This is a genomic window from Gordonia sp. SCSIO 19800, from assembly GCF_018132775.1.
GTDB lineage: Bacteria > Actinomycetota > Actinomycetes > Mycobacteriales > Mycobacteriaceae > Gordonia > Gordonia hongkongensis.
In genome coordinates, this window is the sequence record NZ_JAGRQM010000025.1 from 1 (window position 1) to 57671 (window position 57671).

A 57671-nucleotide genomic window follows, 5' to 3' on the forward strand; every position below is an offset into this window, starting at 1 on the left:
AACGCTGGCGATCCACCCTGCCCACACACCAGCACCAACCATCAAAAGGCGACACCGACAACCGATCGGCGAAACCCTACCCACCCGTGAAAGATTCAGGCTGAGGAGGCCGGAGCCTGCGGAGACCGTCACGAAGGGTCCTGGTGAGTCGGGTTGCGAAGACCCTTTGTGACGCGCCCTCCGCAGGCTCCGGGCGCTCCTCAGGGGGCAGGGCGTTCTTTCGGATAAGGGAGCAGAGGAGGGCATCGCATTCACCCCACACAGCAGCGGTTCTGTAGTTCTTGCGGATATGGGAGCAGCTTCGAAGGGGTCAGGTCAGAAGCCGGCCATAGGCGGCGACGAAGAGCTCCACACAAACGTCGAGGATCTCGTCGAGCGCATAGCGTTCCGCGTCGGCGTCCCCCGCACCGGCGACGTACCAGTCGACGAGAAGCTGGGTGACTGCTCCGACCAGGCCCACCGACGCCAGCCGTTCGGGGTCAGACGTCGGTCGCGAGCCACGAGCGAGTGCCAGGATGAGCGCGGCCCAGTCGTGGATGGCGCGCATGCGGACCCGCTCGATCTCCTGGGACACCCCCACCACTTCGACGAGCATCACGCGTGCGCGCCGGGGATCGTCGGCGAGGCAGGACATGAACGCGCCGAGAGCCGCCCGCGTGACCTTCGGAACATGCTCGGCGGCAACGCCTTCCGCCGAATCCGATGATCCAGGGACGGCGCCGGCGATCTCCGCCGCGGCATCGACGGTAGCCGCCCGGACGAAGTCGACACAGTCGTCGTACACGGCGACGAGCAGGGCGGCGCGGTCGGTGAAGGACTCGTAGAAGTATCGCTGCGTCAGTCCGGCGAGGTCGCAGATCCCCTTCACCGACACGTTCGCGTATCCGTCGGTTCCGAAGGCGTCGAGCCCGGCCGCGATCAGGGCGGCGCGACGGCGTTCGCGCCGCTGCGTCGGGTCGGCTCCGCCATAGCGTCGTCCGGGCGGGGTCGGCGTCGACGGGGTCGGGTCCGGCACGGCTGTCACGCGAGCTCCCTCCCGGGTCTTTACAGCAGATCTTCTGACACGTTACCTTGTCAGAAGTAAGTGACATGGCATCGTGTCAGATATCGCTGTGAGGGGACAATCGTGCTGGAGTTCTTGCCGGAGCCGATGCGTGAGCCGACCGTGCTCGCGATCCCGTTCTTCGTCACCCTGCTGGCCATCGAGTGGTTCGCCGCGGCCAAACTCGAGCACGATGACACCGAGACAGCGCCGCCGGGCGCCTACGACTCGCGGGACGCGCGTTCGAGCGTCTCGATGGGACTGGTGTCGATCGCGACCAGCGCCTTCTGGAAATTCCTCGGACTCCTGCTGTACAGCGTGCTGTTCGCCTATGTCGCCCCGTGGCAGCTTCCCGCGGACGAGTGGTACACGTGGATGATCGCCTTCCTGGGCGTGGACCTCCTCTTCTACTGGAGTCATCGCGTCTCGCATCGGGTCCGCCTGGTGTGGGCGACCCATCAGGCCCATCACTCCAGCGAGTACTTCAACTTCGCGACGGCGCTGCGGCAGAAGTGGAACATCAGCGCCGCGGTGCTGATGTGGATCCCCCTACCGCTCCTAGGCATCCCGCCCGCCCTGGTGTTCGCCGCCTACTCGCTGAATCTCATCTACCAGTTCTGGATTCACACCGAACGGATCGGAAAACTGTGGGCACCCGTCGAATTCGTGCTCAACACACCGTCGCATCATCGGGTGCACCACGGCTGCGACCCCGAGTACCTCGACCGCAACTACGGCGGGGTCTTCATCCTGTGGGACCGGATGTTCGGCACGTTCGCACCGGAGATCCGCCGGCCCCGTTACGGCCTGACCAAACCGGTGGACACATACAACATCCTGCGACTGCAGACGCACGAATATGCGGCGATCGCGCGGGATGTGCGCGGTGCGTCGACGTGGCGCGCCCGCCTCGGCTACGTCTTCGGGCCGCCGGGATGGACGCCACGCGACCTGGTCGGAGAGCAGGTGGCGGGGACGACTGGCGCATCCTCGGAACGCATCTGACGGAGCGACCTCAAGGGCGAGGTCGGTCGGGCGCCATATGCGGTCACCGTGCCGATCGTCGTGACGAGTGAGATGAGCGCGGTCTGGATGCCGAGCACCGCCGGGCTGATCACGAAGCTCATGAGCCAGACCTCAACTCACTCAATCTGGTTCGTGCATCTGAGCCTGCCGCGAACAGGCATCCGAGCCCTGCTGCCACCACCGTCGCCCCGAGAACGGCGCAGCGCCCGAGGCCCCGGGGTCGGTCCTACGCTTCTCGCGTGTCAGGCGGTCGCGTGAGTACCGCGGGGCGGCCGAGGGAACCGTCACGGTCAGATACGAGCGCGCGGTATCAGGATGGCGTATGCCAGTTTCCTCAATTGCCCGTCGATGCCGGGCCGAGAGCGGAGCTCGGGGGACGAGATCACGTGGCCGGCGAACCCGGCCAGAGCCTGCTCCAGAGCCTTGGCATCGGCCTGTGACAGGCTGGGCGTACGCACGCGGATGGCAGTGGTCCACTCGGCGGAGTAGTCCGAGGTGATGCGGCCGAAAGAGATCTGGTCGGCTTCCGGTAGATACACCGCGTCCCGAACTGCCACGGCCAGCACCCGCCCATTGGGGCCCAGCGAGTAGTCGACGAACACGCGCAGGAGCACGTCGAGCGTGTCACCGGCGGCGGCTCCGTCGAGTGCCGCGATCGACGTCCCCAACAAGCCTTCGATGCCTCGACGGATGACCGTCCACAAGATCTCCGTCTTCCCTGCGTGCTCGTGATAGACGGTCGCCACCGAGACGCCCGCGTGGGCGGCGATCTCGTCGATACGAACGTTCCGGAAGCCGCGTACGAAGAACAACTCGGTCGCGACGTCGAGGATTCGTTCGCGTCGGGCGATCGGACTTCGACGTGATCGTGCGTCATCTGTCCCCACCACAACCGGAGCCGTGGCCAGGTCACAGTCGAGAATCGAGTCCGTGAGCGCTCGCTGGACCTGCATGAGCCGCTTGGCCGACAGTGAGCCACGCATCCGGGCCGTGCTCGAGTACACACTGAGGACAGCGGTCGCGAGTAGCTCCGCGCCCGCCGGGTCGACCGCGGGTCGGGCGGCGCTGATCTTCGCCGCCAGCGTGTCCACGAGTCCCCCGAAGGAGCGATTCAACTCGGACAGGCCTGATCGCTCCAGGTGCAATCGTTCGCGGTTCCAGAGGATGGAGACATCTCGATGCGCGGTCATGTCACCCAATGCGTCGAAGAACAACACGATTTGCTCCTCGGGAGTGCCGCCGCGCTCCTGCGCATCGGCCATGAACCGGCTGACGGTCCGCACCTGCGCGGTCAACGCCTGCGCGAGGATGTCCTGCTTGGACGGAAAGTGTCGGTACAACGCAGGCCCGGTCAGTCCGACCGTCGCCCCGATCTGTTCCATGCTCACGTTGCGATAGCCGAACTCCTGAAACAGGCGTGTCGCCTCTCGGACCAGGTGTTCGAGCCGGAGTTCGGGCAGTCGAGCGCTCTTCGCACTCGCGATGTCTGCGGATTTCGACACTGGTGTCGAGGGCAGCGGTACAGGAGACCGCGCCGATGGTTCCGCGTCATGCCCCGCTCGTACCCGAGTGCCGTCGTCGTTCATACCCCGTTGGTCGTAACTCGGACCTCGAGTTGCACGCGCCGATAATCGCGGGGCGCGGTCGGGTGCTCGACCGGTGCGTCAGCCGGCCATCGTGACGCGCGAGATCTCGGCCTGATAGCCGCTTCCCGAACTCGGCAGGTTCGTGAGCCAGACCATGACGTAGCGGGTGGTCGGCGGCTGGGCGATCGGAATCGTGGTAGACGCCTGGTCCACCTGACCCGACGCCACCGTCGTCGTCCGGGCGAACGCCGGACGCGCCGACGGCGACGTACGGATCTCGACGCTGATCCCGGGCGTCGGACTCTCGATGGTGACCGACCGCACCGGGCGTTCCGCTCCGAGGTCGAACATGAGGCCCAGCCCCGGCTTGAGCCCGCCGAAGTCCGGACGCCCGCGATAGTTGTCGGTCTGCCACGGCGGGGCGGCGCCGGTGATCACGTTGCGTACGTTCGCCGAGTTGTCCGGCGTCTGCGCGGAGAAGTCGACGACCGAGACCGACTGCAGCGCAATGGGTTGCGGGGCCGCCGGGGCCGCGGGCGTCGGCGGCGGCTGGGCGCCGGGCGGAGGCGAGGGCTCGGTCGTGGTGAGGATCGAGTCGATGTCGCTCGAGCCGCTGCTGCCGCCGAAGATGTTGGTGGCACCCACGATCAGCGCGATGACGATGAACAGCGCGAGGAGTCCGGCGCCGATGAGCAACGCCAGGTTGCGGCGAAGTGGCTTCTCGTCGCCACCGGCACCCAGTCGGGGCGCCACGCTCACCGGCGGCGGGGCGTCGGCGTCGGTGATGGCGGGCAACATGTCGGTGTTCAGGTCGACGACCGTGGCCTGATCGAGGACGTGCTGCACCGTGGCCGCGGTACGGATCCCGCGGGAACCGTCGAGCGCGCGCGCCGCGACCGCCGAGATCTCGAACGGGATGTCGGGCTTGCTGAGCCGCGGCTCGACCGGTTGTCCGTCCTCACCGGGTGTGGCCACGGGAATCCCACCCACGGGCTCGATGGAGTCGGCGGTGGTGATCAGCCGGGATCCGTCCGCGGGATCGAGTGCCCAGCGGTTGAGCAGGAGCGCGTACAGCACGGCCCCGAGGCCGCGGACATCGGACGCCTTGTCGTCCCCGGCGAGGGTGCCGGGGAACGCGAGCACGGCATTGCCGTCGTGGCTGATGCGGATGCGGTCGGGATGGTCGATGGACAGCGCGCCACCGCAGCGGTGGGCGATCTCGGCGGCAGCGGCGAGTGAACGCACCGCCCGCGCGGCGCCGATCGGCGACGGTCCCGACCCGGCGACATCCGCCAGGGACGATCCGGGCACCCATTCGGCGACGACGATGCCGCCCGACGATCCGCGGACGACGTCGAGGACCCGTGCCACCCCGTCGGAGTTGATCTGGCCCAGGCGCAGGGTGCGCGACAGCACGGCCTGCGGTCCCTGATCGGACATCTTGGCGGCCTGACCACGCTCGGGCGGCGGTGCGAGTTGCTCGGCGTCGACGAAGGTCAGCGCGACCTCGCGGTCGAGGTTGATGTCCTGGGCCCGCCAGAACTGCAGACCGCGGGTGCCGCCGTGCTGCTCGAGCAGTCGGTACCGGCCGCCGGCGACCGCGGCGCCGGGGATGAGGCGCGGTCCGCGGCGGCGTGGGCTCGCCGCGCTGTCGGCCGCACCGGTTTCGGCGGCGGGAGTCGGGGTCGGTGGAGTGGGTGCGTCGCCGGCTCGGGGCTCGGCGGGCGGCCCGGTGGCAGCAGTGGTGTCGACCTCACTGTCACTCACGCGACGGACTCCTCTCCTGCGGTATCTGATGTCGCGCGGTACCGGCGCGCGTTCGGGGATGGGGCGCACATCCCGGGTCGCGCCGATCGCGCCACCGGAGTGTACGGAGTACGACTGCCACGTCGCGGTACCTCTGTCGAAGCGGCGCAGCACCTGTACCTGACCAGAGTACGGGAGCGATTCGTCGCCGGTGACGCGCGGAAACTGAACTGTGATCGCCGGTGACTGTTCACGTTCGGGCTGCGGCGGCGGGGCGAGCGCCGGGATGAACCGGCCGAGCAGACGGCGTACGGCCAGCCCGATCGCGACGACATCCGGTACGCGGGCCGCGGCGAGACCGGCGTAGGTCACCGCGAGCACCACCGCGGCGGTCAGCCCGAGGTAGAGGACCGACCCCACCTTGCCCAGCCAGCCGATCATGTCGTCGAGACCGGTGAGTTTCGCGACCGCCCACACGGTGGCGGAGACCCCGATCGAGACGGCCAGGGTCACGACGGACGTGCGTGCCACATCCGAGAGCCGGGCCCCGCGAAGACGGCTGCGGAGCAGGAAGTGACCGACGACGGCACCGACCAGATAGCCCAACCCGTTGGACAGCGCGAGCCAGCGCACGACGAGTTCGGGATCGTCGAAGAGCACCGGCCCCAGGTACGACGACACCACCTTCACCACGGTGATGCCCAGCGCGATGAACGTCGGGGTCCACGCGTCCTCTCGGGCGTAGAACACGCGCAGCTGGACGAGGGTCATCGAGTACGGGATGAGGGTGAACGCACCCCACGACAGCACCGAACCCAGTTGCGACGCGGAGGCGGCGTCGAACTTGCCGAAGTTGAAGACGGCGATGGCGATGGCCGGTCCGAAGAACGTCATGAACGACACGACCGGGACGAGGGCGACCATCGTCAGTCGCGTCGCCAGGGACAGATCGTCGACGACCGCCTTGGTGTCGTCGGCGGTGGCGTTGCGCGACAGTCGCGGCATGATCGCGGTCAGGATGGTCACGCCCAGCACGCCGTACGGAAGCTGCAACAACTGCCAGTGGGTGAAGTAGATGCTGACGCCCGACGCGTCGGCCGACGATGCGATCCGGTAGGTGACGATCAGGCCGACCTGGAGCAGCGCCACATACGCGACGATGGCGACGGCCATGTTGCCGAACTGGCGCAGGCGCGCGTCGATGCCCCACTGCAGGCGCAGCCGCACCCCCGACTTGCGGAGGAACGGCACCAGTATCAGCGCCTGGAGCACGACACCGGTCGTGCAACCGATGCCGAGCACCAGGAGCTGCGGATCGGACATCCGGACGGGGTTGAGGGTGATCTCGCCGGGCACCACCGCGTAGAGCACGAGAGTGGTGATCTGCACGACGTTGTTCAGGACGGGCGCCCACGCACCCGGCTTGAAGTAGCCGCGCAGGTTGAGGATCGCGATGAACAACGCGGACAGGCCGTAGAACAGGATCTCCGGCAACAGCAGGTAGGCGAGCGCGGTGGACAGCTCGCGATTGACCTGCCCGTCCCCCAGGTTCAGATAGGTGAGCAGCGGCGCCGCGATCACCGCCACGACCGTCGCGGTCCCGAGGACGACGACGGTGATGGTGAAGATCCGGTTGATGAAACCCTCGCCGCCGTCGTCGTCCTCGGCCTCGGCCCGGGCGAGCAGCGGGATGACGATCGCGGTCAGCACGGCGCCGAGGACGACCTCGGCGATCATGTTCGGCAGCACGTCGGCCGCCTGGAACGCCGAGGCGATGGCAGGGCCGAGCATCGCGAGGATGAGCACGGTCCGCAGGAAGCCGGTGATGCGACTGAACAGGGTGGCGATCGCGATCGACCCGCTGGTGCGCAGGATGCTCGAGTCCGAGTCCCGCGCCAGACCGGTCGACGACGCTTTCCCGTCGGGCGCCTTCCCCTCGGGCGCCTTCTCGTCGGGTGCCTTCTGGACGGACACCGCGCCGGCGGCCACCGGACCGTTCGACGGTCGGCGGGGGTCGGACGCGGTCATGACCCGCGTGTTGTTCTGGGCCGGTGACACGTCCGGCCGGGCCGGCGTGGGTGCCGGTGGAGTAGGTGCCGATGGCGCGGGCGGACGCGGGGCCGAGGGTGCCCGCCCGCCCGGTCGCGGCGGCGCGGGTCGTGGGGCCGCAGACCGCGCGTCGGGCGATCCTGGTGCGGCAGGCCGTGGCGCAGTGGGTCCCGGATCCGGGGACCCGGGCGGGATCCGCGTCGGAGGGACCCGGCCACCCGGAACCCGGTTCGGCGGAATCCGCCGGGGTGCGGCGCGCTCGGGACGCTGGGGCGGCACCGGGCCGGGTGTCCCCGACCGCGGTGCACGCGGCTCATCGTTCCAGGTCACGTCGCTAGGGCCGCCGTCCTCGGGTCGTCTGATGTCGGTCATGGAGGGTCATCGCCCGGTTCCTCGCCGTACGTCCGACCCTCGCTCTGCAGGGTACGGCGTCGCTCCTGATACCCGCTTCCGGCAAGCATTCGCTCGAGTTCGTCGGGCTCGGGACGGTCGGCGTCGGCGGGATCGGGCTGGCCGCGGAAACGATGCCAGAGGCGACGCGCGGTGAGCAGGACCAGCGCTGCCGCAGCGATGATCGTGATGTAGAACAGCGGCTTGCCGTACGCGTTGGTGTGCACCGACAGGCTGATCGGCTGGCCCAGTGGCACGCCGGTGACCGTCGACAACCGGATCTGCACACTGATCGCCTCGGAGGCGTCGCCCTGGGTGGGCAGCTGGATCTGCCGGGTTCCGCGCGCCGGGATCTCGATCACCCCGAGGTCGCCGACCTCGATGCCCGCCGGCTCCGACGTGGTGATCCGGGCACGCACCGGGAGCGCGAGGTCGTTGCTCACGACCAGCAGCAGCGGACTCCGCTCGGAGGCCAGCGTGTAACGACCGCCGGGATCGAGGATGGTGACCGACCGCGACATCCGGTACAGGGTCGACGAGACCGCGTCGATGCGTTCGGTCTGCGCGCGCCGCAGGTGGGTGTAGACGGCCGACCCCTGGGCATCCGGGGAGCGGATCGCCCGGAGCTGGTCCTCGCGCAGCGGCGACATGTACCGCTCGGGGGTGGCGGCGACATCCGCCGAGCGCACCAGGGCGCCCTCGAACTGCCAGCTGTCCTCGACATTACGTCGTATCGATCCGGTCGCGTCGCTCGTCAGCACCGAGCCCACCTCGCCCACCGGACCGACCCCGGGCGGCTCGATCAGCCGCGCCTGCTCGGGCGCGGAACCGAGGTCGGCGGCCAGCGTCGACAGCGGAGCCGGTGTCGCGGCACCCGATTCGAGGAGCAGCCGTGCGGTGGTGAACAGGGCCTCGGCGTCGGCGGACGTGGGCGACCAGTACGTCGGGGGCATCAGGAACGCCGATCTGCCGACGACCGGGTCGGGCGACGGGCGTGCCCCGGGTGCGGTCGGACCGGGTTCCGGCGCGGCGATCGCGGGATAGGCGAGGGCACCGATCGCGCTCTGGCGCCTGCTTCCCTCGGACTCGTCGGACAGGTCGACGCGCTGACTCGGAGGCGTCAGAGCGGGGGTGGACGGCGCCGTACCGAGCGCGGCGAACGAGGCGGTCACAGGTGCGTCGTAGGTCTGGGCGGCGAGGTCACCGATCCGGTAGCGGCCGGCGGCGTCGCGGCGACCGACCGGCGCGACGGAGTTCGACGACACCGCGGTCGCGGTCATCTCGGCCTCGGTGAGGGCGGCGGCGCCGTCGGCGTCGATCGCCCCCAGGGCGGGGATCGAGAGACCGCGCACGCTCCGGACGCCGAGCACGGTGTCGATGATGTCGGCCGGTGACCGCAGCGCGGCCTCGGTGAGGCCGGTGTTGCCGATCCGGGTCAGGGAGGTCAGATCGGCCTGAGCGTACGGCAGGGCCACCACGCACATCCGCTGCGCGATCCATCGCAGGCCGGTGAGCCAGCGACCGGCGGCGTCCACGCCGTTACCGGGCCGGGTCGTCGACCTCGGATCGGCGGGGTTGTCGGACACCTCGTACCCCAGCGACATCGCGCGCACCGTGACGACGAGGTCGGGGTCGATCGCCAGGCACATGCTGTCGGCGAGCTTCTCCGAACCGGGCAGTGCGCTCGGTTGCGGGTTCTCCGGTGTCTCGGATGGCGGGGTGTCCGATGCCGCCGAATCAGATTGTGCAGGTGGAGGTTCCCCGACGACCCGCTGCAGCGCGGCGAGTAGCTCGGCGAGTCTGCCGCCGTCGGCGAGCGACCGCGCCATGTTCTCGTTGATCAACCGGACCGGTTCGGTGTTGCCGCCCAGCACACCCGGCGCGAGCTGCGGCGGGGCGGCCAACGGCCACACCATGGTCATGCGTGCCGGGCTGGACAGGTTCGCCGACACCGACCCGTCCGGCCCGAGCCCGACGACCGGGTCGGCGTCGGAGTACTCGGTGGACGGGTCGACGTAACCGGCGGCCCGGGTGTCGTCGGGCGGTAGGGACAAGACCGGCAGCAGCATCCGCGATCCCGCGACCTGCGCGGTGTTGCCGTACTCGGGGGTGCCGTTGACGTTGACCTGCATCGGGTACACGCCGGGCTGGGAGATGGCCAGGCCCTGGCCGTCGGGACCGTTGTTGGCCGAGAGTGCCATCGACATGCGGAAGCCGACGCTCTCGCCGGGGGCGAGCGAGTCGGACAGCGCCTCGAAGGGGCCGGCCACGGCGACGGCCGGATCGTCGTCGGCGAGGTCGGTGCGCAGGCCCGCGGCCGACGCCACCGGATCGCCGCGCTCGAGCCGGATGGTCAGGTCGGTGATGGACCGGTCGCCGACGTTGTCGACGCGTCCGCTGACGGTGACCACCGGCCGGCTGGTCGTGGTCACGATGTTCGGGGTCATCGAATCGATGACGATGCGGGCGAAGCGGCTCGGTGACCGGTCCGACGCGCCGGACCCGGCGTCGGAATCGCTGGTGGCCGTCTCCGGCGCCGCCGACGCCGGTCCCACCGCGCCGGACAGGACCGTCAGACCGAGAACGGCCAGGACCACGGCCGAGGCCAGCGTCGCGAGCGCGCCGGACCGCAGCGCATGCGAGAAGGCGAGAGAACGAGACGAACGAGGCTCGGCGGCGGACGGGCGCGGCTCAGCCATCGCCGGCCGCGGGCCGTCGTGGACGGCGCCGGCGCCGGCGCGGACGAACCGGGGGCGGTGGCTCGTTGCGGCGCTGGTTGCGCGCGGCGGCGGCTTTCTCATAGGCGTTGGGTTCGGTCCGGATGCTGTCGGCCTCGGACTGGGCCAGCCGGGTGGGGTCGGCGGCGAGTTCGGCGATCACACCCCGGGCCATCCGGGCGAGTCGCCGCTCGTCAGAGTACGTGAGCCGACGCGGGAGCTCGTGTAACGGCACCCAGGCCACCTCGGACACCTCGTAGTCGGCGTCGGACAGCTCGCCGCCCGTGCACCGCAGCAGGTAATGATGCACGGTCTTGTGGATCCGACGACCTTCGCTGACGAACCAGTAGTCGATCTTGCCGAGCGGGGCCACCACCGTGCCCTGGATCCCGGTCTCCTCCTCGACCTCGCGGATGGCGGTCTGCTCGGCGGTCTCGCCGGTTTCGATGTGTCCCTTGGGCAGCGACCACATGGTGCGTCCGCGACGGTCGACGCGACCGATGAGCGCGGCCGACAACTGGTCGACGGGGAGGTCGAGGTCGGAGATGACGAGCCCCCCTGCCGAGGTCTCGCGCACGGTGCGGAGTTTCTCGTTGCCCGCGCGGTCGGGATGGACGCGCTCGGCAGCCGGGCGTTCGGACGCACGGTCCGCCCGCGCCGTGCGCCGTCGACCCTTCGACGCCTTGCCGCCGGCCTGGGTCAGACCGGTCTTGGTCAGCTTGGCGCTGACGGCGACCATGTCCGACGGCTTCGGCGGGGTGACGCGGGGTCGCGCACGATCGGGATCGACCGGGAGCTTGTCGACGGGCTCGGCCTCGACCGGATCCGGGCACGCGGGATCGGCGGCCCGGGCGCGGGCGAGGTCATTGGGAGTCGGGTGATGAGTGCTGGGTGCCGGTTCGGAGGCCGGGTTGGGCGAGCCGGGTTTGTGGCCCGGCCGCGAGCCCGCCTGGCCGGGAGTCGGCTGCTTGTTCTTGGGTTGGGCATGACCGCTCTGTTTGTGCCCGTGCGGACTGTGCGCCGTCGGGGTGTGAGCGGGCGCCGCACCTCGGTTCTCGGACTTGCGCCGGCCCCGGCGGCGTCGGCCGCGCCGGGCACGACGCCCCTGGCCGGAGGCATTCTGCTCGCCTTGTCCGCCACCCTCACCGTGCGCACCCGACGAGACGCCGCTGACGTCTGAAGGGTTGGTCGAGGAATCGGTGGACACTCCACGATGCTAGCGGCTGGTCACCTGCAGTTTGTCCGGACGCCTCCGAGGGCGCGTAGGTTGTGGATTCGCAGTGTCGCGAGTGCGCCGGGGGTGTATGAGTCGTCGCCGACGAGCTGTGCGGCGTCGTCGTCGCGGGTCACGACGGTAGGGTGGCAAGCCGTGAACGACACTTCCCCGTCCGGTGCGGCGGCGTCTGGGCCATTCCGGAATGGGGCAGCCCAGCCGGACCAGGTGCACTCGGCGGACCCGGAACGGCGCACCCGTCTGCTCGCCGCCGCGGCGATCGCACTGCGCGACCTCGACGACGTCCTCGTGCCCCTCGGCAAGCTGTTCGAGACCGCCGGCCACGAGCTGTACCTGGTGGGCGGCTCGGTGCGCGACGCGGTTCTCGGGCGTCTGGGCAACGACCTCGACTTCACGACCGATGCGCGCCCGGAGACGGTGTCGCAGCTCCTCCGCGGCTGGGCCGACGCGTTCTGGGACGTCGGCATCGAGTTCGGCACGGTCGGGGTCCGCAAGGGCGACCACCTGATCGAGATCACGACGTTTCGCGCGGACTCGTATGACCAGGTCAGCCGCAATCCCGAGGTCACGTTCGGCAAGACCCTCGACGACGACCTGATCCGACGGGACTTCACCGTCAACGCGATGGCGGTCCGGATCGGCTCGGCGGGCGCCCAGGACTTCCGGGACCCGCTCGACGGGATGACCGCCCTGCTGGCCGGGGTCATCGACACCCCCGCCACGCCTGCACAGTCCTTCGGCGACGACCCGCTCCGGATGCTCCGCGCCGTGCGGTTCGTCTCTCAGCTGGGATTCCGGCTCGCGCCGCGCGTGTGGCAGGCGATCACCGACATGAACGGCGAGATCGAACGCATCACCGTCGAACGCATCCGTACCGAGCTGGACAAACTGATCTGCGGCGAGTTCCCGATCGAGGCGATCGACGCCATGGTCGAGACCGGTCTCGCCGAGCGGGTGCTGCCCGAGGTGCCCGGCATGAAGCTCACCATCGACGAGCACCACCAGCACAAGGACGTCTACCAGCACTCACTGACAGTGCTCCGCCAGGCCATCGATCTCGAGGACGGCGATCCGGACCTGGTGCTGCGCTGGGCGGCTCTGTTGCACGACATCGGCAAACCCGCGACGCGGCGGCACGAACCGGGGGGTGGCGTCAGCTTCCATCACCACGAGGTCGTGGGCGCGAAGATGGTGCGCAAACGGATGCGGGCGCTGAAGTATCCGAAGGCGGTGGTGTCCGACGTGGCGCAGCTGGTCTTCCTGCACCTGCGCTTCCACGGTTACGGCGACGGCGCGTGGACCGACTCGGCCGTCCGTCGGTACGTCACCGATGCCGGTCCCCTGCTCGACAAGCTGAACAAGCTGGTGCGCGCCGACTGCACCACCCGTAACAAGCGGCGCGCCCGGCGGCTGCAGCAGAACTACGACAGTCTCGAGCAGCGGATCGCCGACCTCCAGGCGGCGGAGGATCTCGAGAAGGTCCGGCCCGACCTCGACGGCAACGCGATCATGGAACTCCTCGGCGTGCCGCCCGGCCCGATCGTCGGACAGGCGTGGCGTCATCTGAAGGAGCTACGCCTGGACCGTGGACCGCTCAGCCGCGACGAAGCCGAGGATGCCCTTCGCGAATGGTGGGCGGCGCGCAGCGGTCAGTGAGGACTGCGAGACGCCCCGGGCGTTTCAGCTCGCGGGCGCGAACACCTCGATCGCGTGCGGTACCGCCTCGAAAACCGCCGGCAGCTCGCCGACGAGGTCACCGTCGACCGACACGAGGGCGGGCGGATCGCAGTACAGCTCGACCTCTGCGCCGCGCATGGTCCGGACGTTCGGGCTGTCGATGTGCTTGCCCGAGAACACCTTCGGGAAGACACGCGCAATCGTCCAACGTGCCAGCCGCGGTGGGGTGAGCGCGAGGGTAACGTCGAGCCGGCCGTCGGTGATCGACGCCTGCGGCGTGATCTTCATGCCACCGCCGTACGACGTGGTGTTGCCGATCGCGGCGAAGATGAGGTCGGATTCGACGGCCTGGTCGTCGACGCGGACCTGGTAGTGACGCGACCGCAGTGCGAGTAGTTCGAGCAGCGCCGCGATCGTGTACCGGGACTGTCCGCGCGGTCGGCGCATGTCGATGGCCCGCGCGGTGACCGCGGCGTCGAACCCGGTGGCGGCGACCGTGCTGAACAGCGCGGTCTGCCCGTCCGGGAAGCTGACCCGGCCGAGGTCGATGGGTCGTCGGTGGCCGGCCAGGATGACCTCGACGGCGTCGGCCGGATCCAGTGGGATGCCGAGGTTGCGGGCGAAGTCGTTCCCGCTCCCGGCCGGGATGACGGCCAGCGGCTTGCCCGACCCGATCGTGGCCTCCACCGTCAGACGCACCGTGCCGTCGCCCCCCACGACGACGAGGACGTCGGTGTCCCCGCGGGCTGCCTTGCCGGCGAGATCGGCGGCGTCGGCGATGTCCTCGCCGACGATGATCTCCACCTCCACGCCGCGGGCACGCAGCAGTTCTGCGGCGTCGTGGGCGACGCGCAGGCCCGTTCCGTGCCGTGCGTACGGACTGGCCACGAGTGTGGCGTGTTCGATAGTCATATGAGTCGGCCCCCCGCCGTTCAAGTGATCCGTTACAGTGTTACACATCATGGCAATCCGTAACGAGGAGATCGGGGATCTCGTTCTGGATGCAGCACGGAGCTGTCTGCTGCGTAGCGGCGGACGCAAGGTGACTGTTTCCGAGGTGGCCCGACAAGCAGGCGTGAGCCGACCGACGGTGTACCGCCGGTGGCCCGACATCAACGAGATCATCCGCGGGCTGTTGACCCGCGAGGTCCTGGGGGTCGTCGAGGACGCCATCGGCGGACGAGGCGAACCCGCCGATCTAAATGCGCTCGTCGATCGGGTGGTCGCGGTCGTCGGCGCGCTCCGCGACGACGAACTGATCGCCTCGCTGTGGCGCGAGCAGCGAGACTTCATGGCGCCGTACGTCTTCGAGCGTCTCGGTACGAGTCAGCAAGGGGCGCTCGCGATTCTCTCGGACATGCTGTCGCAGGCCCAGGAACGGCGCCACGTCCGGGCGGGTGACGCCAAACGGATGGCGGCGATGGTGCTGCTGATCGCGCAGTCGTTCCTCCAGTCCGGGGCGCTGGTCTCCGACATCATCGCCGAGGGCTGGAGCACCGAGTTGCACGAGATGCTGGCCGGGTATCTGCGTCCGGCCGGTGCGGGCGTCGACGGATGACGTCGTGAGCGTCGGTCCCGCGGTGCGAGTCTGATGGCGACCCTGTCCGCCGACACCCGTCGTCGTGCGCTCGACCGTCTGACGTCCGGCGATCCCCTGGATCTGCTGGTCATCGGCGGCGGTGTGACCGGCGCCGGGGTGGCGCTCGACGCCGCGACCCGTGGCCTGCGCGTCGCGCTCGTCGAGAAGGACGACCTCGCGGCCGGAACCTCGCGCTGGAGCAGCAAACTCGTCCACGGTGGTCTCCGTTACCTGGCCAGGGGTGATCTGCGGATCGCGCGCGAAAGTGCCGTCGAACGTCATCATCTGATGACCGCCATCGCTCCGCATCTGATCGCTCCCCTCCGCCAGATCATCCCCGACCGTGGCGGCAGGCAGACCTCGATCATCCGATTGGGCCTCCGCGCGGGAGATGTGCTCCGACGCAACGCCGGTACCCCCGACTCGCTGTTGCCGCCGCCGACCCGGGTGTCGGCGCTGGAGACCCTCGCCCGCTTCCCGGCGGTGTCGCCCCACGGTCTGCGCGGTGGTATCTCCACCTCCGACGGTCAGCTCGTCGACGACGCTCGGCTCGTCGTCGCCCTCGCACGTACGGCGGCTGGCTACGGCGCATCCGTCTGCACCCGGGTGCGGGCCGAGCGCGTGGACGGCCGCGGGGCCACCCTCACCGATCAGTTGACCGGTGAGAGCTTCGACGTCGGTGCGCGGATGGTCGTCAACGCCACCGGCGTCTGGTCCGGCGGCATCGATGATGCACTCGCCGTACATCCCAGTCGGGGAACGCATCTCGTCGTCGACGCGGCGCGGTTGGGATTCCCCGACGCCGCGCTGATGACCCCGCTCGGCACCTCGGTGTCCCGGTTCGTTTTTGTGATCCCCGCGCAGCTGGGGCGCGTCTACGTCGGCCTCACCGATGTCGCGGCGCCCGGGCCGATCCCCGACGTCCCGATGCCGGACGAGTCCGAGATCGACTTCCTGCTCGACGCCGTGAATCCCGCTCTCGCACGGCCGTTGGATCGCTCGGACATCATCGGCACGTTCGCCGGTCTGCGACCGTTGGTCGACACCCGCGGCGGCGGCCGCGACTCCGAGGCCCTCGCCGACGTCTCGCGGCAGCACCACGTCGGCGTCCGCGGCGATGGTCTCGTCAACGTCCTCGGCGGCAAGCTCACCACCTACCGGCGCATGGCCCAGGACGCCGTCGACGCCGCGCTCGCGACCACCGACCTCACCGCCGGGGACTGTGTCACGACCACGACCCCGCTGGTCGGAGCCCTGCGGAGTCCGCGCGAGCAGGGGCTGCCGGCTTCGCTCGTGCAGCGGTTCGGCGGGGAGGCGCCGGCGGTGGTGGACGCCGCCGTTCTCCCCGGTCCCCTGGATCCGATCGTCCCCGGCATCGATGTCACCCGCGCCGAAGTCGAGTTCGCGGTCACGCACGAGGGTGCCCTCGACGCCGCCGACATCCTGCACCGGCGCACGCGGATCGGCCTCGTGCGAGTCGACGCCGACGCGGCACGGCCGGAGATCGAGCGGATCCTCGGCGAGATCCTCGGGTGAGCGCGCTCGGCGCCGGGTGAGCGTCAGTAACCCATGGTGCGCAGGGCGTCTGCGACGCGGTCGAGTTCGGACCGGCGTACGTCGAGGTGCGGGCTGATTCGGAGCACCGGATGCTCGGTCGCCAGCGGGGCGCGCCAGGTGTCCGCGGCGGTGACCAGGACACCGAGTGACAACAGCTTGTCGCGGGCCGCGGCGACGTCGTCGAACTGCCATCCGGGCGGTGGTGCGAGGGTGATGATCGCCGACGGCTCGTCGATCGGTTCGAGGACCTCCCAGCTCGCGATGCCGTGGAGTCGTTCGCGGGTGACCCGGCCGATCTTCGCGAGTTCGCGGAAGACGCGCTGCTGGCCGATCTCGAGCAACTCGCGGACCGCGACACCGAGTCCGAGGCGCCCGGCGATGAATGCCTCGGAACCGTCGATTCGTACCGGCCGCAACGAGTCTCGACGCACCGCGACGAACCCGACGCCACGCGGGCCGGTGAGCCACTTGCGGCTGGTGCCGTAGACGACGTCGGCACCGGTGACGGTGGGGACGTGACCGACCGACTGCGCCATGTCCACCACTACGGGCACACCGGCCCGATGCGCGAGTTCGACGATCCGCGTGACCGGCTGCACCACACCGGACATCGAGCCGATGTGGCAGACGTGGATGAAGTCGGGCTGCTCGAACTGCAGCATGTTCTCGAGCGCGTCGGTGTCGACGTGACCGTAGACGTCCCCGTCGGGCATGGTCCGTACCGCGTACCCGCGGCGCTCGAACTCCTCGAGGTTGGGGCCGAATTCGTTCTTCGCCACCCACACGGTCGATGTGACGGGCAGGCTCCAGTTGGTGAGGAGGGCGCGCAGAGCGGCGCGGGCGCTCTCACGGAAGACCACCTCGTCGCCGGTGTGTCCGATCAGGGCAGCGAGATTCCTTGTGTCGCGCGCGATCTCCTCGGCGCGGTCGTCGGCGGCGACATACGACCCGCGTTCGGTCTCCCGCCAGAGGTGCGCGGTCATCGCGCCGATCAGTGCGTAGGACGAGCGGCCCGCCGAAGCAGAGTCGAGGTGTGCCAGGGCTGGTTCGAGCCGGGCCGCATGCCACTGCTCGCCGAGATCGCTGACGTACATGGGCCACAACCTACCGGGTGGTCGAGGTGTCCACACCCATCGGGAACCGCACAGCGGGAACCCGGGCGCTGGGAACCGATCGATGGGAACCGATCGATGGGAACCGGATCGGGCCCCGTTGCGTCCAAGACCTCATGGACCCGGCGATCGAGTACTTCTTCGGGACCGGCGACGGTCCGACGACGCGCTGGTCCGGGACCGCCGACCTCGCGCTCGGGGATCCGCGGTCCGATGTCCTGGACGCGATCGGGCTCGACTTCGACGGCGACGGCCGTCGCGATGACGCGATGTGGGACACCGACGCCGACGGTGTCGCCGACGTCGCCGCCCTCGACACCGACGACGACGGCGCGCCCGACGCCTTCTACCGCGACTCCGGTGCCGGTCTGTGGGACCGGCCCGTCGCGCGAGCCGACCTCGTCGGCGAACAACTGCCGCGGCGCGACGTCCCCGAGCGGACTCCGCAACCCCCGCCGGCGCAGGTCACCCGGGTCGACCTCGACGACGACGGCGACCCCGACGTCGAGATCGTCGGCGCCGACCGGGGCGGCCGGATCGTCGGCGAACGACTCTACGTCGACTCCGACGGGGACGGCAGCCACGATGTGATGCTGGTGGACCTGGATGCGAACGGCGTGGCCGACGCCGCCTACGACAACCGGGACCCGCGGTTCACGCGGCGGGGTCGGTGACGGTGTGCCGCACCGTCGTGGGCTCGGCGGACCAGTGCCCACGCGGATGCAGGAGGCGCACCACGAGCATGCCGAGCAGGTACAGCACCACCCCGAGCACGACGAGCCCGACCGCCCGGCCGTCGTCGGGGATCGCGAGGGCCGCGACGGTCACCGCACCCACGTAGGCGATGTTGAACACCGCGTCCTGCACCGAGAACACCTGTCCGCGCACCGCGTCGTCCACGTCGACCTGCATCGCCACGTCGCCACACAGCTTGGCGATCTGGCCGATGAGTCCGAGTACGAACGCCGACCCGCAGATCACCGCGAACTCGAAGCTGAGTACGGACAGCTCGGCGAACGCGCCGACGGCCAGTGCGGCGAGCAGCGTCACGTACCGGCCCACCCGTGCCACCGCGATCGGTGTGATGATCGCGGCGAGAAGCGCCCCCGCGCCGGTGAAACCGATGACCACGCTGACGCGGTCGACCCCGTCGCCGGGACCCATCTGGCGCGTCAGCACCAGGATCATCAGCGTGTTCATCCCGAACACCAGCCGGTGGGCCCCGATCGCCGACAACGCGGCGGCCACGGTCTTGTGGTGGACGACGGCGCGGGCACCGTGCCAGAGGCCGACCGAGACCGCGTGCACGGCCGAACGACCCGGGTCGTCGGGCTCGTCGGGACCGAGTTGCAGCGGACGGAACCGATGCGCCAGCCCGCCGGAGACGACGGCCAGCACGATCCCGGCGATCATCGTGAGGGCACTGCCCACGTTGTCGTCGCCGAAGATCGCGCGGAGTCCCAGGGTGATGCCGAGGCCGACGGTGAGCATCGCGCCGCCCAACGTCGTGAACAACGCATTGGTGGCGACCAGCACCTCACGCCGCGCGACGTGCGGCAGTCCGGCCGACAGTCCGGCCGCCACGAACCGGCTCGCACCCGTCGCGGCGAGGGCGGAGATCAGCACCACGACATCAGGTGCGCCGGAGGCGACGGCCAGTGCGACGAGCCCGATGATCAGCCCGCGCAGCAGGTTCGCGTACAGGAGGACGTTGCGTCGATCCCAGTGGTCGAGCAACGCGCCCGCGAACGGGCCGATGAGCGAATACGGCAGCAGCAGCACCGCGAGGCCACCGGCCACCGCGAGCGGATCGGCATGGCGCTCGGGGTTGAACAGGATGCTGCCGACCAGCGCGGCCTGGAAGATCCCGTCGGTGATCTGACTGGACAACCGGACCGACAACAACCGGCCGAGTCCCGGCGACGAACGGAGGGAGTGGACGAACACCGACCACCCGCGTTGGTCACGGGTCACCTGGGTGCTGCTCACCGATCCAGCCTACCGAGCTGACGATGGACGCCGTCGGCCACGGACGTGCGATGATGGTCGGGTGGCCGGAGGTGAAGACGCAGACGATCCCACACCGGAATCCCGCCCCGGAGAACACTCGGCGGACAGCGGTGGTGGTGCGCGTATGCCCGGCGTCCCTTGGGATGCCGACCCCACGCCGCGGGTGCGTCCGGGCACCGCGCTGATCGCCTCGACCGATCTCATCGAACCCACCTTCGCCCGGACCGTCATCTACGTCATCGAGCACAACGAGTCGGGCAGTCTCGGGGTCATCCTCAACCGGATGAGCCAGACCGCCGTGCACAACCTCCTGCCGCAGTGGGCCGACATCGCAGCCTCGCCGCGCGCCCTCTATGTGGGCGGGCCGGTGAACCAGGAGGCGGCGCTGTGCCTGGGCGTGGTGAAACCCGGCACCGACATCGACGACGTGCCCGCCCTGCGTCCGGTCGACGGCCGGGTCGTCCTGGTCGATCTCGACGCCGACCCCGAGCCCCTCGCCGAGATCCTCGAGGGTGTCCGGATCTTCGCGGGCTACAGCGGATGGGGCATCGGGCAACTCGACGATGAGCTCGACCAGTTCAGCTGGATGGTCGCCTCGGCACTCCCTCGCGACCTGCTCGCGCCGCCGGCGTCGGACGTGTGGTTCGACGTCCTGCGCAGGCAGGCCTGGCCGAAACCCCTCCTCGCGACCCACCCGATCGATCTCAGCGTGAACTGAGTCCGTCCGTCCGGACGGTGATGCTGAGCATTGCCTGAGACACCCGGTGATCCACGTCACCGGCGGGGTGTTAGGTTGTGGACGCTCGATCAATTTTTCGCTGGACAAGCCGTGGATTGTTCCAGCGCATGACATGCGGGGGTGTGCATGAGCGGGTCGAAGAGTGCGCGGGTTCTGGCCGGGGTGATCCTCGCGGTGGTCGCGCTGGTGGCGCCCATCGCCGTGGCGGGCGCTGCCCCGGTCGGACCCACCGGCGGCGCCGACGGGGCGCGATGGGCGGCGAGCCACGACGGCCCGCAACCCTATGCCGGCGTCAATGTCACCTGGGATGTGCCGATCCGGATGAGTGACGGCACGGTTCTCCGGGCCAACGTGTACCGCCCGGCCGACGCTCGCGAGCGTCCCACGTCGACGAAGACGCCGGTCATCGTCAACATGACGCCCTACACCAAGCTCATCACCACCGTCGGTTCCGCGGTGATGCAGAACCCGGTGCTCGAGCCCTACCTGCTGCAGATCGTTCGGTCGATCAACCTGTCCGGCACGCCGATCGACGGCATCAACGACATCGCGCACACCATCCGCGACGGCGGCGCGAAGACCTTCCTCGTCGACTTCGATCTCGTGCGCAGCGGCTACACGCAGGTCGTCGTGGATGTGCGCGGCACCGGTTTCTCGCAGGGAGTCTGGGACGTCTTCCAGTCGCGGGAACAGCGCGACACCATCGAGGTCATCGACTGGGCGTCGAAGCAGCGGTGGTCCAACGGCAAGGTCGGGATGTCGGGTGTGTCGTACTCGGCGATCAACCAGATCCAGGCCGCGAACAAGAACCCGAAGGCACTCAAGGCGATCTTCCCGGTAGAGCCGGGCGGAGACCTCATCCGCGACATCGTCGCGCCTGGCGGCGCTCTGGGTGTCGGCTTCCTCCCGCTGTGGCTGACGCTGGTCAACACCACCAAGATGATCCCGAACGTCGCGTCGATGCTGAACGGCACCTTCGACTGGAAGTGGTTGGCGGACCGGATCTCGGACCCGTTCACCTTCTACCCACAGCTGTTCGCCGCACTGCTCACCCCCGACATCCCGTCGGTGCCGCCGAACCTGAAGGCGTTGCTGGACAACAACTCCGAACCGAGGTCCGCGTGGCTCGACCACGCCGACCGCATCACCACCCCGACGCTCATCTACGGCGGCTGGTTCGATCTCTTCACCAACAGCGAAGTCCGGATGTACAACAACATCCCGTTGCCGCCCGGCAAGAAGCAGTTGATCATGGGCGACGGGTATCACCTGACGATCGGCGGCGGCCAAGAGGGCCGGCGGAACACCCCACCCCGGTTGGACGTCCTGCAGAAGGCGTGGTTCGACAAGTGGCTCAAGGGAATCGACAACGGTGTCGACCGCTACGGACCGGTCAATCTCAAGCAGGTCGGCGACTCGTGGATCACCGCCCAGCAGTTCCCGCGCGCCGGGATGGAGCGCCAGCGGCTCTACCTCGATGACCGGCGCAGCGGTACCGCGGCACACGCGGTCCGGGACGGCAGCCTAACCCCCGTTGCACCCACATCCCGCGCTCGGTTGACCATCGCGCCCGGTCTGGCGACGATGTGTTCGCGCGACGCCGCACAGCAATTGGCCGGTGCCCTGGCGATCTTCCCCTTCTGCGCCGACGACGCCCGCATCTCCGAGCGCGCCGCACTGACGTTCACCACTCCCCCGATGACCACGACACGCAGCGTGTCCGGGTACGCCAACGTGCGGTTGAACACCGTTCTCGACGCCACCGACGGATACTGGACCGCCACCCTCAACGACGTCGCTCCCGACGGGACGTCGAAGGTGCTGACCTCCGGTCAGGTGATGGCGTCGCTGCGCGGATACGACGAGGCGAGGTCGCAGTTCGCGCCCAACGGCGACGTGATCGATCCGTTCTACGAGCTCACGTTGGCGTCACGCCAACGCGTCGTGCCGGGCCGCCCGGTGAGTGTCGACATCGGCCTGCTGCCGACCGAGGCACTCATCAAACCGGGCCACCGCCTGCGGATCGACGTGTTCGCGATGAACTTCCCGCGCGGTCTGCCGTTGCGTCCGCTGTTGAACGAGTCCGGACTCCGGCCGCAACACATCCAGCTCGACCCGAACCGTCCGAGCTTCGTGAACCTGCCGTTGTCGACGCCGGTGGGACCCCCTGCTCCCTGAGGAGCGCCCGGAGCTTGCGGAGGGCGCGTCACGAAGGGTCTTCGCAACCCGACTCACCAGGACCCTTCGTGACGCTCGCAAGCTCGCTCCTCAGGGAGCGGGTGGTGACGCCCGCGAGCTCGCTCTCAGTATCTACGGCTTGGCGGTCGTGGACTATGAAAGAACCCGTTGTGTCGGAGCGGGCCCAACCTCCGCTCCCTGAGGAGGCCGGAGCTTGCGGAGGCCGTCACGAAGGGTCCTGGCGAGATGACGTCGCCAACCCTTCGAGGCCCGTCGACCTCGACGCGCTCCTTCGTCGCTTGCTCGGCCCGGCGGCCAACGCTCCTCGTACCTCAGTATCTGCGGCCTGGCTGCCGTCGTGGGGTCGAAAGAACTGCATCGTTGCCGCCCTATCTTGAAGCGCAATCTCTGCCGAACTTGCGCTACTCGCGTGCACTGTGGCGCCGCATTCTCGTGACCGACGAACTTCAACTCGACTCCTAGACTTCGATCGAAGTCCATCGGTCGAGTTGAAGTCTGCCGGTCGCGGGCCCGGCGCCCTCCGTTGTTATCTGCTCTACCCGCAGGCCGCTTTGCGGACTCCGGAACCGCTGAACTGGCGTTCTTTCGGATCAGGGAGCCGGGGTGGGCGCGCCGGCCGCTTCGGCGTCGTCGGCCTGCCGCCCGTACCGAGTGGCCAGCCACGAGCAGATCATGAGCTGGATCTGGTGGAAGATCATCAGCGGCAGCACGATGAGGCCGACGGTGGTGCCGGCGAACAGGACGGTCGCTATGGGCAGGCCGGTGGCCAGGCTCTTCTTGGTGCCGCAGAACTGGATGGCGATCGTGTCGGCGCGGTCGAAGCCGAGCCGCTTCGGGAGCCAGCCGGTGATCGCGAGCATCACGATGACGAGCAGCAGCGAGATGACGGTCACGGCGATCACCTGACCCACCTCCACCGACGACCAGATGCCCTGGACGACCCCCTCGCTGAACGCCACGTAGACGACGAGCACGATGGCGCCACGGTCGGCCAGCTTGGTGATCTTCGCGTGCCGGGTGAAGAACGGGCCGACCCACCGGCGGGCGAGCTGCCCGAGCAGGAACGGCACCAGGATCTGCGCGACGATCTTCAGGACCGACGTCGCGTCGATGCTGATGTCGCCGGCGTTCTGCATCAGCGCGACCACCAGCAGCGGGGTCAGGAAGACGCCGAGGATGTTCGACGTGGATGCGCTGACGATCGCCCCGGCGATGTTGCCTCGGGCCATCGAGGTGAAAGCGATCGAGGACTGCACCGTCGATGGGACCAGGCATAGAAAGAGCAGTCCGGCATAGAGGTCCTCGCCGATCAACGGCTCGACAACCGGTTTCAGCGCCAGTCCCACGATCGGGAAGACGATGAACGTGAACGCGAGGATCGTGACGTGCAGCCGCCAGTGCCGGAGACCTTCGAGCGCCTCGCGTGGATGAAGTCGAGTGCCGTAGAGGAAGAACAGTGCGGCGATCGCGACGATCACCACCCAGTCGAGTGCCTCCGCCGCCGCGCCGCGAACCGGCAGGAATGCGGCCACCGCGACGGCGATGCAGATGGCCAGGATGAAGCCGTCGATCGGAGAACGATCGAGGAGATTCTTGAGAGTACGCATGGATGTGCCCCGAGATCAGTGATGTGAGACGACGCCGGCCGCCTCAGGCCTGGGCCGAGTCGCCTGCGCAGACGCCGCGCAACGAGCAGGCACCGCAGCTGCTGGTGCCGCAGTCGGCCGCCGGGGCCGAGGGGTTCTCGTCGGCGGCATGGCTGTGGGCGTCGCCGCCGGAACAGCAGGAACAGCCCTCGTCGTCGGCGGGTACGGCTGCAGCGGCGCGTACCCCGATCCCGCTGACCAGTCCGACCACCACGAGCGCGGCCACCAGCGCGACGAGTCCGAAGGCCAGTGCCCACCCGCCCGGGACGGCAAGGGTCGCGACGGCCCCCAGCGTGAGGATCACCGACGCGCCGAGAGTGCCCGGTCCGGCGATGCGGTTGGCGATGCGGAAAGCCTCGTCGGACCGCATGGTCTCCGCGGAGCGAACGCCGATCCAACGATTGCGCGGGAGGGTGCCGCGGAGTCCGCGGATTCCTACCACCGCCCAGAGTCCGGCCAGCACGAAGAGCAGTACGGCAACGGCGACGGACACGGCATTCACGACCCACAGCATACGACCGTGCGTCGTACCGAAGTGAATCGGTATCTGACGAGCCGGTGCCGCCCACGTCGGAGGCGACCGGATTGGGGGCGGCGACGGACAGGATTTACCCTGGTCGCGTGACTTCAGCCGAGAAGACGAGCGGCGACACCGCCGGCACGACCGCCCACCGCTACACGGCGGCGGTCGCCGGCGAGATCGAGCAGCGCTGGCAGCAGACCTGGTCCGACGAGCACGCCTACGAGGCGCCGAATCCCGTCGGGCCGCTCGCCGGTGACCTGTCCGCCTTCGGCGGCGGGGACGCCGACGCCGCCGACAAGCTCTTTGTGCAGGACATGTTCCCCTACCCGTCCGGCGCAGGCCTGCATGTCGGCCACCCGCTCGGCTTCATCGCGAGCGATGTCTTCGCGCGCTACCAGCGGATGACCGGCAAGAACGTGCTGCACACGATGGGCTTCGACTCGTTCGGCCTGCCCGCCGAGCAATACGCTGTGCAGACCGGCACCCATCCGCGCACCACCACCGAGCAGAACATCGAGCGCTACCTGGGCCAGATCCGACGGCTCGGGCTGGGCCACGACGAGCGCCGTCGGGTGGCCACCACGGACGTGGACTTCTACCGGTGGACCCAGTGGATCTTCCTGCAGATCTACAACGCCTGGTACGACACCGACCAGGGCAAGGCTCGGCTCATCTCCGAGCTGGTCGACGAATTCGCTTCGGGTGCACGAGCATTGGGTGGAAAGCATGAGGGGCGCCGCTGGGCCGACCTCTCCCCCGCCGAGCGCACCGAGATCCTCGACGACCATCGCCTGGTGTACCTGAGTGATTCGCTGGTGAACTGGTGCCCCGGACTGGGCACCGTGCTGGCCAACGAGGAGGTCACCGCCGACGGCCGCAGTGACCGCGGCAACTTCCCGGTGTTCCGGAAGCATCTGCGGCAGTGGATGATGCGGATCACCGCGTACTCCGACCGGTTGCTCGACGACCTGGATCTGCTGGACTGGCCGGACAAGGTCAAGACCATGCAGCGCAACTGGATCGGACGCTCGCGCGGTGCCCAGGTTCGCTTCGACGTGCCCGGCGTCGGCGGCATCGAGGTGTTCACCACCCGTCCCGACACCCTGTTCGGCGCCACCTACATGGTTCTCGCGCCCGAGCATCCGCTCGTCGGCGACCTCATCACCGGAGCATGGCCCGAGGGCACCGATGATCGCTGGACCCGCGGCGGGGCCGACCCCGCGGCCGCGATCGCGGAGTACCGCGCGTCGATCGCCGCGAAGTCCGACCTCGAGCGCCAGGAGAACAAGGAGAAGACGGGTGTCTTCACCGGGAGCTTCGCCGTCAATCCCGTGAACGGAGAGCAGGTTCCGGTCTTCGTCGCCGACTACGTCCTCATGGGCTACGGCACCGGCGCGATCATGGCGGTCCCGGCCCACGACGCCCGCGACCATGAGTTCGCGACGGTGTTCGGACTGCCGATCCGCGAGGTGATCGGCTCCGACACCGACATCGCCACCGAGGCGTACGTGGGCGACGGACCCCTGGTGAACTCCGGGTTCCTCGACGGTCGCAATGTCGAGGACGCGAAGGCGGCGATCGTCGAACGTCTCGAAGCCGACGGTATGGGCACCGGGAGAATCCAATACAAGCTGCGCGACTGGCTGTTCGCCCGTCAGCGTTACTGGGGCGAACCCTTCCCGATCGTCTACGACGCCGCCGGCCAACCCCACGCGCTGCCGGAATCGATGCTGCCGGTGGAGCTTCCGGAGGTCGACGACTATGCGCCGGTGTCCTTCGACCCCGACGACGCGGACAGCGAGCCGTCGCCTCCGCTGGCGAAGGCCACCGAGTGGATGACGGTGGAACTCGACCTGGGCGACGGCGTGCAGACCTACACTCGGGACGCCAATGTCATGCCCCAGTGGGCGGGCAGTTCGTGGTACCAGCTGCGCTACATCGACCCCACCAACTCGGAAACCCTGTGCGCCAAGGAGAACGAGGCGTACTGGATGGGGCCCCGGCCGGCACTGCACGGCGAGAACGACCCGGGTGGCCTCGACCTCTACATCGGTGGCGTCGAGCACGCGGTGCTGCACCTGCTGTACTCGCGGTTCTGGCACAAGGTCCTCTTCGACCTCGGATACGTCACGAGTCGCGAACCGTACCGAAAGCTGTTCAACCAGGGCATGATCCAGGCGTACGCCTACACCGATTCGCGCGGCATCTATGTGCCCGCCGAAGAGGTCACCGAAGAGAACGGCGAGTTCTTCTACAACGGTGAGAAGGTTCGCCGGGAGTACGGCAAGATGGGCAAGTCCCTGAAGAACTCGGTGGCGCCCGACGACATCTGCCGCGACTACGGTGCCGACACGCTGCGCGTCTACGAGATGTTCATGGGTCCGCTCGACCAGTCACGGCCGTGGGCCACCAAGGACGTGGTGGGGTCGCAGCGATTCCTGCAGCGCATCTGGCGACTCGTCGTCGACGAGGAGTCCGGTGCGCTCCGGGTCGCCGACACCGAGCTCGACGACGACACGAAACGGTTGCTGCACAAGACGATCGCCGGCGTCCGCGAGGACTACGACGCGTTGCGCAACAACACGGCGGTCGCCAAGCTCACGGTGCTGACCAACCACCTCACCAAGAACTTCGAGAAGACCGGCGCCCCGCGGGAGGCCGTCGAGGCGCTGGTGATCATGCTGGCTCCCCTGGCCCCGCACATCGCCGAGGAGCTGTGGCACCGGCTGGGTCGGGAGACCCTGGTGGTGCGGACCGCATTCCCGGTCGCCGATGAGGAGTGGCTGGTCGAGGACACCGTCGAGATCCCGGTTCAGGTCAAGGGCAAGGTCCGCAGTCGGATCACCGTCCCGGCCGACGCCGACGAGGAGACCCTGCGTGCCGCCGCGCTCGCCGACGAGAAGATCGTCGCGCTCCTCGACGGCGCCGAACCCCGCAAGGTCATCGTGGTGCCCGGTCGGATGGTGAACATCGTTCCCTGACGGCACCTCTCTGATCCGAGTGGGCCGTACTCATGCTCCCTGAGGTGCGAGCGAAGCGAGCCACGAAGGGCTCGCAAGGTGTCTCACCAGGCCCTTCGTGGCTCGTCGCTTTCGCTCCTCGCACCTCAGGGACCAGAGATCGACGCTCGCTCCTCAGGGATCCTAGGCCGGTCGTATCTACTTCGGCGGCAACTTCCGCGCGTAGTTCGAACCGATCGCAATCCAGCGGGAGAGCTGGCGGTCGGTGGCGATGCCGGCGTCGTCGACGCGTAGCCATCCCCGGAGCTCGCGTTCCGACATCACCATCGGCCGGGTGTGCGGGTACTCGAGGAGGCTCTCGGTCTCCTCGGGTGCGACGCGCACCATGATCCCGCCCTTGCCGCTGGCAGCGACGGCCATGTTGCCGTTGATCAGAAAGGCCAGCCCGCCGAACATGCGCTTCTCGTCGAGGCCGCACTCGGTCGCCAGCAGAGCACGGATGCGGTAGGCCAGTTCCTCGTCGTACGCCACCGGTCCACATTATTCGGCTTCGGTCACGAACCGGGACTTGGCAACGAACTTACTGCGCAGTAAGGTACTGCCATGGCGATCAACCTGGAGCTCCCGAAGAAGTTCGATTCGACGGTCGAGCGCACCCACATGGCTGCCGAGCACCTCTTCCGGCCGATCTCGCGCAAGTACGACCAGGCCGAGCACGAGTACCCGGTCGAACTCGACGAACTGGCGAAGCTCGCCAAGCAGAGTCGCTCCACGGAGAAGTCCGCCGACGCCGAGAAGTCCGCCTCCGACGCTCCGTCGGTGAACGGCGCGAACATGCGCGGCCTCCTGTCGGCTCTGGAGATGAGCTGGGGCGACGTGGGCCTGCTGCTCTCCATTCCCGGTCAGGGCCTGGGCAATGCCGCGATCGCGGCCGTGGCGAACCCCGAGCAGCTCGAACGCTTCGGCGACGTATGGGCGGCGATGGCCATCACCGAACCGAGCTTCGGTTCCGATTCGGCGGCGGTCTCCACGACCGCGACCCTCGATGGCGACGAGTACATCCTGAACGGCGAGAAGATCTTCGTGACCGCGGGATCGCGCGCCGACCACGTCGTCGTGTGGGCGACCATCGACAAGAGCGTCGGACGCGCGGCCATCAAGAGCTTCGTCGTGCCGATGACCACCGAGGGCGTCACCGTGGCCCGCCTCGAGCACAAGCTGGGCATCAAGGCCTCCGACACGGCCGTCATCCGGTTCGAGAACGCGCGGGTCCCCGCCGAGAACCTGCTCGGCTCGCCGGAGATCGACACCAAGAAGGCCTTCGGCGGGGTCATGCAGACCTTCGACAACACTCGTCCGGTGGTCGCCGCGATGGCCATCGGGCTCGGTCGCGCCTCCCTGGAGGAGCTGCGTCGGATGCTGGAGGAAGCGGGTCACGAGATCGACTACGACCGTCCCGCGTCGTCGCAGCACGCCACCGTCGCCGAGTTCATCCGCCTCGAATCCGATTGGGAGGCCTCGTGGTTGCACACGGTGCGGGCGGCGTGGATGGCAGACAACAAGCAGCCCAACTCGACCGAGGCATCGATGTCGAAGGCGAAAGCCGGTCGGACCGTCACCGACATCACCAACAAGACCGTCGAGATCGGTTCCACGGCAGGCTATTCCGAGACGTCACTGGTGGAGAAGTGGGCGCGTGACTCGAAGATCCTCGACATCTTCGAGGGAACCCAGCAGATCCAGCAGCTGATCATCGCCCGGCGCGTGTTGGGGAAGAGCTCAACCGATCTGACGTAAGACTCTCGAGAGTCGGCCGCGAGCCCACCGGTCGCGACCGCCGAAGAACTCATCTGCAGACCTCAACTCGACCGCCAGACCTCGATCGAAGTCTGGCGGTCGAGTTGAAGTCCGGGTGTCGTCGAACGTCCTCAGACCTGCGCGATGAGCCACGCCGCGATCGTCTCGGCATTGTCGCGGTCGGTGGCCACGCCCGCATGCCCGGTGAACCGGTCGGAGTACGTGACGCGCACCCCGGCGCGCCGATAGGTCTGCACCAAGCCGGACACCAGCGGTTGCGGCGACACGGTGTCGACGGTGCCCGAGTCGATGCGGACCGGTAGCCCCCGATCAAAACGCAGTCGGTCGACGTCGTTGTCGCGCAGCACTTTCAACAATGCGGACTTCATCTCGTCGCCGCGCGGTCCCAGGAGCTGGGCCGGTGCGAGGCCGCCAAACGAGTCCGGTGAGGTCAGGTCGGCGTAGCAGCGGGCCTCGACCTGCGGACGGAGCCTGCTCGCCGCCGCGCTGAGCCCGCCGTTGGACATCAACTCGTCGAACTCGGGATCGGCTGCGGCCGCGCCATATCCGATGAGAGCGGCCAATCCCATCAGTTCGTTGATCGCGGGACCGGACACCGGAACGTGGGACGCCCCATCGAGGAGCGCGGCCACCTGCGTCGGCGGTGCGAGTGCCGACACCGCGCGGAGTCGGAGGTCGCCCCATTCCGATAACGGCCGCGCCGCGGCGGCCAAGGCGGCGACGGCGCCCTCGGAATGCCCGGCCACGACGACGTCGCGGCCGATCCGTCGGTCGTGATACGCGACAGCCAGCGCCATGTCGACCGTCGATCGCGCCAGCGAGTCGCCGATGAGATACGGGTGCGGCCCGGGCCCGCCGATACCCTCGAAGTCGGGCCGTGCCACGGCGAATCCGGCGTCGAGCAACCGGCCGACGATGCCGTCACCTGACGTCATGCGGGGAAGTTCGGAATGACCGGCATTGGCCTGCGACGGCGCGCATCGGTCTGCAGCGCCGACCGTCATGTGATTCCACACGGCGAGCGGCCAACCCCCGGCGGGCGGCCGCGTCGACGGTGTGAGCAGCGTGCCGGTCATCTCCGTCGGGAGACCGCGGATGGACGTCGAGCTGTATCGCACGCGCAATGTCGAACCCGCTTGGGGGAGTGCGATGACCGGGTCCGTCACGGTCTCGGAGTCGACGATGCGCGGGACCACGTGAACACCGGCCGGCGAATCCGGCCCCGGACCTCCCGCCCTGGCGGGAGCCTGCACGGTCAGCACCGTGGCGAAGGTCAACGCGACTCCGACGACCGCGGCGAGAAGCCGTCGGCCGCCGATCGATCTCGTGTCCTTCGCAAGAAGGGTGGGCAACGTCACCCGTAGCAGAGTAACCGGGATCCGGGTGCGCCGCGCCGCCTCGGCGGGTCGCAGCACAGATCAGCGCAGGAGACGTTGGCGCAGTGCGGCTTCGCGCGCGAGCCGTTCGGTGTCGCGGCGGCGGCGCTCGGCCATGATCGCCGACAACACGTCTTCGAACGGGGCGCCGGGCGGGGGAGCGGGTGCGACGAACGGCGCGACGTCGAACACGATCCTCCGGGCGGCATGGGCTCTCGGCTCGGGCTTCATGCCGTGGCGGCCGTTGAGGAACTGGCGGATGATCACCGCGAGTGGGTCGGGGAGGGCGGCCATGTCGGCGGACACGGCCCACGAGTGCAGGCCGGGCGGCATCTCGATGGGTGCCTGCTCGACGAGTCGGTGGCGGTCGCGGATGACGTAGGTCCCGGCGAGCAGGTCGCCCAGTCGCTTGCTCTTGCGCGAGATGGCCGCCGAGATCAGCGCTGGGAGTCCCAGGCACGCATACAGTTCGACGAAGCCGACTAGTGCTCGGGTCAGGGAGTGACGGAACCCGGTCGGGCCCGCGTCATCGCGGACTGTTCGGAGGCCCAGGACGAGGTGTCCCACGGTCTTCCCCGGGGTCACGGTCTCCAGCAGGGTCGGGAGTGCGACGACGGCGACGATCGGGATCAGGGTGTTGATGGTTCCCCGCCACGCCTCGCTCGCCTCGCCGGCGACCTTGAACGACAACCACCACAGGAACAGCCACAGTCCGAACCCCAGCAGGACGTCGATGATGCCGGAGAGAATCCGGTAGCCCAGGTTCGCCGGCGGGAGTGCGAGAGCGACCGCCTCGCCGGAGACGAGGTCGTTGCGTCCGACGCCGACCGTCGTCGTGGCGCCCGCGCCCCATGCGACCGGCCCGGGTCGGCCGGCGACGGGTGCGCCCGGGCCCGCGGGGGGCCGAGGCGGCACTGGACGAGACATCACGCCTCACCCTACGACGCAATTCGTCGACAGGGCATCGGGAACTCACAGCCCCGACGTCCGCTGAATGACACGTGCCGCGGAGGTGAGAATGCCCGATACGCTGGCCGAGTGGATCTCGACGCCTATGTGTCCGCGCACCGCGCGACGTGGGAGCGGCTCGATGCGCTCTCGCGGCGCCGCCGACTCACCGGTGCCGAGGCCGACGAGATGATCGACACCTACCAGCGGGTGGCCACCCACCTGTCGGTCATCCGGTCGACGGCGCCCGATGCCTCGCTGGTGGCATACCTGTCGGGCCTCCTGGCCCGCGCCCGCGGTCGCGCGACCGGAACCCGGGTCAGCACGCCGGCGACGGTGATCGAGTTCTTCACCCGGTCGTTCCCCGCGGCCCTGTACCGGATGCGCTGGTGGTGGCTCTCGGTGATGGGCGGCTCGCTCGGTGCGGCCGTGATCATGACGTGGTGGGTCCTGGCGCACCCGCGGATCGAGAGTTCGTTCGCATCGCCCGCGGAGATCGAGCGTCTCGTCACCAACGACTTCGAGAACTACTACAGCGAATACGAGGCGACCTCGTTCGCCGCTCGCGTGTGGACCAACAACTTCTGGCTGGCCGCGCTGTGTATCGCGTTGGGGGTCTTCGGGTTCCCCGTGATCTGGATGCTCTACACGAACATCCTCAATCTGGTCGTCGTGGCGTCGATCATGATCCGGCACGGTCGTGGTGACCTGTTCTTCGGACTGATCCTGCCGCACGGAATGCTCGAACTGACCTGCCTGTTCGTCGCCGCGGGCGTGGGCCTGCGGATCTTCTGGGCCTGGGTGGCGCCGGGGAATCGAACGCGTGCAACGGCTCTCGGGGAGGAGGGCCGGGCAGCGGTCGGTGTCGCGCTGGGTCTGGTCGTCGTGCTGCTGCTGTGCGGGGTCATCGAAGCGTTCGTCACGCCGTCCCCGCTACCGACCTGGGCCCGGATCGGCATCGGTGTGACGGCGTGGACGCTGTTCATGGCGTACGTCTTCGTCGCCGGGCGCCGCGCGTACGAGTACGGCGACACCGGAGATCTCGACGAGGCAGCTCGCGGGCTCACCGTCCCGACGGCGAGATAGCGGCCCGTCGACGTCGAACCGGAATGGAACGACGCCTACGATCACCGGGGAGAGTCGACGACGACGAAGGGGAACACTCTGATGGCAACTCGCAAGGGATCACTCGACGCTGTTTCGCTGCTGGGCGGGGGACTGGCCGCCACCGGGGTTGCGCACTTCATCAAGCCCGAGATCTTCGGCCCTATCACCGAGCCGGTATTCCCCGACGACACCACCACCTGGACCTACCGCAACGGTGCCTGCGAGACCGCTATTGGCCTCGCACTGGTGTCGCCGCGGACCCGCCGGCTGGGCCTGGCCGGGCTGGCCGGTTACGTCGGGTTCCTCGGTTACCGGGCGGCTCTCGCGAAGAAGTGACCGTGGGGCGGAGGTGACGCCGCAGAGTGCGGGATCAGAACCGTCCGAACTCCGCCATCGCGTCGGCGAGGGTCATGCCGTTGCGGATGGCGGCACGGACGTCGATCTCCTTCTCCGTCATGGTCTCCGCTGCCTCGAGCACGACGTCGGCGATCCCGGCGGGGATGACGATGACACCGTCGTCGTCGCCGAGGACGAAGTCGCCGGGCTCGATGACGACCGGTTGCCCGGATGCGCCCGGCATGGTGACGGGTTGCTGCCACGTCTCGACGCGCCAACGGCCGCTGGTCTGCACCGAGGTCGGATAGCAGGAGAACGTCGTGAAACCGATCTCGTGGAGCCATCTCTTGTCGCGCACACCGCCGTCGACCACTGCGCCGACGGAGCCCCGCTGCATCATGCCGATCGCGACGAGTTCACCGAAGTAACAGACGCCCCGGCCGTTCCCCTGCCACACGGAGACCTCGTCCGGGCCGATCTGGCTGCACGCCTGCGCTTTCAGCGGGTCCCGTCCCGGGGCGGCGCTCATCGCGCCCGAGATGGTGAACGCCCACCCGGCCAGCCGTTCGCGTCCGGCCACACACCTGATGTCGGTGGCGAGCGCCTGATCACGGTGGCCCAGGTCGTCGAGGACGTCGGCGACGTTCGCGACGTCGACGGCGAGGAAGCGGGAGCGGATGAGTGCGCGGTCGGTGGTGGTGCGCATGGGCATCGGCGGCTGACTTTCGGTGAGGGCGGGCGAGAAGCGGGGGACGAACTGCTGTCGCATCAGGTGTCCTGACGCGTGCGCATCCGCAGGCGGCGGAACGCGGTGAACAGGACGACGACGGCCAGGACTCCGTAGAGGACCCAGGTGATCGCGCTGCCGACCAGCACGCTCGGATCGCCACCACTCGACATCATCGCGTTGCGCAGGCTGGTCTCGGCAAGGGGGCCGAGGACGACGCCGATCATGACGGGGGCGAGCGGGAAACCATAGCGTCGCAACAGATATCCGACGAAGGCGATGGCGATGACCAGGATGAGGTCGGTGATCGCGGCCGAGGTCGCGTAGACACCGAGCACGCAGAACACCGCGATCCCCGCGTAGAGGTAGTGCCTGGGGATCAGCAGCAGTTTCGCCCAGATGGCGGCGAACGGCATGTTGAGGATCAGCAGCATGACCAGGCCGATGAACAGGCTGGCGATGAGCGTCCAGACGAGATCGGCGTTGCGTTCGAAGAGCAGGGGGCCGGGCTGCAGGCCGTACTGCTGGAATGCGGCCAGCATGATCGCCGCGGTGGCGGAGGTGGGCAGACCCATCGCGAGCAGCGCTCCCATCGCGGTGCCCGACGTCGCGTTGCCCGCCGCCTCCGGTCCCGCGACGCCGCGGATGGCGCCCTGTCCGAACTGGGGGTCGGGTCGTTTGCGGTCGAGACGACGCTCGGTTCCGTAGGCGAGGAACGTCGGCACCTCCGCGCCGCCGACCGGGATGACGCCGAAGGGGACGCCGAAGCCGGTGCCGCGCAACCACGCCGGAAGCGCCTCGCGGAACTCGGCGCGCTTGAGGAAGGGCCGCCCGATGACGGCGTCCGCGTCCGGCGCACGCGTGCGGTGGATGCGGGAGGCGACGTAGAGGACCTCGCCCAGGGCCAGGGTGCCGACGGTGATGACGATGATGCTGATGCCATCGAACAACTCGGGCGCGCCCATCGTGAAGCGCTGGGTGCCCGAGATGCCGTCGATCCCGATGACCGCGAGGATCAGCCCGATGAGGAGTCCGGTCAGACCCTTGATGACGGAGTCGGAGACCACCGAGGCAATCGCGATGAAGGCGAAGACGGCGAGGGCGAAGTATTCGGCGGGACCGAATTGAATGGCGAGATCGGCGAGCTTGGGTGCGAAGAACACGACGATGGTCGTCGCGATCATGCCGCCGATGAAGGCGCCGATCGCGGCGGTGGCGAGGGCTTGGGCGGCGCGCCCGCGTTTGGCCATCCGATGGCCCTCGAATGATGTTGCGATGGCGGTGGACCCGCCGGGCGTGTTCATCAGGATGCCCATGGTCGAGTCGCCGAACAGGCCGCCGAAGTAGACGCCCGCGAACATGATGAACGCGGCGGTGGGGTCGAGGGTGAAGGTCACCGGCAGCAGCAGTGCGACGGCCATCGCCGAGCCGAGGCCCGGGAGCACACCCACCGCGGTACCGAGCAGCGCGCCGATGAAGACCCAGAGCAGGTTCATCGGGGTGAGCGCCTGGGAGAAACCCTCCAGCAGGAGTGAGACGTTGTCCATCAGAACAGCCCTCCCAGGATGCCGGCGGGGAGGTTCAGCCCGAGACCCGCCGAGAAGAACGCCTGCACCGCACAGGAGACGACGAGCGACACCGCGATGTCGAGGACCGGACGGGTGGAACCCATGGCGTGGGCGACGATCCAGAACAGCAGCGCAGCGGACAGGATCCAACCCAGCGGGATCAGCAGCACGGTGAAGGCGATGAGTCCGGCCAGGACGAGACCCAGTGCGCGCCAGTCACTCTGCGTTCGCCACTGACCGGTCGCGGGCGGCACGATGTCGGGATCGGGCTCGTCGGGGTGACGCAGGGTCTGCACGGTCAGGAGTCCGGCGATCAGGTAGGCGCAGACCGTCAGGATGATCGGGAAGAACGCGGGTCCGGGAGTCGCTGCGCTACCCGGGATGTCCATCCCGATGATGCCGGCGGTCAGGTAGACGGCAAGTGCGAGCATGAGGCCCGCGACGATTAGACCGCTTCGTCCGGTGAGCGGTCGGCGCGCGCGGTCCGATCCGTGTCCGTCGTCGAGCGTCGTGCCGGCGGGTTGTGCCGCCGCATTATCAGTCGTCATGATGGGCGGCCTTCACTGCCAGTACCGGGACCTCGGCGTCGATGAGGATGCGCTGTGCGTTCGAGCCGAGCAGGAGTTTCCCGACGCGCGACCGGCGCCGCAGGCCGACGACGATGAGATCGGCGGACAACTCCTCGGAGACGTCGATGAGTTCGGCGGCCGGATCGGAGTCCTCGCGACGGTGGCCGATCCAGCGAATCGCGGTGTTGTTGCCGGCGTTCTCGACAGGGGCGAAGTCGGGCTCGGGAATGCCACCGTCGTCGTCGACAGCGGGGGTTTCCATGTCGAAGACGATCAGTTGAGAGCTCTCGTTGCGCGCGAGGCGCCGGCCGTGTTCGAAGGCCGCTCGACCTTCGGGGGTGTGGGCGAAAGCGACGAGGATGGGCATGGGTTCTCCGTGATGTCGTGTGGGGCAGGGGTTGTGCAGTGCGGGTTCGCCGACGGGCGGTCAGTCAGTACCCGAGGTCGGCCCAGATGCCGCGGACGAACTCCGATTGCTGGTCGATGACCTGGTTGAATCCGTTGCCCGGCGTGAACGTGTCGGACCAGTTGTTGCGCTGCAGTGCATCTCGCCACTCGGGTGATTCGACGACCTCGGTGACGATCGCCTCGAGTTCGGTGCGCTGGTCATCGGTGATGCCCGGCGGTGCGACCACTCCGCGCCAGTTGGTGAGGGTGACGTCGTAACCCAGTTCGGACAGGGTCGGCAGATCGATGGATGGGACCGGCTCGGGAGCCGAGATCGCCAGCGCGCGTAGATTTCCGGCGGTGATCTGGTCGACGAAATCCTCGTAACCACTGACCGAGGCCTTGATCGTCCCGGACATGAGTGAGGTCGCCAGTTCGCCACCACCGGAGTAGGCGATGTAGTTGACCGCGGCGGGGTCGATACCGTTCTCCCGAGCCATCTGGCTGATGATCATCTGGTCGACGCTGCCCAGCGAACCGCCACCGAACGTGAAGTTCTTGGGGTCCTTCTTCCATTCGGCCATCAGCTCTTCGATGGTCGTGATCGGAGAATCAGCCGGTACGACGACGACGTCGTAGTCGTCGGCGAGCCGCGCGATGGGGGTGACGTCTCCGAGATCCACGTCGGACCCGTTGATGTTGATCGCGCCCAGCATCGTGATGCCCATGACCATGATCGTGGTGGCGTCGCCGGTCATCCCCGCGAACTGGCTGAGTCCGATCGTGCCGCCGGCACCGGGGATGTTGACGACCTGCGAGTTGTTGACGATGTTCTGGGCTCGCAGCGCCTGCTGCATCTCGCGCGCCGCACCGTCCCAACCACCACCGGCGGCCGCGGGCGCGATCAGGGTCAATTGCGATCGCGCGTCGGCGCCGCCCTCGCTACCGGCCGCGTCGACGACGCCGACGACGACGATCGCCGCGGCGACCAGTGCGCCGAGTGCCTTCACGAGCGTGGGAACACGTCTCGGCGGGCGAGGTGCCGGGGTCTTGTCGGCCGACTCGTCGGTACCGGGGGGTGGCAGGGTCATGCGGTCCTCGTCTTCGTTCGGGGTCGGGTCCCGAGGCCGAGAGCTACCAACATCGTCTGACTCGATTCTGCTGCGGATGTGAGGACAACCACGTCGGTGGTCACATCGGAAGTGTTGGCGTAACCGTCGTCACAGTCACGCTTGGGCGCATAAGTATCGTTTTGCGCTTTTCGCGCGCGCTCGGCGTCGCACAGTTATAGATTATAAGCTATGACGGTGATGCAGGCCACAGGGGCTGGGAAAGTGGGGCAGCGGCCAGGTCAGCCGGCGACGGGGTCCTCGGTGAGCGCATCGATGGCACGACGTCCGAGACTGTTGCCGATGTGCTCGCGCATCACCGCGTCGGCACGCTCGGTGTCACCGTCGGCGACGGCCTCCATGATCGCCCGGTGCTCGGCGGTGACCCGCGACCGGTCGTCGGGTGAATCGCCCCGGTGGGAGAGGCCGATGACTCGGTAACGATCTGCTTTGTCCCAGAGTCGTTCGAGGATGTCGATGAGAACGGGGTTGCCCGAAGCGCGGTACACCGTGCGATGGAATTCCCGGTGTCGGACGAGGGCATCGACATCGGACGCGCTGGCGATGGGCGACAGTCGATCGAAGGCGTTGCTGACGGCCGCGATGTCGGCCGCGGTTCGCGTCCGTGCGGCGAGCGCCGCTGCCAGCGGGTCGAGGTTCTCGCGTACCTGGTAGAGGTGGCGCGCCTCATCGGCGGATACGGGCGTCACCCGAGCGTCTCGGTGGGCCTCGAGTTCGACCATGCCCTCGGCGGACAGTCGGCGGATCGCCTCGCGAAGAGGAGTCGTGCTGACGCCGATCTCGGCGGCCAGCTTGGCCTGGGGGATCACCGCGCCAGCCGGCAGGACTCCGGTCAGGATCCGCCGCTGGAGTTCGGCGTATGCGTAATCGTTCTTGGTGAACATCCCGCCTGGTGCAGTCATGGCGGGCCTCCCGGCAGTGGTCATGGGACGTCGAGATCCGGCAGCGCCGGACGTCGCGATGATAGCACCGGTGGTGCAAGTTATAGGTTATAACCTATGGTGGGACCCATGAGTGGAGTTGAACGCCGCGCGCAACCCGATCTGCCGGTGGTCGATGTCGAGCGGCGGGTCGGGTCCGACGTGTACCGGCAGTGGCCCACGGTTGTCCGTCTACTCGCCGAGAACGTGACTCGCCATGCCGACGCCGAGACGCGCGATCGAGCCCTGGACGACATGACCCGCTGGCTTCGCGCCGGCACCAGCGACGCCGAGATCCCGTATGTGCCGGGCCGGTTGCTGATGCACGACACCACCAGCACGCCCGCCCTCGTCGACATCGCCGCGATGCGTGACGCGGTTGCCGCCCGAGGCGGGGATCCAAGGGCGTTGAGTCCCCGCCTGCCGGTGGAGGTCTCGGTGGACCATTCGCTCGCGGTCGAGTCGTTCGCGCGCCGCGATGCCGCCGCGGCCAATCTCGCCCACGACATGCGCCGCAACGCGGAGCGGTATCGCTTCCTGGCCTGGGCGTCGACAACGATGGACACCGTGCACATCAACCCGCCGGGTACCGGGATCATGCACACGATCAACCTCGAACAGCTCGCCACCGTGGTGACGGTGGAGAAGGTCGGTGGCATGGACCATGCGGTACCCGACATGATGCTCGGTACGGACAGCCACACGCCCATGATCAACGGGCTCGGTGTATTGGGCTGGGGCATAGGAGGTCTGGAAGCCGAGACGGTGATGTTCGGCATACCGACCACACTGCGGATCCCCGAGGTCGTCGGAGTCCGCCTCACCGGGACGCTCTCCGCGGGCGTGCTGGCCACGGATCTCGCGCTGGTAGTCACGCACCGTCTGCGCGAGATCGGGGTCACGGGTGAGTTCGTCGAGTTCTACGGGCCGGGCGTATCGGCACTGACGGTGGGCGAACGGGCGGTGATCGCCAACATGGCCCCGGAATACGGTGCCACCACCGGGTTCTTCCCCGTCGACGCACAGACCGTCCGATACCTGGCCGACACCGGACGTACCGCAGAACACTGCGAGCTCGTCGAGTCGGTGACACGACGGCTGGGACTGTGGTTCGACCCCGATGCCGAGCCGCGTTTCACCCGCACGATCGACATCGACCTGGGTGCGGTGGTCCCGTCGGTGGCCGGTCCGCGTCGTCCGCAGGACCTGGTCCCGGTGACCGAGTTGCCGGCGACCTTCGACGCCGAGGCGCCTTCTCGATGTGACGACGACATCCCGATGCCCGCCTTCCCGATTGCCATCGCGTCGATCACGAGCTGTACCAACACCTCTGACGCGCGCCTCCTCATCGCCGCGGGTCTGGTCGCCCGCCGCGCACGGGAGCGAGGGATGCGGGTGCCGGAGTATGTGAAGACCTCCCTCGCGCCGGGTTCGCCCTCTGCCGCCGGCGTGCTCGAGCGGGCCGGTCTCACTGACGACCTGTCCGCGGTCGGCTTCGACATCGTCGGATTCGGTTGTGCCACCTGCATCGGCAACTCGGGACCGCTGGCGGCGGAGATCACCGCGGTGGCTGAGTCGCGCACCCGGAAGCCGGTCGCTGTTCTCAGCGGCAACCGCAACTTCCCCGGCCGCGTACACCCGGACCTCGAACTGGGCCTGCTGATGTCGCCGCCGATGGTGATCGTCTTCGCGCTCGCGGGTGATGCGGCGATCGATCCCACCTCGGAACCGATCGGCGTCGACGCCGACGGACAGGACGTGCTGCTCGCTGATCTGTGGCCCGCGCCGGAGGAGATCGACGCGCTCACCGATGCAGCGCGGCGTCCGCGCGATGTCGTCGACGACTTCGTCTCCGCGTCCCGCAATCCGGCATGGGACGCACTCGATGCACCGGATGGGCCGCTGTTTCCCTGGGACCCGTCGTCGACGGCCCTGCGGCGTCCTCCTTTCGCCGATGACGGCTACGCGCACACCATGCTCGGGGAGTACACCGCGCATCCCCTGCTCGTGCTCGGCGACGACATCACCACCGACCACATCTCCCCGGCCGGGGCGATCAAGCCCGACAGCCCGACCGGTCGATACCTCGTGGAGCGGGGTGCGGAACCGGGCGACCTGAACGTCTACGCCTCCCGGCGCGGCAATTGGGAAGCCATGCTGCGGGGCGGCTTTCAGAACAAGAACGTCCGCAACGCGCTCGCACCGGATGCGGCTCCCGCGCACACTGTCCACGCCCCCACGGGCGAGGTCGTGTTGCTCCCGGAAGCCGCCCGACGCTATGCCGACGCCGGCGACGCAGTGGTGATCGTCGCCGGGGAACGGTACGGCATGGGCAGCTCGCGCGACTGGGCGGCGAAGCTGGTGCGTCTTCTCGGAGTGCGGGCCGTGCTCGCGCGCAGTTTCGAGCGGATTCATCGGTCCAATCTGATCGGTGTCGGCGTCCTGCCGTTGCTCATCCCCGCTGACGTCGACGGCGGGTTGCAGGACCTGCAGCCCGGAGACCGACTGCACGTCAACGGGACTGCCGACGCCGTCGAGCGCGGGACGGTGACGGTCGTGGTCCGACGGGTCGACGGTTCCGAGATGCGTTTCGACGCGCAGGTGGCCGCCGAGACCGATCTGGATCGTCGGCTTCTCCGACGCGGCGGAGTCATCCCCAGCATTCTCGACGAGCAACTCGTGCGGTGACCTCGCGGGCCGGGGGGTGGCAACGCGTAGCTGCCAGCGAATTCACAGTGATCGGTCAACCCCCTCATAACCTGCGAGTTCACTCTCGATACATGAGAAAGAACAAGCACATCTCCTCGGTCCCGCTCGTCGTCCTCGACGACCCTGCTGCCATCGACCACGCGTACGACCTGTTCCGTCGCGACATCCCGCTGGCTGTCGTCAGCAGTGAGTACTCGGCGGTTCTCCCTTTCATGCTCGGCAACAACGGGCACACCGCGGCATTCGTCGCCGACGTCGACGACCCCGATCAGCTCGCGGAGGCGATTGTGATCATCGAACGTCGCTTCGGCCGGGTCGGCTCGGTGATCCGCTACGCGGCCGACATCCCGGCGGTGGCGGTGTGAGTGTCGTGGAGGAGTGAGATCGGACCGGCGGCGGTCCTCGAGAAGGTCATGACGTTCGGCTTCTTGCGTGGCTTCGCGCTGCCTCCGATCGCGTGCACGCGCGGCTCGCGGAGGGGCCAGTATTGCGGCGAGTCGGGTGGTGGTGCGCCGCGGAATGTCCCCTGTCGCAACGGTGTGCGGTGAGGGCTTTCCTGCGCGGCTGCTCGAACCGGATACGGCGCGGGTTCGGAGGTAGGTCGTCGAGGGTTTCGAGGGAACCGCTGCCGTCACCCGCTGTCGGGGTGCCCGGCCAGGGCTGGCCGAGGCGTGGACGGACGTGGTCTGTCGCGGCGCCGGCAAACCCGCCAGGGATCGAGGTGTCATTGCGACGTGGTGAGGAATACAAGGATGGCGGCCAGGGTGATGAGGTAGGCAAGGGCCCACCGTAGGTCGTGGTGCGGGGTGGGCGGGGTGTAACGGTGAAATGTGAGGCTGCGAGAGGTCATGACTGCGAGTTCGATCCAAGTGGTGGGATTGGGGTTGTGCGACAACAAGAGTCGTCGCAGGGCCGACGCTCGTCCCGAAACGCCACCCTGAGCTCGAGGCGTCCAAGTCACTACGCCTCGGGAGGCGTGGCCCGGCCGTAGAGGTGTGTGACGCGGTCAGCGCCGTCGAGCGGAAGCCAGCTGCTGTCGAGGCATGCTGTGGCGGCCGCGGGCACCCATGCTGGCGGTCAATGCCGGGCCGGGCGTGCGTCGTTGCTGGTCATGGGTGCCGGGTGTGGCTGGTACCGGTGTTTCGGATTGATCCGGGTGGAGACGTGGCCGGCCCATGACGTGGGTCCACCAGTGCTGCAGCGGGCTGGGGTCGGGCCAGACGATCGGGTGAAGTTCAGGGGCGGGGGCCGACATCGGTTGGGTCCTTCCTGGGTCATGTCGTCGGAACGTGCCGGGGGTGAACGTCGTGTTCCTAGATAGCACTCGTCTGGGTGAATCGCCACCCGATGCCGAAAGCGGACTACTGCTCTGCTCTTGGGGCGAGTGCTGTTGTGCCGGTGGAGGACTGAGTGCGTTGATCATCGAAAAGATGCTTGGCACTCACTGGCGTTGAGTGCTAATCTGATGGCGCGCAGTGATGGTTGATGTGGTGCCGTCAGCGTGGCGGCACCCGTGGATCAAGGAGGTGTTTGCGATGCTGGGTATCGATCCGTTCTCCATGGTTGATGACTGGGCTCGAGGACTTCTCACCGGCGAGTCCGGCGCTGGCCGACGTACACCGCGATTCATGCCGATCGATGTGTACAAGGTCGACGACCACTATTCGTTGATTGCCGACCTGCCTGGTGCTGATCCTGGTTCGATCGATCTCAACGTCGACAACGGGGTGTTGACCTTGTCGGCGCATCGCAGCGCACTCTCGGATGAGGGTGTGCAGTGGTTGGCCAACGAGCGTTTCGCCGGCACCTATCGTCGGCAGATCACTCTGGGTGAGGGTGTCGATCCGGCGAAGATCTCTGCTGCCTATGACAACGGTGTGCTCACGGTGACGATCCCGGTGGCCGAGAGAGCCAAGCCTCGCAAGGTGGCCATCGAGCATTCCGGCGACGGACGTCAGGAGATCACCGCCGGCTCCGAGGCGGCCTCGGGCTGACTGACCGGGGAGGTGGTTCGTCACTGTCACCCCAGTACCGGGAGGTCTGAGATGATGATGGGCTGCGTCACGGCTGCGTCGCCAGCCGGATGTGTCGACGTGATCGACGCCGAAGACACCTGGCTGGCCGCTGAAATCGATGCTGTCTTCGCGCAGGTCGGCGATCCGCAACAGGTGCTACCTACCCTCACGTGCGGGGTCGCCACCGTTCGGCGCCGGGTACCTGGTTCAAGCCGAACCGCCGCTCGCATCGCGCACCTGCGGCCGCGACACCGAGTGGTGAGGCGAGGTGGGCGGCAGCGTGGCCCGCCCACCTCGATCTGAGAGCTTCTGAAAGACGCCTGCGTCCGGGAGCCGGAGGGGTTGGCGGTCTCGGGCTCCGGGCGATCGCAGGCAGAAATGGACAAGGATGACACCCGCCGTCCTCCCCGGCGGCCGAGTGCCATCCTTGTCCATATTCAGTTCGACTGATGGACCTTTGCGGATCGCTGATACTGCCGTGATCGCTGTCACGCATCGAGCGTGGCGTGGCATGACCCGAGTGAGGTGGGCGGCCCAGGTTCATTCGGGTGTCTCATGACGAGCCCGACACTTTTGAACAGCCCGACAGTCGATGCTGCTCGCTAGTTGTCTTGGTTAGTGGCACAGTCGCATACGTTGTCACAGATTGAGTGCACTCTGAGCGTCCGCGTCGCGCCGAAGCTGTGATCGATCGGCTCCTCGAATGCCATGCCAGCAAGATGTTCGTGATCATGGTCAGTGTCGGGAACATAGTGATGCATCGGACGCGAAAAGCAGCAACGAGTGACTGTGCAGTGGTAGCGGAGCGTGCCGGTTGCTCTCGACTGTCGGTGTCCGTCGTCTCGCCTCGAGAGCAGAGGATGAAGGCTGTCTGTCAAGACCAACTTCACAACGTCTCGGGCGACGCGCGACACAGCTGTGGGAATGCAACGACACCGGTGCCAGCGGAGACACCTCGCGTGGTCGGCGCCGCCGGCATACACAAGATTGAAAACGATTGTCGAGCAGTCACTGTCATGACGAAGACCATCAATCGCGCCGGTCAGAGCAACCCTCGCGACTTGAGTAACAGATAGTGATCGGCGAGCTTGGCGGCCAGCTTGTCCGGTGGGGCATCCACCACGTCGACGCCGAGCCGGCCCACCGCGGTGGCGGTTCGGTCCCGCAGGGTGAGTGTGCGTGCCGCGGCCGCCGCATCGTAGATTTGCGCGGCGTCGGCGCGCTTGGTGAGCATGGCGTCGAGGGCGGGGTCGGCGACGGAGCCGATGATGACCTTGTAGCGCTGCGCCAGCACTGCCAGCGGGGGCAGCAGCGACTCCTCGACAGCTGCGGGTTCGAGGGGTGTGAGCAGGACCAGCAGCGCGCGCTGCCGCCCGATCTTGGCGACCTCGGCACCGAGCAGGGGCCAATCCGCCTCCAGGAGAGCGGGTTGGAGGTCGGCCATTGCGGTGACGAGGCTGTTGAGCAGCATGGTGCGGCCGACACCGACCACCCGTCGATGGACCCGGCGGTCACCGGCGATGAGATCGACCCGATCGCCGGCGTGCGACGCGAGCGCGGCCAGCAGCAACGCGGCGTCCATCGCGGCGTCGAGGCGCGGGGTGTCGCCCACCCGCCCGGCCGACGTCCGAGATGTGTCCAGGACGATGACGATGTGCCGATCCTTCTCCGGCTGCCAAGTCCGCACCACGGTCGAACGACGCCGGGCGGTGGCCCGCCAGTCGATGCTGCGGACATCGTCACCCTCGACATAGTCACGCAGGGAATCGAATTCGGTTCCCTGACCACGTACGCGCACCGCCGACCGACCGTCGAGCTGACGCAGGTGGGCCAACCGTGACGGCAGCAACCGCCGCGAGTCGAAGGGCGGGAGTGCGCGGACACGGCCCGGCAGCGGCACCGACCGCTGGCGTCCGGAGATGCCGAGGGGACCCACCCGACGGACGGCGACTCGGACCGCGAGTCGGTCACCGCGTCGGGTGGGGGTGAGAGTCGTTGTCACCGAGCGGGTCTCCGCGCGGGGGATGCTGACGCGGTGGGTGTTCGACGAGGCACCCGCCGACGGCTGCCAGCCGTCGCGCAGCACTCCGCGGAACGTCTGAGAGCCGTGGTTGGTGACCGCGATCGAACACGTCGTGCTCTGGCCGAGCCGGATCGGGCCGGGTCCCGACCGCGACATGGTGATCGATTTCGTGGACCCTGCCAGCGCGATGTCGAGGCACACGACCAGGACACAGAACAGCGCCCACAGCACGGGCACGAAGTAGTTCGGCCATATCAGGATGGGCACCGCACCGAGCAGCACCAGGATCAGAAAGCGGCCCGTGAGGAACATCAGCGGGGGACGGGCACCGAGTTGATCGCGGCGTCGAGCACCGAACCCACCGACACTCCTTCGAGTTCGGCCTCTGGGCGCAACGAGAGGCGGTGCGCGAGCGTCGACTGGGCGAGCGCCTGCACGTCGTCGGGGGTTACGAAGTCGCGGCCGTTCAGCCACGCCCATGCCCGGCTCGTGCCGAGCAATGCGGTGGCGCCGCGTGGACTGACGCCGAGGGCCAGTGACGGCGAGAATCGGGTGGCCCGGGCGATGTCGACGATGTAGGCGGTGACCTGCGGGGCGACCGTCACCCGGCGGACCTGCTCGGCGCCGGTCTCGATGTCGGCGGCCGAGGCGACCGGACGGAGGCCGGCGGCGGACAGATCCCGCGGATCGAATCCGGATGCGTGCCGCGTCAGGACGGTGATCTCGTCGTCGCGAGGGGGGAGCGGCAGGGTGACCTTCAGCAGGAAGCGGTCGAGCTGGGCTTCGGGCAACGGGTAGGTGCCCTCGTACTCGACCGGGTTCTGCGTCGCCGCGACGAGGAACGGGCTCGGCAGCGGTCGGGGATCCCCGTCGACGGTGACCTGTCGCTCCTCCATCGCCTCGAGCAACGATGCCTGGGTCTTCGGCGGCGTGCGGTTGATCTCGTCCGCCAGCAAGAGATTGGTGAACACCGGTCCCTCGCGGAACGTGAATTCGGAGCTGGCGGAATCGAACACGAGCGAGCCGGTGACATCACCGGGCATGAGGTCAGGCGTGAACTGCACGCGCTTGGTCTCGACGTCGAGCGCGGCCGCCACCGACCGGACGAGCAGCGTCTTGGCGACGCCGGGAACGCCTTCGAGCAGGATGTGTCCACGGCAGAGCAGCGCGATCAGGATGCCCGCCACCGCCGGGTCCTGGCCGACGACGGCCTTCCCGACCTCGCCGCGGACGGCCCCGAGTGCATCGCGGGCGCGGTTCGGCCCTCCGCCGGGTCGGTGGTCGGTGTGGTCCGGTGGTGGCCCGGCCGGTGCCTTGGCGAACGGGTCCGCGTGTGAGGATGCGTCCGGGGCGAACGGACCGGGGCCTGGGTTGCGCGACGGGTCGACGGTCATGGCGTGTGTCGGACTTCCTTCTCGAGGTTGGTCAGTTCGGCGGTGAAATGCACGAGCTGGGCGTCGGTGGTGGGGAGCGGGCCGGACAGCAGCGACCGGACCTCGCCCAGATCGCGGTGCGTCGCCCCCACCACGGCGAGGACGATCGCCGACACCATCGGGTCCGAGTTCTCGGTCGGCGCGACGACGGTGTCCCAGTCGGGTCGGGACAGTGCGTCGGTGGCACGGGCGGCGTCGAACGGAAGTCCCAGATACGACGCCAGCGAACCCAGTGTGTGGATGCGCAGCGCCGCCGCGGCGCGCGCGTCGGCACGGGCGCGGTGGTACATCCGGCCCCGCGCCCGGGTGGTCTCGACCGCCTTGACGACCGCCGGGAGCGGCTCGGTGACCAGCGGACCGAATCGCCTGCCCCGCCACAACATCAGGGCCAGAACCGCGAAGACGGTCAACACGATCAGCGGCCCGACCGCGGCCGGGATGTCGGACTCCTCCTCCTCGGTCGCCACTTGGTCGGTGACGAAGGGCACGTACCAAAGGATCTCGTCGGAGCTCGCGAAGACCCGCACGGCGACGCCGGCGTTGTCCTGCTGTGCGAGTTGCTCGTTGGAGAGCATTGTGCCGCTGACCACGACGAACTCGGGGCGGTCGGCGGTGCGGGGCACCACGACGAGATTCGATGTCCCGTCGGACGTGAAGCAGGCGGTGGCCGCGGGGGAGGTCGGCGAGTATCCGAACGGACTGAAATCGACGACGTCGGTCTCGTCGATGCCGGGCGTGCGGCAACCCGCGGGAACCGCTGCCGGGCCGGCGCCGTAACCGGACGTGACGGGCAGGTCGAGCGCGGTGAGCACCGTGGTGTCCGGCGCGATCAGGATCACGCGGTCGGCGTCCTGCACACGCTCGCGGAACTGTTGCGTCGTACCGGGATTCAGCGACGAGGTCGAGCTCACCACCACCGTGGTCCCGTGGCCGGGACGAGGGGCGTCGGTGAACTCCTCGAGTCCGCGCACCTGCCGGAGGTCGGCCCCGTGGTCGTCGAGGATCTGAGCGAGAGCGCGCGATCCGGTGGGCTGGGCGTTGTCGGGGTCGTAGCTGACGCCGGGACCGGGCGTGCCCTGCACCCCGGTGAGTGCCGTGACACCGAGGAGTCCGACGCCGGCGACCACGACGACCACCACCAGCACGATGGTCACCCAGATCCACGCCGGCGTCTTGCTCTTCCCGGGCGCCGGTCGCATCGGCGTCGACGAGACGGGTCCGGGTGGCGTCGCCTGCACGGTGTCGGTCATCGGGGCACCGCCAGTCGCCTCGACCGGACCGAGTCCTCGTCGACCGGCCGTGCGGACGAGACCCCGCGCTCGATGTCGAGGACCGCGCGCGCGGATTCGGCCGATGCGTGTCGGTCGCCGTAGGCGATGGCGTCGAACATGTCTGTCGCCGTCTGCAATCCGGAGTCGTAGGTGGGAAAGCGGGGTCCGAGGTCGACAGCGACCTCGTGGGCGGTCAGGGACGGCTCATCGGCCAGCAGGCCGCGCTCGATACCGCGACGGGCCACGGCACGCACGGCGGCGAGCACGCACTCGTCGTACCGGCCTGCGGCGAAGGCGGCGTCGGCGTCGGACCGGAAGTCGGCCGCGGACCGGGCCGGACCTGTCAGCACCGACCCCGTTGGCGGGCCAGCGCTGGTGCGAGGAATTCGTGGGTTGCGTCGGAGATGCCGGACGACCGCGACGACGAGCCCGAGGACGAGGGCGATCGCCACGACGATCACGATGCCCCGAAGGGTGTCGGAGCCGCCGAACCAGCTGAAGACGTTGTCGGCGATCCACTCCCAGAGCCGCTCACCGAAGCGGTCGAACCACGACGGTTCGGGCGGTTGATACTCGGAGTCGGACAGCTCCTCCTCGGCCCACCGGCGTGCTTCGTCGTTGCCGGGGTCCAATGGCGCAGCGAGAACTCCGATCACCGGTCGCCCTGTCCGGAGAAGAACGGCGTCGGGGCCGCCTCGGCGCGTGCATCGTCGTAGAGGACGGCCGGGACGACGGTCAGTACCGGTTGCACGACCATCGACGCCACGACGATGCCAATCACCGCGACGACGGTCTCGGTGCCACGGGCGTCCCCGTCGGCGAACCACACGCCGGCGATCGATCCGAGAAGATCGAAGGGGTACATCATCGTCGGCATCGCGACCCACGCCAGCACGACCATGACCGCCAGGATGCCGAAGGTCCGCCAGAACCGCTCCGCCGACAACGACCCCGAGCGGGCGATCGCGCCTCGCACGGAGAGGCCGTCGACCACGATCGCAGGCGCCGTGAACACCGTGCGTACCAGCAGCCACGTCACCGGGATGAGCGCGACGAGGAAGAGGAGGAGACTCCCGGCGATCAGTACGATTCCGTCGGAGCTGACTCCCAGACCGAGGAGTGCGATGCCCGGGGTGAACGCCGCCGCGACGGCGAGTCCCAGGAGGGCGGTCCACCCCGACAGTCGGGCGAGGGACCGGCGACCCGCGCGCAGGGCGTCGTCGAGCGTCGGTACGGACCCGGCGCGCAGGCGGGCCAGGGGACGGGCGGCGAGACCGCTGAGTGCGCCCGTCATGACGGCCCACTGCGCAAAGACAGTGAGGACGAACGCGGTGACCGGTGCCAGGCTCGCCCAGTCGTCCGGGTCGTCGAGGGTCGGTTCGGCGCTCACCAGCCACCAGGTGATGAGCGCGACTGGTGCCGCCGCCGCGCCCCAGCTCACGCCGACGAGGCCCAGGAAGACACGCGGTGCCGCGAACGTGGTCGAGAAGATCTGTTGCAGCAGTGCGCTGACGGGCGTCGGCCGTCGTGGCGGCATCCACCCCGCCCACCCGTTCCCCGGAAGGGGAGCACTCGAGCCAGGTGGGGTCGACATCGCCGAACCCCATTGCGGCTGCGGTCCGGGCACGGTAGGCGGCCGCGGTGTGGGTGGACCCTGCGGCGGTCCCGCATCTGGCACCGGGCTCCACTCGTCGGAGACGACGGGCGGCTGCCACGGGGGCTCGCCGGACGGTGGTGGAGGTACGCGCGGCGGCTCGGTCATCGAGAGGTGCACCGGCCTTTCCGCACGCGGGGAAACTGTGCGGCGAACGTATCAAACAACTCCGACCGGGCACCGAAATCATCCACCGGTTGACGGACGCCGTGCTACCGTGCCGAATTAGAACACGTTCTACTTTTCTGGAGGATTCATGACCGTGGAACAAGCCGGGCTCGCCGAGAAGATCGACGCGGCCGTCGACTCTTATATCGAGCTGCTCAACTCGGGTACCGCAGAGCAGATCGCCGACCTCTACGCCGCGGACGCGACCGTCGAAGACCCCATCGGCGCGGACATCCGCGACACCCGCGAGCAGCTGGTGGAGTTCTACTCGGTGATCACCGCTATGGACGAGCGCACCGCGACGCTCAAGTGGAAGAAGATCGCCGGCGACACCGCGGTCTTCGAGTTCACCCTGGTCACCAAGACCGCCGGACTCGCCTTCGAGATCACCCCCGTCGACATCATGGTCTTCGACGCCGAGGGCAAGGTGTCGACGATGCGCGCGGTCTGGCAGCAGTCGGATCTCAAGCAACTCTGACCGCGATCCCTCCGCTCCTGAGAGAGCCCGGAGCTTGCGGAGGGCGAGTCAGCCTTGCTCCCTGAGGTGCGAGGAGCGCAAGCGACGAGCCACGAAGGGCCTGGTGGACGGCGGTTTCTAGCGATCCCCCAGACGTCTTGCGGGCCCTTCGTGGCTCGCTTCGCTCGCACCTCAGGGAGCAGAGAATACGGACGCTCAGGAAGGGTCAGCCCCGCCCCGTCGGCCTCAGCACGATTTCTTCGGGGTGGGCGTCGGCCGGGGTGGCGATGGCGTGTACGACTGCTCGGGCGACGGTCGCGGGATGCAGGAACCGCGACCCGTCGTACTCGTCTCCTTCGATGGCGACGATGTCGCGCTGCATGTCGGTGTCGATGCGGCCGGGGAAGACGGACGTCACCCGGAGGGTCGGTTCCTCGACACGCAGCCCGTCGGCGAGCGCCCGCGCCGCGAACTTGCTTGCTGCATAGGGGGTCCATCCGGGGTTGACCCGACGTCCCGCGCCGGAGTTGATGAACACGACGTGGCCCGCAGCCGCTCGCAGAGCGGGGAGCAGCAGCCGCGTCAGCTCGGCGGCCGCGATGAGATTCACCTCGAGGATGTGACGCCATTCCTCGACCGGCGTCTCCGCGACGTGCTCGAGACTGCTGGCTACTCCGGCGTTGTGGACGAGGACATCGAGCTCGGTGATCGCCTCGACCGCGGCTTCGACCTCGTCGTAGTCGGTGAGGTCGACGGCGAAGGTGCTCGCGCCGTCGAGTTCGGTCGCCAGCCGATCGAGTTCGGGGGAGGGTCGTCCGCCGAGCAGGAGGTCGTGGGTCGGCGCGAGCTGGCGGGCGATCTCGGCTCCGAGGCCGCGGCTCGCCCCGGTGATCAACGCGGTGGGCACCTCTCGACCCTACTGCGAATCCGTGGGCGGCAGCCCCGTCGGGCTCGATGAGCAGACGCCGACGTCGCGGGGCACAATCGTCGACGTGGCCAGGTACGGATTCACCCCAACGCAGCTGTCGGCACGTGCCGCGTACCTGCTTCGAGGCAACGACCTGGGCACGATGACAAGCGCTGCGCCCAAGTTGTATCCGCACATGTGGAGCTGGGATGCGGCGTTCGTCACGGTCGGTCTCGCACCGTTGTCGGTGGAGCGGGCCGTCATCGAGATGGACACCCTGCTGTCGGCGCAGTGGCGCAACGGGATGATTCCGCACATCGTCTTCGCGAACGGCCGCGACGGCTACTTCCCGGGGCCGGCTCGCTGGGAGTGCGCCCGCCTCGCCGAGTGCGCGCCCGACTTCCCCGACACGTCCGGTATCACCCAGCCGCCGGTGCATGCGATCGCGGTGCAGCGCATCCTCGATCACTCCCGACGCCACGGTCGCACCACCCGCGCCGTCGCCAACGAGTTCATCGACCGGCGCTGGAGTTCGCTGGTGCGGTGGCACCGGTGGCTGGCACACGCGCGAGACCCCAACGGGCGCGGGCGGATCACCATCTTCCACGGCTGGGAGTCGGGGATGGACAACTCGCCACGCTGGGATTCCGCGTACGCCAACGTGATCCCCGGGGTGGACCTCCCCCCGTACCAACGCGCCGACCTCGATCACGTCGACGACTTCTCGATGCGGCCCACCGACCTCGAGTACGACCGTTACATCTGGCTGGTCGAACAGATGAAGCGCGCCAACTACGACGACGAATTGCTCCCGAAGGTGATGAGCTTCGCCGTCGAGGATGTGTTCGTCAGCGCGATCTTCGCCGTTGCCTGCGACGTGCTGGCGACGATCGGCGAGGATTACTCCAAGCCGCGGTCGGACGTGCGGGATCTCCGCGCGTGGGCTGACCGGTTCCGGGCCGGGGTCGTGTCCGCCGCCAACGACCGGAACGGTGCCGCACGGGATTTCGACCTGCGCGCCAACTCGTGGATCAACACCGAGACGATCGCGGTGTTCGCGCCGCTGCTATGCGGCGGCCTCTCCCGGGACCGCGAACGCGCGCTGCTGCGACTCTTCGACGGTCCGCGGTACTGCGGCCACCCGGATCTGCGGTATGCGGTCCCGCCGTCGACGTCACCGATCTCGGCCGACTTCCGCCCGCGCGAGTACTGGCGCGGGCCCGTCTGGCCGGTGATGACCTGGCTCTTCAGCTGGGCGTTCGCCCGCCGTGGCTGGACCGAGCGGTCGGCGCGCCTGCGCGAGGAAGGACTCCGCCAGGCCACCGACGGGACGTTCGCCGAGTACTACGAGCCGTTCACCGGGGAGCCGCTCGGCAGCATGCAGCAGAGCTGGACCGCGGCGTCGGTGCTGGACTGGCTCGACTGAGCTGGTGCGGATTCGCCACATGTTGCAGCGAATAGTGTCGTCCTGGTGCCGTTTCCGTCCCGCTGATGGCATCCCATCAGCAGGACGGAACCGGGCCCGAGGGAAGGCCCGGGCCGCCTGAGCTCTCTGCCGTGGCCGCGTTGCGGGCCGCGAGGACGCCGAAGGCCGCGGCGAGTTCGGCCGGGTATACGACTTCGACGGAACAGTCGAACCGGTTGAGCGACGCGGCCATCCCGATCCATGACCAGGAGCCGAGTTCCACACTGCAACAATCGAAGTCGAGTTCTTCGACGGTGCCGTCGCCGGCGAACGGGGCGACATCGCGGGCAGGCAGGTCGAGTATCACCTTGCCGCGGCACGGCCACGTGTCGGAATCGGTCGAGCCCTTGAACCGGGCGGCGACGAACGATGCGGGGTCTCCCGTCGGTAGGTCGCGCCGAGTGAACTGCGGACCGGTGGGTACTCGCGGGCTCATTCGATCGGCACGGAAGATGCGCCAGTCGTCTCGCTCGAGATCCCACGCCACCAGGTACCAGCGTCCCCGAGCGGTCAGGAGGTGGTGCGGTTCCACCCGGCGCGGTGGTGAGACGTCGGGAACCGATGCAGTGGAACGAGAATCAGCTGACTCGGGTGAGCCGACACGGCGTGCGTAGTCGAACCGGAGGACGTGGCGGTGGTGGACGGCCCGCGATATCGCGCTCAGCACATCCGGCCCAGCCAGATCGGTCTCGGGGCCACCGGCGGTGACGGGGAGCGCATCGAGACGATGGCGGAGACGGGAGGGCATGAGTTGCCGGACGGTCGCCAGCGCACGTGCGGCCGGCTCACCGACATCCACACCGGTGGCGCTCGCGGTCTGCAGGGCGAGCGCGAGGGCGACCACCTGGTCGTCGTCGAAGAGCAGCGGCGGCAACTCCGCGCCGGCCTCGAGTCTATAACCGCCCTCGGGTCCCATCGTCGCCTGGATGTTGTAGCCCATGTCGCGCAGACGGTCCACGTCCCGTCGGATGGTGCGGTGGCTGACCTCCAGACGGTCGGCCAGCAGCGCGCCGGGCCAGTCCCGCCGCGTCTGCAGCAGAGACAGCAGCCGTAGGTGCCGGGCGGTCGGTGTGCGCACCAGACAAATGTAGTTCGCAGTGGCGGACACAAGGTGACCTACTCACGGGCGATCGTCGTCTGTGCGACCGAGAATCGGTCGGCAACGCGACACACATCCAGGAGAATGATGATCACCACCACCACGCACCTCAACTTCCGTGGCGATGCACGCCCGGCCCTGGAGTTCTACCGGTCGGTCTTCGGCGGCCAGATGGTCATCCGGACCTACGGCGACTTCGGGATGCCCGCCGAGGCGCCCGGTGCTGACGACGTGGTCTTCGGATCGGTCGTATCAGACAACGGGTTCCGAGTGATGGCGTATGACGTTCCGGGTCCGGCGGGTGTTTCGGCAGACGTTGCCGGCACGACGAGACGCGAGAACGGGATGACGGTCACCGACGCGTCCTTCTTCGTCTCCGTCCGAGGGGAGACCCTCGACGAAGTGCAGCAGTTCTGGGACGGGCTGTCCGTCGGGGCGTCGACCGTCGAACCGCTCGCCGCGTCGCAGTGGAGTCCCGGTTTCGGCATGCTGACCGACAGATTCGGGGTCACCTGGGTCCTCGACGTCGCGTCCTGACGCGTGCCCCGGTCAGTGCGGTGCGGACGCTCGAAGTCCGTACCCCGGGCCGGGGCGACCCATCGTGGGCGGTCACACCGAGAAGAAGCTCGCGAAGCGCTCGCGGCGAGCGCTTGCTTTGCGTCGCCGATGAATCTCGGGGTTCTCGTCCTGGTCGGCGACGACGACGATCGACGCCGGGACCCATGTGGCCGCCAGCGAGATGATCATCGACCGCACCGCTGAGGAGGTGGAACGCGGGCCCGAGCGTCCGTGTCGGCGTCGCCGGAGTCGGCGGTCTGGGACCCCTCGCCGTGAAGTTCGCGGTGGCGCTCTGCGCCGAGGTCACGGCGTGCACCTCGACCGCCGCCAAGGTCCCCGATGGCCGGGCGCTCGGAGCGCACACGGTGGCGGTGGCCACGTCGCCCGACGACTTCGCCGCGGACGTCGAGGTGTTTCCGTCGAGCCAGGTCGACGTCGCGCTGGACCGCCTTCGCCGAGGGGAGGTGCGGCACCGCTTCGTCCTCGACATGAGTGACCTCTGATCACAGCTCCCGCATCCGACGGCACACGTCGTCGTAGACGTCCACGAGTGGCCGGGGCGTCCCCGACGACCCGGGACGCTCGTTGATCTCGACCCATTCCTCGAAGGCGCACTGCACCTCGAGATTGGCGATCTCCAGGATCATCCGTAGCTGACCGCGAGTTCGCGCCGAGCTGCGGTCGCCCAGGGCCTCGGGCCGTCGGCGTGACTTGTCGGCGTAGCGGCCGAGGGCGGCTCGGCTCAGGGTGGGTGTCGCGAGTACGAGTTTCTGCACGCGCATGAAATGGGCGGACACGTCGTCGCTGCGATCACCGAACCCCTCCAGCAGCTGCCGGTAGACGCGCTCGATGTCGGCGAGCGACAGGGCATCGGGGTCGGTGCCGGCCAGATGGTCGTCGAGTGCCTGGTCGAAACCGAAGCGGTCGAAGAGCACGCACTCTTCCTTGGTCGGGAAGTACCGGAAGAACGTGCGCGGGGAGACCCCGGCGGCAGCGGCGATCTCGTCGACCGTCGTCTCGTCGAATCCGTTGCGCTCGAACAGATCCACTGCGGCCTCGTGGATCTCCAGGCGCGTCGCATCTCGACGGCGGGCCCGCAACCCGCCGGTCTCGGAGGATTCCGGCATGGGTCGAGACTAGCGGTCGACCGGCGCAGGTGTCAGTCGGTGCCAGCCTGGCAGTCCCTGCCATTTTTCGGTAGCGTCGCCGTGTGATCGACCCGGACCACCACAGCGATGAGAGAACGACAGTGACCGAGAACGCCGCCCTCCCGGGCACCGACAACCGCACCGACACCGGCACGGATCGCAGCGCCGTGCTGCTCATCGGGGTCTTGCTGGTCGCGGCCTTCGTGGTGATCCTGAACGAGACGATCCTGAGCGTCGCACTGCCCACCCTGATGGCCGACCTCGAGATCACCGCCGCCACCGCGCAATGGCTCACCAGCGGGTTCCTGCTGACGATGGCGATCGTCATCCCGATCACCGGCTACCTGATGCAGCGCTTCACCCTGCGGTCGATCTACATCGCGGCGATGACGTTGTTCACGATCGGCACCCTCGCCGCCGCCCTCGCGCCGGGCTTCGAACTCCTGATCGTCGCCCGCGTGGTGCAGGCGTCCGGCACCGCGCTCATGGTCCCGCTGCTGATGACGACGATCCTGAACGTCGTCCCGGAGCAGAATCGGGGCCGCACGATGGGACTGGTCTCCATCGTCATCGCCGTCGCGCCGGCCGTCGGTCCGACGGTGTCCGGCCTGATCCTGCAGTCCCTCAGCTGGCGAGCCATGTTCTGGATCGTGCTGCCCATCGCGATCGGTGCGCTGATCCTCGGCGGGGTGTTCGTCCGCAACGTCACCGAACGGCGGCCCGCGCAGCTCGACCTCATCTCGGTCCCGTTGTCGGCTCTCGGCTTCGGCGGTGTCGTCTACGGTCTCAGCAGCATCGGGGAGTCGGCGGGTGGGCACGCCCCGATCCCACCGTGGGTGCCACTCGTCATCGGCGCCGTCGCGCTCGCGTTGTTCGTCGTGCGACAGCTCAAACTCGCCGACCGCGGCTTGGCACTGCTCGACCTGCGGACCTTCGCGATCGCACCGTTCCGCTTGGCCGTCGTGCTGATGGCCGGGTTCATGCTGACGCTCTTCGGCGCGCTCATCCTGCTTCCCCTTTTCCTACAGAACGTGATGGGCAAGGACGTCCTGACCACCGGCCTCGTGCTCCTGCCCGGTGGCCTGGTGATGGGTCTGCTGGCGCCCTTCGTCGGTGCATTGTTCGACAAGGTCGGTGCACGACCACTGGTGCTACCGGGCACCTTGGCCGTCAGTGCCGGCACGTGGCTGCTCACCACGCTCGACGCCGGGTCGTCGTTGGGCATGGTGATCGCGGCTCACGTGATCCTCAGTGCTGGTATCGCTTTCGGTCTGACGCCGCTCATGACCTCAGCGCTGGGATTGCTGAGTCCCGAGCTGTACTCGCACGGCAGCGCGACCGTCAGCACCATCCAGCAGGTCGCGGGAGCGGCAGGCACCGCGCTGTTCATCACGCTGATGTCCCGGGGTACACAGTCGGCCATCGACGACGGGGTGAACCCGCTGCAGGCGGGGGCCGACGGCATTTACCTGGCCTTCGTCGTCGCGGCCTGCCTGTCGCTTGTGCTCATCGCAGCGGCCGCGCTCGTCCGTGGCCGAACGGGTGCGCCGGCGGCCCGGGCCGCCGAGTCGGCCTAGCCGCTCGACCGTCGGCCCGGCCGGCTCACCGGGTCCGGTAATCCAGCAGACCGGACCAGAACTCGTCGGGGATCTCGTCGCCGGCGCGCAGCACCTGCGCCAAGCCGGCGGCCATGAAGACGCCGAGCAGACCAAGCCACAGCCCGGACATCGAGATCGTCACCCAGGCGATCACGACAGCGGCCGGCCACGGGTCGAGGATCAACAAGACCGGCGCGAAGAAGAAGCCCGCCCCGATGAACCACGAGGACAGGGCGCGGTCGCACCGCATGACCGCGGTCAGCCACCGCGGACACGAGCCCGTGGGCGCGCGGAGAGCAGCGGGTCTTCTGCCGACGGCGGTCGGTCGGTCGGTCATCGGACACCTCCTCTGCGGATCGTCGTGATCCCAGTGTCGGCGTCAGACGTCGTGAGAGCCACTACCTCCTAGGTAGTCGCCGCACCCGGGCCGATGTCGTGTGCGAGTGCCACCGCATCGTCGGGTCAGGCCGTCGTCCGGTGCTCTTCGT

The 57671-nt window shown here is 68.5% G+C and carries 50 protein-coding genes (1 of these 50 running past the window's edge); 19 read left to right on the top strand and 31 right to left on the bottom strand.

What is annotated here, in order from left to right; genetic code table 11:
* Window positions 1-310: 310 nt before the first annotated feature.
* Window positions 311-1024, bottom strand: a complete 714-nt coding sequence (locus KB201_RS21410; protein ID WP_211540399.1) for a TetR/AcrR family transcriptional regulator — start codon at window positions 1022-1024, stop codon at window positions 311-313.
* Window positions 1025-1126: 102 nt separating this feature from the next.
* Between KB201_RS21410 and KB201_RS21415 the strand changes: the two genes are divergently transcribed.
* Window positions 1127-2047 (top strand): sterol desaturase family protein, encoded by a 921-nt coding sequence (locus tag KB201_RS21415; protein ID WP_211540400.1) that lies wholly within the window; start codon window positions 1127-1129, stop codon window positions 2045-2047.
* A gap of 311 nt (window positions 2048-2358) precedes the next feature.
* Here the strand turns inward: KB201_RS21415 and KB201_RS21420 are convergent, their stop codons facing one another.
* The 4 genes from KB201_RS21420 to KB201_RS21435 form a co-directional block, all read right to left on the bottom strand.
* Window positions 2359-3570 carry a TetR/AcrR family transcriptional regulator gene (locus KB201_RS21420; protein ID WP_231742673.1) on the bottom strand — a complete coding sequence of 404 codons (1212 nt, stop codon included), beginning with the start codon at window positions 3568-3570 and terminating at the stop codon, window positions 2359-2361.
* A gap of 162 nt (window positions 3571-3732) precedes the next feature.
* The gene (locus KB201_RS21425) at window positions 3733-7428 is read right to left on the bottom strand and encodes a murein biosynthesis integral membrane protein MurJ (RefSeq protein ID WP_211540401.1); all 3696 of its coding nucleotides are present in this window, start codon (window positions 7426-7428) and stop codon (window positions 3733-3735) included.
* A gap of 389 nt (window positions 7429-7817) precedes the next feature.
* Window positions 7818-10538: a hypothetical protein gene (locus KB201_RS21430; RefSeq protein ID WP_249146250.1), complete on the bottom strand. Its 2721-nt coding sequence runs from the start codon at window positions 10536-10538 to the stop codon at window positions 7818-7820.
* Window positions 10531-11763 carry an NUDIX hydrolase gene (locus KB201_RS21435; RefSeq protein ID WP_058253768.1) on the bottom strand — a complete coding sequence of 411 codons (1233 nt, stop codon included), beginning with the start codon at window positions 11761-11763 and terminating at the stop codon, window positions 10531-10533. Before KB201_RS21435 ends, KB201_RS21430 begins: the two co-directional genes overlap by 8 nt.
* A gap of 234 nt (window positions 11764-11997) precedes the next feature.
* Between KB201_RS21435 and KB201_RS21440 the strand changes: the two genes are divergently transcribed.
* Complete coding sequence (locus KB201_RS21440; protein ID WP_058253767.1) at window positions 11998-13446, top strand: CCA tRNA nucleotidyltransferase; 1449 nt, start codon at window positions 11998-12000, stop codon at window positions 13444-13446.
* A 24-nt stretch (window positions 13447-13470) separates the two neighbouring features.
* Here the strand turns inward: KB201_RS21440 and KB201_RS21445 are convergent, their stop codons facing one another.
* Entirely contained in the window at window positions 13471-14379 is a 909-nt protein-coding gene (locus KB201_RS21445; protein ID WP_078113888.1) for a diacylglycerol kinase family protein, read from the bottom strand.
* Between the two features lie 49 nt (window positions 14380-14428).
* On the opposite strand from KB201_RS21445, the gene KB201_RS21450 reads away from it, so the two are divergent.
* Window positions 14429-15025 carry a TetR/AcrR family transcriptional regulator gene (locus KB201_RS21450; RefSeq protein ID WP_211540402.1) on the top strand — a complete coding sequence of 199 codons (597 nt, stop codon included), beginning with the start codon at window positions 14429-14431 and terminating at the stop codon, window positions 15023-15025.
* Between the two features lie 33 nt (window positions 15026-15058).
* Complete coding sequence (locus KB201_RS21455; protein ID WP_211540403.1) at window positions 15059-16582, top strand: glycerol-3-phosphate dehydrogenase/oxidase; 1524 nt, start codon at window positions 15059-15061, stop codon at window positions 16580-16582.
* Between the two features lie 23 nt (window positions 16583-16605).
* On the opposite strand, the gene KB201_RS21460 is transcribed toward KB201_RS21455, so the two are convergent.
* On the bottom strand, window positions 16606-17697 hold the full coding sequence (locus KB201_RS21460) for an aminotransferase class V-fold PLP-dependent enzyme (protein ID WP_058253763.1): 1092 nt from the start codon (window positions 17695-17697) through the stop codon (window positions 16606-16608).
* Between the two features lie 134 nt (window positions 17698-17831).
* Here KB201_RS21460 and KB201_RS21465 point away from each other — a divergent pair, with 134 nt between their 5' ends.
* The gene (locus tag KB201_RS21465; RefSeq protein ID WP_058253774.1) at window positions 17832-18389 is read left to right on the top strand and encodes a hypothetical protein; all 558 of its coding nucleotides are present in this window, start codon (window positions 17832-17834) and stop codon (window positions 18387-18389) included.
* Here KB201_RS21465 and KB201_RS21470 read toward each other — a convergent pair.
* A complete protein-coding gene (locus tag KB201_RS21470) occupies window positions 18370-19704 on the bottom strand; it encodes an MFS transporter (protein ID WP_058253762.1) in 1335 nt (444 codons plus the stop codon). The two genes, KB201_RS21465 and KB201_RS21470, sit on opposite strands and share 20 nt — an antisense overlap.
* 145 nt (window positions 19705-19849) lie before the next feature.
* Between KB201_RS21470 and KB201_RS21475 the strand changes: the two genes are divergently transcribed.
* Both KB201_RS21475 and KB201_RS21480 read left to right on the top strand, forming a co-directional pair.
* Entirely contained in the window at window positions 19850-20443 is a 594-nt protein-coding gene (locus tag KB201_RS21475) for a YqgE/AlgH family protein (RefSeq protein WP_240199018.1), read from the top strand.
* Between the two features lie 147 nt (window positions 20444-20590).
* A complete protein-coding gene (locus tag KB201_RS21480; RefSeq protein WP_211540404.1) occupies window positions 20591-22642 on the top strand; it encodes a CocE/NonD family hydrolase in 2052 nt (683 codons plus the stop codon).
* A gap of 611 nt (window positions 22643-23253) precedes the next feature.
* Here KB201_RS21480 and KB201_RS21485 read toward each other — a convergent pair.
* Both KB201_RS21485 and KB201_RS21490 read right to left on the bottom strand, forming a co-directional pair.
* Window positions 23254-24270 (bottom strand): bile acid:sodium symporter family protein, encoded by a 1017-nt coding sequence (locus KB201_RS21485; RefSeq protein WP_078113891.1) that lies wholly within the window; start codon window positions 24268-24270, stop codon window positions 23254-23256.
* A 43-nt stretch (window positions 24271-24313) separates the two neighbouring features.
* Window positions 24314-24823 carry an SdpI family protein gene (locus tag KB201_RS21490; RefSeq protein ID WP_211540405.1) on the bottom strand — a complete coding sequence of 170 codons (510 nt, stop codon included), beginning with the start codon at window positions 24821-24823 and terminating at the stop codon, window positions 24314-24316.
* Between the two features lie 107 nt (window positions 24824-24930).
* Between KB201_RS21490 and leuS the strand changes: the two genes are divergently transcribed.
* A complete protein-coding gene (gene leuS, locus KB201_RS21495; protein WP_078113892.1) occupies window positions 24931-27813 on the top strand; it encodes a leucine--tRNA ligase in 2883 nt (960 codons plus the stop codon).
* 177 nt (window positions 27814-27990) lie between these two features.
* On the opposite strand, the gene KB201_RS21500 is transcribed toward leuS, so the two are convergent.
* Complete coding sequence (locus KB201_RS21500; protein WP_065630869.1) at window positions 27991-28323, bottom strand: TfoX/Sxy family protein; 333 nt, start codon at window positions 28321-28323, stop codon at window positions 27991-27993.
* Between the two features lie 72 nt (window positions 28324-28395).
* Here KB201_RS21500 and KB201_RS21505 point away from each other — a divergent pair, with 72 nt between their 5' ends.
* The gene (locus KB201_RS21505; protein WP_205333770.1) at window positions 28396-29589 is read left to right on the top strand and encodes an acyl-CoA dehydrogenase family protein; all 1194 of its coding nucleotides are present in this window, start codon (window positions 28396-28398) and stop codon (window positions 29587-29589) included.
* 131 nt (window positions 29590-29720) lie between these two features.
* Here the strand turns inward: KB201_RS21505 and KB201_RS21510 are convergent, their stop codons facing one another.
* Both KB201_RS21510 and KB201_RS21515 read right to left on the bottom strand, forming a co-directional pair.
* Window positions 29721-30968 carry a lipase family protein gene (locus KB201_RS21510; protein WP_307848111.1) on the bottom strand — a complete coding sequence of 416 codons (1248 nt, stop codon included), beginning with the start codon at window positions 30966-30968 and terminating at the stop codon, window positions 29721-29723.
* A gap of 60 nt (window positions 30969-31028) precedes the next feature.
* Window positions 31029-31913 carry an RDD family protein gene (locus KB201_RS21515; RefSeq protein ID WP_211540406.1) on the bottom strand — a complete coding sequence of 295 codons (885 nt, stop codon included), beginning with the start codon at window positions 31911-31913 and terminating at the stop codon, window positions 31029-31031.
* Between the two features lie 111 nt (window positions 31914-32024).
* Between KB201_RS21515 and KB201_RS21520 the strand changes: the two genes are divergently transcribed.
* Both KB201_RS21520 and KB201_RS21525 read left to right on the top strand, forming a co-directional pair.
* Window positions 32025-33020, top strand: a complete 996-nt coding sequence (locus KB201_RS21520) for a stage II sporulation protein M (protein WP_211540408.1) — start codon at window positions 32025-32027, stop codon at window positions 33018-33020.
* A gap of 81 nt (window positions 33021-33101) precedes the next feature.
* Window positions 33102-33377: a hypothetical protein gene (locus KB201_RS21525; RefSeq protein ID WP_159371745.1), complete on the top strand. Its 276-nt coding sequence runs from the start codon at window positions 33102-33104 to the stop codon at window positions 33375-33377.
* A 34-nt stretch (window positions 33378-33411) separates the two neighbouring features.
* Here KB201_RS21525 and KB201_RS21530 read toward each other — a convergent pair whose 3' ends face one another.
* From KB201_RS21530 to KB201_RS21555, 6 genes are all read right to left on the bottom strand, one after another.
* Window positions 33412-34146, bottom strand: a complete 735-nt coding sequence (locus KB201_RS21530) for an RraA family protein (RefSeq protein WP_249146254.1) — start codon at window positions 34144-34146, stop codon at window positions 33412-33414.
* Window positions 34146-35651, bottom strand: a complete 1506-nt coding sequence (locus KB201_RS21535; RefSeq protein ID WP_211540410.1) for a tripartite tricarboxylate transporter permease — start codon at window positions 35649-35651, stop codon at window positions 34146-34148. The genes KB201_RS21530 and KB201_RS21535 overlap by 1 nt, the downstream gene beginning before the upstream one ends.
* Complete coding sequence (locus KB201_RS21540) at window positions 35651-36220, bottom strand: tripartite tricarboxylate transporter TctB family protein (protein WP_211540412.1); 570 nt, start codon at window positions 36218-36220, stop codon at window positions 35651-35653. The genes KB201_RS21535 and KB201_RS21540 overlap by 1 nt, the downstream gene beginning before the upstream one ends.
* Window positions 36210-36608, bottom strand: a complete 399-nt coding sequence (locus KB201_RS21545) for a universal stress protein (RefSeq protein ID WP_211540414.1) — start codon at window positions 36606-36608, stop codon at window positions 36210-36212. The genes KB201_RS21540 and KB201_RS21545 overlap by 11 nt, the downstream gene beginning before the upstream one ends.
* A gap of 64 nt (window positions 36609-36672) precedes the next feature.
* Window positions 36673-37719 carry a tripartite tricarboxylate transporter substrate binding protein gene (locus KB201_RS21550; RefSeq protein ID WP_211540415.1) on the bottom strand — a complete coding sequence of 349 codons (1047 nt, stop codon included), beginning with the start codon at window positions 37717-37719 and terminating at the stop codon, window positions 36673-36675.
* Window positions 37720-37979: 260 nt separating this feature from the next.
* Complete coding sequence (locus tag KB201_RS21555) at window positions 37980-38660, bottom strand: GntR family transcriptional regulator (protein WP_211540416.1); 681 nt, start codon at window positions 38658-38660, stop codon at window positions 37980-37982.
* Window positions 38661-38768: 108 nt separating this feature from the next.
* Here KB201_RS21555 and acnA point away from each other — a divergent pair, with 108 nt between their 5' ends.
* Window positions 38769-41366, top strand: a complete 2598-nt coding sequence (gene acnA / locus KB201_RS21560; protein ID WP_211540417.1) for an aconitate hydratase AcnA — start codon at window positions 38769-38771, stop codon at window positions 41364-41366.
* A 92-nt stretch (window positions 41367-41458) separates the two neighbouring features.
* The gene (locus tag KB201_RS21565) at window positions 41459-41752 is read left to right on the top strand and encodes a hypothetical protein (protein ID WP_058253737.1); all 294 of its coding nucleotides are present in this window, start codon (window positions 41459-41461) and stop codon (window positions 41750-41752) included.
* Between the two features lie 359 nt (window positions 41753-42111).
* Here the strand turns inward: KB201_RS21565 and KB201_RS25115 are convergent, their stop codons facing one another.
* Entirely contained in the window at window positions 42112-42237 is a 126-nt protein-coding gene (locus KB201_RS25115) for a hypothetical protein (protein ID WP_269434039.1), read from the bottom strand.
* A gap of 685 nt (window positions 42238-42922) precedes the next feature.
* Here KB201_RS25115 and KB201_RS21570 point away from each other — a divergent pair.
* Window positions 42923-43381, top strand: coding sequence for an Hsp20/alpha crystallin family protein (locus KB201_RS21570; RefSeq protein WP_065631143.1), 459 nt, complete (start codon window positions 42923-42925; stop codon window positions 43379-43381).
* A 1063-nt stretch (window positions 43382-44444) separates the two neighbouring features.
* Here the strand turns inward: KB201_RS21570 and KB201_RS21575 are convergent.
* From KB201_RS21575 to KB201_RS21595, 5 genes are read right to left on the bottom strand one after another with little or no spacing between them, the layout of a single operon-like run.
* A complete protein-coding gene (locus KB201_RS21575) occupies window positions 44445-45737 on the bottom strand; it encodes a DUF58 domain-containing protein (protein ID WP_159371736.1) in 1293 nt (430 codons plus the stop codon).
* Entirely contained in the window at window positions 45737-46819 is a 1083-nt protein-coding gene (locus KB201_RS21580; RefSeq protein WP_159371735.1) for a MoxR family ATPase, read from the bottom strand. Before KB201_RS21580 ends, KB201_RS21575 begins: the two co-directional genes overlap by 1 nt.
* Window positions 46816-48108 carry a DUF4350 domain-containing protein gene (locus tag KB201_RS21585; RefSeq protein WP_203235877.1) on the bottom strand — a complete coding sequence of 431 codons (1293 nt, stop codon included), beginning with the start codon at window positions 48106-48108 and terminating at the stop codon, window positions 46816-46818. Before KB201_RS21585 ends, KB201_RS21580 begins: the two co-directional genes overlap by 4 nt.
* Entirely contained in the window at window positions 48105-48785 is a 681-nt protein-coding gene (locus tag KB201_RS21590) for a DUF4129 domain-containing protein (protein WP_159371734.1), read from the bottom strand. Before KB201_RS21590 ends, KB201_RS21585 begins: the two co-directional genes overlap by 4 nt.
* Window positions 48782-49666, bottom strand: coding sequence for a hypothetical protein (locus KB201_RS21595; protein WP_211540418.1), 885 nt, complete (start codon window positions 49664-49666; stop codon window positions 48782-48784). Before KB201_RS21595 ends, KB201_RS21590 begins: the two co-directional genes overlap by 4 nt.
* Window positions 49667-50039: 373 nt before the next feature.
* On the opposite strand from KB201_RS21595, the gene KB201_RS21600 reads away from it, so the two are divergent.
* Window positions 50040-50429: a nuclear transport factor 2 family protein gene (locus KB201_RS21600; RefSeq protein ID WP_211540419.1), complete on the top strand. Its 390-nt coding sequence runs from the start codon at window positions 50040-50042 to the stop codon at window positions 50427-50429.
* Window positions 50430-50634: 205 nt separating this feature from the next.
* Here KB201_RS21600 and KB201_RS21605 read toward each other — a convergent pair whose 3' ends face one another.
* Complete coding sequence (locus KB201_RS21605; RefSeq protein WP_065631128.1) at window positions 50635-51315, bottom strand: SDR family oxidoreductase; 681 nt, start codon at window positions 51313-51315, stop codon at window positions 50635-50637.
* An 85-nt stretch (window positions 51316-51400) separates the two neighbouring features.
* On the opposite strand from KB201_RS21605, the gene KB201_RS21610 reads away from it, so the two are divergent.
* Window positions 51401-52741: an amylo-alpha-1,6-glucosidase gene (locus tag KB201_RS21610; protein WP_159371733.1), complete on the top strand. Its 1341-nt coding sequence runs from the start codon at window positions 51401-51403 to the stop codon at window positions 52739-52741.
* Between the two features lie 76 nt (window positions 52742-52817).
* Here the strand turns inward: KB201_RS21610 and KB201_RS21615 are convergent, their stop codons facing one another.
* The gene (locus KB201_RS21615; protein WP_159371732.1) at window positions 52818-53858 is read right to left on the bottom strand and encodes a YafY family protein; all 1041 of its coding nucleotides are present in this window, start codon (window positions 53856-53858) and stop codon (window positions 52818-52820) included.
* A gap of 105 nt (window positions 53859-53963) precedes the next feature.
* Here KB201_RS21615 and KB201_RS21620 point away from each other — a divergent pair, with 105 nt between their 5' ends.
* Window positions 53964-54416 (top strand): VOC family protein, encoded by a 453-nt coding sequence (locus KB201_RS21620; protein WP_137809183.1) that lies wholly within the window; start codon window positions 53964-53966, stop codon window positions 54414-54416.
* Window positions 54417-54488: 72 nt separating this feature from the next.
* Here the strand turns inward: KB201_RS21620 and KB201_RS21625 are convergent, their stop codons facing one another.
* Window positions 54489-54626 (bottom strand): hypothetical protein, encoded by a 138-nt coding sequence (locus tag KB201_RS21625; RefSeq protein WP_159371731.1) that lies wholly within the window; start codon window positions 54624-54626, stop codon window positions 54489-54491.
* A gap of 83 nt (window positions 54627-54709) precedes the next feature.
* Between KB201_RS21625 and KB201_RS21630 the strand changes: the two genes are divergently transcribed.
* Entirely contained in the window at window positions 54710-54940 is a 231-nt protein-coding gene (locus tag KB201_RS21630) for a hypothetical protein (protein ID WP_137809184.1), read from the top strand.
* Here KB201_RS21630 and KB201_RS21635 read toward each other — a convergent pair whose 3' ends face one another.
* On the bottom strand, window positions 54941-55564 hold the full coding sequence (locus tag KB201_RS21635) for a TetR family transcriptional regulator (RefSeq protein ID WP_211540420.1): 624 nt from the start codon (window positions 55562-55564) through the stop codon (window positions 54941-54943).
* Window positions 55565-55686: 122 nt separating this feature from the next.
* Here KB201_RS21635 and KB201_RS21640 point away from each other — a divergent pair, with 122 nt between their 5' ends.
* On the top strand, window positions 55687-57162 hold the full coding sequence (locus KB201_RS21640) for an MDR family MFS transporter (RefSeq protein ID WP_159371729.1): 1476 nt from the start codon (window positions 55687-55689) through the stop codon (window positions 57160-57162).
* A gap of 25 nt (window positions 57163-57187) precedes the next feature.
* Here the strand turns inward: KB201_RS21640 and KB201_RS21645 are convergent, their stop codons facing one another.
* Together KB201_RS21645 and KB201_RS21650 are read right to left on the bottom strand one after the other, a co-directional pair.
* On the bottom strand, window positions 57188-57520 hold the full coding sequence (locus tag KB201_RS21645; RefSeq protein ID WP_159371728.1) for a hypothetical protein: 333 nt from the start codon (window positions 57518-57520) through the stop codon (window positions 57188-57190).
* 125 nt (window positions 57521-57645) lie between these two features.
* Window positions 57646-57671: the 3' end of a WhiB family transcriptional regulator gene (locus tag KB201_RS21650; protein ID WP_068972131.1), read on the bottom strand. 265 nt of this gene lie beyond the right edge of the window; the window shows 26 of its 291 coding nt (coding positions 266-291); its start codon lies off the right edge, out of view; the stop codon is at window positions 57646-57648.

Coding starts and splice junctions, on each gene's coding strand:
- KB201_RS21425 (WP_211540401.1), bottom strand. CDS start 7,428: ATGACCGCGTCCGACCCCCGCCGACCGTCGAACGGTCCGGTGGCCGCC.
- KB201_RS21430 (WP_249146250.1), bottom strand. CDS start 10,538: ATGGCTGAGCCGCGCCCGTCCGCCGCCGAGCCTCGTTCGTCTCGTTCT.
- KB201_RS21445 (WP_078113888.1), bottom strand. CDS start 14,379: ATGACTATCGAACACGCCACACTCGTGGCCAGTCCGTACGCACGGCAC.
- KB201_RS21450 (WP_211540402.1), top strand. CDS start 14,429: ATGGCAATCCGTAACGAGGAGATCGGGGATCTCGTTCTGGATGCAGCA.
- KB201_RS21455 (WP_211540403.1), top strand. CDS start 15,059: ATGGCGACCCTGTCCGCCGACACCCGTCGTCGTGCGCTCGACCGTCTG.
- KB201_RS21460 (WP_058253763.1), bottom strand. CDS start 17,697: ATGTACGTCAGCGATCTCGGCGAGCAGTGGCATGCGGCCCGGCTCGAA.
- KB201_RS21465 (WP_058253774.1), top strand. CDS start 17,832: ATGGACCCGGCGATCGAGTACTTCTTCGGGACCGGCGACGGTCCGACG.
- KB201_RS21475 (WP_240199018.1), top strand. CDS start 19,850: ATGCCCGGCGTCCCTTGGGATGCCGACCCCACGCCGCGGGTGCGTCCG.
- KB201_RS21480 (WP_211540404.1), top strand. CDS start 20,591: ATGAGCGGGTCGAAGAGTGCGCGGGTTCTGGCCGGGGTGATCCTCGCG.
- KB201_RS21485 (WP_078113891.1), bottom strand. CDS start 24,270: ATGCGTACTCTCAAGAATCTCCTCGATCGTTCTCCGATCGACGGCTTC.
- KB201_RS21490 (WP_211540405.1), bottom strand. CDS start 24,823: ATGCTGTGGGTCGTGAATGCCGTGTCCGTCGCCGTTGCCGTACTGCTC.
- KB201_RS21505 (WP_205333770.1), top strand. CDS start 28,396: ATGGCGATCAACCTGGAGCTCCCGAAGAAGTTCGATTCGACGGTCGAG.
- KB201_RS21515 (WP_211540406.1), bottom strand. CDS start 31,913: ATGTCTCGTCCAGTGCCGCCTCGGCCCCCCGCGGGCCCGGGCGCACCC.
- KB201_RS21525 (WP_159371745.1), top strand. CDS start 33,102: ATGGCAACTCGCAAGGGATCACTCGACGCTGTTTCGCTGCTGGGCGGG.
- KB201_RS21530 (WP_249146254.1), bottom strand. CDS start 34,146: ATGCGACAGCAGTTCGTCCCCCGCTTCTCGCCCGCCCTCACCGAAAGT.
- KB201_RS21535 (WP_211540410.1), bottom strand. CDS start 35,651: ATGGACAACGTCTCACTCCTGCTGGAGGGTTTCTCCCAGGCGCTCACC.
- KB201_RS21540 (WP_211540412.1), bottom strand. CDS start 36,220: ATGACGACTGATAATGCGGCGGCACAACCCGCCGGCACGACGCTCGAC.
- KB201_RS21545 (WP_211540414.1), bottom strand. CDS start 36,608: ATGCCCATCCTCGTCGCTTTCGCCCACACCCCCGAAGGTCGAGCGGCC.
- KB201_RS21550 (WP_211540415.1), bottom strand. CDS start 37,719: ATGACCCTGCCACCCCCCGGTACCGACGAGTCGGCCGACAAGACCCCG.
- KB201_RS21555 (WP_211540416.1), bottom strand. CDS start 38,660: ATGACTGCACCAGGCGGGATGTTCACCAAGAACGATTACGCATACGCC.
- acnA (WP_211540417.1), top strand. CDS start 38,769: ATGAGTGGAGTTGAACGCCGCGCGCAACCCGATCTGCCGGTGGTCGAT.
- KB201_RS21565 (WP_058253737.1), top strand. CDS start 41,459: ATGAGAAAGAACAAGCACATCTCCTCGGTCCCGCTCGTCGTCCTCGAC.
- KB201_RS25115 (WP_269434039.1), bottom strand. CDS start 42,237: ATGACCTCTCGCAGCCTCACATTTCACCGTTACACCCCGCCCACCCCG.
- KB201_RS21570 (WP_065631143.1), top strand. CDS start 42,923: ATGCTGGGTATCGATCCGTTCTCCATGGTTGATGACTGGGCTCGAGGA.
- KB201_RS21575 (WP_159371736.1), bottom strand. CDS start 45,737: ATGTTCCTCACGGGCCGCTTTCTGATCCTGGTGCTGCTCGGTGCGGTG.
- KB201_RS21580 (WP_159371735.1), bottom strand. CDS start 46,819: ATGACCGTCGACCCGTCGCGCAACCCAGGCCCCGGTCCGTTCGCCCCG.
- KB201_RS21585 (WP_203235877.1), bottom strand. CDS start 48,108: ATGACCGACACCGTGCAGGCGACGCCACCCGGACCCGTCTCGTCGACG.
- KB201_RS21595 (WP_211540418.1), bottom strand. CDS start 49,666: ATGCCGCCACGACGGCCGACGCCCGTCAGCGCACTGCTGCAACAGATC.
- KB201_RS21600 (WP_211540419.1), top strand. CDS start 50,040: ATGACCGTGGAACAAGCCGGGCTCGCCGAGAAGATCGACGCGGCCGTC.
- KB201_RS21620 (WP_137809183.1), top strand. CDS start 53,964: ATGATGATCACCACCACCACGCACCTCAACTTCCGTGGCGATGCACGC.
- KB201_RS21625 (WP_159371731.1), bottom strand. CDS start 54,626: ATGATCATCTCGCTGGCGGCCACATGGGTCCCGGCGTCGATCGTCGTC.
- KB201_RS21635 (WP_211540420.1), bottom strand. CDS start 55,564: ATGCCGGAATCCTCCGAGACCGGCGGGTTGCGGGCCCGCCGTCGAGAT.
- KB201_RS21645 (WP_159371728.1), bottom strand. CDS start 57,520: ATGACCGACCGACCGACCGCCGTCGGCAGAAGACCCGCTGCTCTCCGC.